The following is a 55,003-nucleotide window of genomic DNA, read 5'->3' on the forward strand; positions in this document are numbered from 1 at the left end:
CGTCGACGACGCAGCCTCCGTGGAGTTCCACGACTTCTTCGAACGGCACTACGCCGAACTGTCCCGTCTGGCCCATCTGTTGACCGGTGAGGCGGACGCGGCGGACGATCTGGCCGCGGACGCGCTGCTCGCGATGTGGCACCGTTGGGACCGGGTCCGCGCGGCGGAGCACCCGGTGGCGTACGCCCGCGGTGTGGTCGCCAACCTGGCCCGTACCCGGATCCGCAGCGCGGTGCGGGAGCGCCGCCGGATCACGCTGTTCTGGTCGCAGCGCGAGGAGAAGACCGAGAATCCCGATGTGGCCGGGGCGGTCGACGTGCAGTCGGCGCTGCGCCGGCTGCCGTTCCGCAAGAGGGCGTGTGTGGTGCTGCGGCATGCTTTCGACCTCTCGGAGAAGGACACGGCGCTCGCCCTCGGCGTCTCGGTCGGTACGGTGAAGAGCCAGACGTCCAAGGGGATGGCCGAGCTGAAGAAGTTGCTCGGCACCGGGGACGCCCCGAAGCGGATGCCCGCCGGCATCACGGGCACGGGCGTCAGGGGCGCGAGGGTGACCGGCGCGGGTGCGCCGGGCAGCGGAGGAAGGGACCGATGAGGGACGTGCACGAGGAGCTGCGTGCCCGGCTGCGCGAGTCGGCCGAGGCGCACGAGCCCGACCGCGCCCGCATCCTGGCCCGGATCGAGCGCGGAATGGCGGCCCCCGAGGAGCGGCACCGCAGCCGGAAGGCCACACGGCCTCCGCTGTGGGGCTGGGTGCGTGTGGTCAGCGCGACCGCCGGTGTCGCGGGGCTGCTCGCGGTGGGCGGTTACGCCGTCGCGTCGGCGGTGAAGGGCGAGGAGCGGCCGAACGACCAGACCGTCGCGGTGTCGCCGACGCCGGTGGAGTCCCCGGCCGCGACGAGCCGGGCACCCGTCCCGCCGGACCCGCAGCCGACCCGCGGCGGGTCGAAGCAGGAGCGCAGGCCCAGCTCCGAGCCGTCGAGCGCGCCGTCGGCCAAGAACTCCCCCGTTCCCAAGCTGCCCTCCTCGGGGGACGAGCAGGACGGTCCGCTCTGGTCGGACGGTTCGGTCGACCCGCACAGCAACGAGTTCTGGGCGCAGAGCAATCTGACCCTGAGGACGAGCGAGCAGCTCACCGAGCTCACCGTCCAGCTGCGGATCGCCGAGACCGGCGGGGTCTCCTCGACCGGCGCCTGGCGCTCGCTGCCGGCACAGGACTTCGACCTGACGGTCACGGAGGACGACGGCTTCCTGGTCTACACCTGGGTGCTCAGGGACGGCCGTACGGTCCCGAAGGGCGAGTCCGTCTTCGCCGGGCAGTACAACCGCGGGCGCGATGGCCGGGACGCGAGCGGCGACCGCTACGCGATCACCGCGACGGCGGACGGCGAGGAGTTCTCGGTGGCGGGCGACTTCGAGGGCCCCGACGAGGGCGGCTCGTCGGACGACGGCGACTCGTAGAAAACCCGGCGGAAAAAATTCCGCGGGGGCGGCAACCCTTTGGCCGCCGGTGGCGACCGGAAGACGTGAGAGCGGGAAGGGAACCGGCTGCCGGTTCCCGTCATCTGCTCTCACGTACGAGCGATACGGAATCCACCATTCCCGGAGCACGCCCCTTGAGTACGCACAAGAGACGACGCCTGTCCCGCAGACGACTGCTCGGCGCCACCGCGATCGGTGTGGCCGCCACCGGCGCCGCCGTCGCGGGTGGCACCGGCCTCCTCTCCACGGCGTCCGCCGCCGGTTTCGGACACTCCGACGACGGCCGGAACCTCGTCGTCGACACGGGCGCCGGCCTGGTCTTCAAGGTCTCCAAGACCACCGGCGACCTCACCTCCCTGCGCTACCGGGGCAAGGAGTACGAGGGCTACGGGGGCAGGCACTCGCATGTCGAGTCCGGGTTCGGCAGCGCCACCGTCACGCTCCGGCAGTCGGGGCAGACGATCCTGGTGAAGGCCGTGCACGGCGCGATCACCCAGTGGTACGCGGCCCGCAGCGGCCAGAGCGCCGTCTACCTGTGGACGCACAAGGCGGACGCCTCCTTCACCGCGACCCGCTTCCTGGTCCGCCTCAAGCCGGGCGTGTTCCCGAACGAGGGTCCGGACTCCTGGATCGAGAGCTCCGACCGGGTCATCGAGGCCGGCGACGTGTGGCGGCGCGCGGACGGCACCACCCACTCCAAGCACTACTCGGGCAAGCGGGTCATCGACTACGACCACATCGGGTTCACCACCGGCGAGGTCGGCCTGTGGCTCGTCCGCTCCAACCACGAGAAGGCGTCCGGCGGCCCGTTCTACCGCTCGCTGCTGCGCCACTCCAACGACAAGGGCGCCGGGCTCTACGAGATCCTGCACTACAACCAGGCCCAGACCGAGCCGGAACGTTTCGGCCTCCAGGGCCCGTACGTCCTCGCGTTCACCGACGGCGGCGCCCCCTCCCCCGCCCTGGCCCACGACCGGCTGGACACCTCCTGGGTGGACGGCCTCGGCATCACCGGCTGGGTCGGCAGGGCGGGACGCGGCAAGGTGGCCGGGGTCGGACTCAAGGGCATGGACCCGAAGCACGCCTACACGGTCGGCTTCGCCAACGCCGACGCCCAGTACTGGACCAGGGCCGCGGCCGGCACCGGCGCCTTCTCCTGCAAGGGCATGCTGCCGGGCACGTACACCCTGACCGTCTACAAGGGCGAGCTGGCCGTGCACACCCGGCAGGTGACGGTGACGGCGGGCGGCTCCACCGCGCTCAACACCCTGACCATCACCGGGGATCCGTCCGCGGCGAGGACCCTGTGGCGGCTCGGCGACTGGGACGGCACGCCGCGCGGGTTCAAGAACGCCGAGCTGATGACGTACGCGCACCCCTCCGACGGCCGTGCCGCGAAGTGGACGGGCGACGTCACCCTCGGCGGCGGCGACCAGGCGGCGACGTTCCCGGCGTATGTGTGGCAGGACGTGAACAACGGGGTCCGCGTCCACTTCAAGCTGACCGCCGCTCAGGCCGCCGCCGCGCACACGCTGCGGATCGGGGTCACGGACGCCTTCTCGAACGGCCGGCCGCGGGTGACGGTCAACGAGTGGGTGTCGCCCGTCCCGGCACCACCCCAGCAGCCCTCGACGCGTTCCCTGACCACGGGTTCGTACCGGGGGAACAACCACATGTTCACGTTCCAGGTCCCCGCCGGCGCATGGAAGTCGAACACCAGTGGGTACAACGTACTGAAGATCGATGTCGTCAGTGGATCGAGCGGCACGGGCTTCCTGAGCCCGGGCACCTCGTTCGACTGTGTGGACCTGCTGGCCTGAGCCCCCCTCGGCCGGCAGTGGTGCCGACTTGAGCCCCCCTCGGTCGGCACGACAAGCGCCCCCCGCCGGTGACGACCGGCGGGGGGCGCCCTTCTCGCGGATCAGCGCATCGTCGAGCCGATGGCCGTGGAGCCGGTCGTCAGGAACGCCGTGACCGGCAGCGCACCACCCCTGCCACGCGGCCCGTACACGGCGCGGGCGTCCGTGGACCTGAACGGCGGTGTGGCCACCCCGCTGTTCCAGTTGTCGTGCGCCGACACCGTGCGCGGACCCAGCCGGGCCTTCCCGGTGCCGTTGCCCACCGCGAGGTTCCGCGTCAGCCGGGCCTTGCCCGTGGCGAAGTAGAACCCGTCCGCCCGGTTGGCGTAGGCGGTGTTGCGGTGCAGCCGGATCGCCCCGGTGTTGGAGTTCTCGGTGAAGCCGTGCAGCGTGTTGTCCCAGGCCGCGCTGTCGTGGACGGAGTGGGCGACGGAGGCACCGCCGCCGCCCAGTTTGAACCCGTTGCCGTTGCCCTGGAACGCGCTGTCCTTCCAGCGGTTCCTGCCGTTGCCGAAGGCCCAGGAGTGCTCGACGGTGACGGGCGAGGAGAACTGCCAGAGGTCGAGCCCGTCGTCCGCGTTGTCGTAGAGGCGGGCGCCGGTGATCCGGTTGCCGGTGCCTGAGCCGAACTTCACGGCGATGCCGTCGGCGTTCTGGCCGTGGTTCGCGGCGTCGTAGTTGCCGTGGCTGTCCAGGTTCCGCACGAGGTTGCCGGTGGTGCCGTCGCCGCGCAGGGTGAAGCCGGAGTCGCCGTTGTCCGCGGTGACGAGGTTGTCGAAGATCCCGCCGACGGACGACGTGGCGACGAAGCCCTGCGCCGGGGAGTTCTGGAAGGTGATGCCGGAGACGGTCCAGTGGTCGCCGTGGATCGCGGCGAGCCAGGACCCGGCGGGCAGCGCGGAGCCGTCGATCCTGACCTTCCCGTCCCCGTACGCGGTGAGCGTGATCCGGGCCGAAGGGGTGCCGTCGGCCGTGGACTTCAGGGTCCGGGTGGGCCGGTAGGTGCCGGCGCGGACCTTGATGGTCGTACCGGCGGTGGCCCGGGCGAAGGCGGACTCCAGCGACGCGGTGCTGGAGACGGTGACCGTGGTCGCGGCGGCCCGGGCGCCGTCGTTCGAGAGGCCGAGAAGGACGCCGCCCGCCCCCGAGGCGACGGCCACGGCGGCCGCGATCGACAGGGTGCCGGTTCTGCGATGGCGCCCGATGCTCTGACGCACGGGGGTTCCTTTCTCGGGGGACGAGGAGCGAAGCGGGCCGGAGGGCCCGCCCCGGCCCGCTTCTGTCACTGGTCGTCGCCCCGCGGCGAAAGGTTGCCGCGCGATCCCGAACGTTCGCGAAAGTCCGGCTCAGTCCGTCGTCGCCCCGATCGTCGTGCTGCCCGCGGGCTGTCAGCCCTTCTGCTCGTTCCACTCGGCCTGCGCCTTGTTCAGCTGGTCGGCCAGCGAGTCGAGGAACTCCTTCGCGCTGGTCTGCCCGTCCATCACCTTCTGGAAGGCCGGCTCGTTGTCGGCCTTCGAGATCGTGTTCCAGTCCGGCAGGTAGTACGGCAGCTGCACGATCGAGGTCGACCCGTCGGTCAGCGCGGCGGCGGCCAGCTTCGTCGGCTCGGCCTGCTGGATCCACTCGTCCTTCGCCGCGTCGTTGTTCGCCGGCACCTGGCCCGCCGACTCGTTGAACTTCGAGTTCTCCTCGTGCGACACGGCGAACTCGATGAACTTCCAGGCGGCCTCCTTGTGCTTCGAGCTCTTGAACATGCCGAGCCCGTCGACCGGGTTGGAGACCTGGACCCGCTTGCCGCCGGGGCCGGTCGGCTGCGGGATGCCCCGGAACTTGTCGCCTAACGCCTTCACATGGTCCTGGTAGGAGCCCAGGTTGTGGTTGAGCATGCCGATCGAGCCGGAGTCGAACTGCGCGACCATCTTGGTGAAGTCGTTGTTGAGGTCGGCCGCGGGCGTGACCTTCTTGTAGAGGCCGACGTACTTCTCCAGCGCCGCCACGTTCTTCGGGTCGTTCACGGTGGTCCTGTCACCGCTGGAGTCCCAGAACGAGGTGATGCCGGACTGCCCGTACATCGCGTCCAGCGCCTGGGCGATGGAGCCGGCGCCACCGCGGATGGTGTAGCCGAACTTGTTCCCGTCCTTGTCCGTGAGCTTCTCGGCGGCCTTGTAGAACGTGTCCCAGGTGGTCGGCTCGTCGAGGCCGGCCGCCTCGAACAGGTCGGTGCGGTAGTAGAGGACGCCGTTGTTCGCGGAGGTCGGGATCGAGTACAGGGCCTCGCCGCCGCCCGCCGACTTCAGCGACTCGACCATCGCCTCGTTGAGCTTGCCGTTCAGGGAGGACTTGGAGAGCCGTCCGTCCAGCGGTTCCAGCGCGCCCTGCGCGGCGAACCCGGCGGCCATGGCAGCACCCACACCGCCCACGTCCGGCAGACCGCCGCCCTGGATGGCGGTGTCGACCTTCGACTGGTACTCGGTGGCCGCGATGCCGACGTACTCGACCTTGATGTCCGGGTGGGCCTTCTGGAAGTCGGCGATGATCTCCTTCCAGATGTCGGTGCGGACACCGCCGTTGTTGTCCCAGAAGACGATCTCGCCCTTGCCGCTGCCCTCGGAGCCCTTGTCGCCGCCGGTCCCGCTGCCGTCGTCACCGCAGGCGGTGGCGGTCAGGGCGAGGACGGATCCGAGGGCGACGGCCAGGGCGGCGCGCCTGCTTCTGTGATTGCTGATCTTCATTGAACGGCTCTCTTTCCTGGATCCAACGAGGGCTATGAAGTGGTGGGGGTCTGGTGCTGCCGCCGGGGCGTGGTTCAGGACCAGGTCGGCAAGCGCTTGCTGCGGAGGTGCGTCATTGCGGCTCCCAACAGGCGTGCGCGTTACGAGGAGGGGGTGATCCTGAAGGTGGTGAGGGCGGCCGCCCCGGCGTGTCCCCCGCCGGTGGGCGCGACCGCGAAGAGGCCGAGCAGGGCGCCGACCCAGCGCCAGGGCGTGGCGGCGAAGACCTGTCCGGAGCAGTGCCGTCCCTCCCCCACGTCGTAGGAGAAGTGGCAGCGTGCCCCGGCGCGCGTCTCGATGCGCAGCCTGGCCCGCCCCTCGGGCGCCGGGCGTGGAGTTGCCGCGTCCCGCTCCCGCTCGGCGACGTTGGGGTGGAGGTGGGGGCGGGGCGAGAGGCGGGCCGGCACCTCGGGCCGGGCGTGGTACCGGCCCACCGGGCGCCCCGCCACCCGCAGGACGAGGGACTCGTCGGTCGTCATCAGGTACTCACCCGTTCGCCGGTGGCTCGGGGAGCGTCCAGGGGGCGCCCAGTTCGGAGTAGAGGGCGAGGTCGTCGGCGACGGCCGTGACCAGGGCGTCGATGCCGTCGACGACCCGGCGGTCCTCCTCGGGCAGCCGGTGCCAGGCGTCGGCCGGGAGCGCGCGGGGGTCGGGGGCGGTGCGGATCGCCTCGACGACCTTCATGAACGCGCCGGTGGTGTCCGGCGGGACCAAGAGGTCGGCGCCGTCGACGAGATGGTCGACCAGGTTCTCCAGCAGGTCGGTGCGCCCGTACTCGATCTCCTCGGGGCCGTGTCCGGCCCGCTGGACGAGCACGCGGTCCTGCTTGTACCAGAAGGTGATCCGGCCGCTGGTGCCGTGGACCACGTTGTACGGCTCGTCGGGGTTCTCCGCGCACAGCGTTGCCGCGACGGTGATCCGGCCGCCGCGGGCGGTGGTGATCCGCACGCAGGAGGTGTCGTCGGACTCGATGTCGTTGGCCCGCAGCAGCTCGGTCTCGATGGCGGCGACGTCCTCGGCGCGGCCCGCGTCACCGAGGGCGAGGCCGGTGGCGACGGCGTGTGCGAGGGGGTTGGTGAGCGCCCCGTCGATCACGTCGACACCGTTCAGGCGGCGCTTGCCCGCCCAGGGCGCGCGCCGGTAGTACGCCTCGGCGCGGGCCCAGGCGCCGGCGCCGCCGATACCGGTGACCTCGCCGATCAGTCCGTCCGCGATCATCTTCCGGATCGCGGGCACAGCGTGCGAGCCCAGCGACTGGAAGCCGATCTGGCAGACGACCCCGGCGGCGGCCACCCCGTCCGCCATCCTGCGGAACTCGGCGTACGACGGGGCCGGGGGCTTCTCCAGCAGGACGTGCACGCCCCGCTCGGCCGCCGCCAGCGCCAGGTCGGTGTGGGTCGGGATCGGGGTGCAGATCACGGCGATGGCGGCGCCGGTGGAGTCGAGGAGCGCGCCGAAGTCGGCGGACTGCTCGGGGGTGCCGAGGCCGTCCGGGATCTCGTCCGCGGCGAGCGGGGTCAGCTCGCAGACGCCGGCGAGGCGGACGATCCCCTTGTCCGCCAGGCGGCTGATGTTCTCCAGGTGCCAGCGTCCGTGGCCGCGGGCGCCCGCGAGGACGAGCGGGACCGGGGTGTCGTGTGCGGTGGTGCGGTTCATCAGAGCCTCCCTGCGCCCGCGCCGCGCGCCGCCTCTCGGTCGGCCCTCAGCGCTGTCGATCTTCTGGTGCAGCGTAGGCGTCCAGCCGACGTCGGCCGTGCGATCGCGCTCGCTGCCGGAGCTGTGCGCGTCGCGCACGGTGAAGACATGGGCGGCGCCGGCGGTGGAATCCCGCATACCGGCGAGCGCCACGAGGGAGAGACCTCTCCTGTCCTGTGGTTGCTCATCCCTTCACCGCCCCCGCGCTGAAGCCGGTGATCAGCCACTTCTGGATGAAGGCGAAGACGATGACGACCGGGACGGCGGCGATGATGCCGCCCGCGGCGAGCGCGCCCAGGTCGACGCTGTCGGCGCTGAGCAGGGTGTTCAGTCCGACCGGGACGGTCTGCTTCTCCTGGTCGCTGAGGAACATCAGCGCGAACAGGAAGTGGTTCCAGGAGTGCACGAAGGCGAAGGAGCCGACGGCGACCAGACCGGGCCGCAGCAGAGGCAGCACCACCACCCGGAACGCGGTGAACCGGTTGCAGCCGTCGACCCAGGCCGCCTCCTCCAGCGAATACGGCACGTTCTTGATGAAGTTGCTGATCAGGATGATCGACAGCGGCAGCTGGAAGACCGTCTCGGCGAGGATGACACTGCCGAGCCAGTTGATCATCCGCAGCTCGGCGAAGATCTGGAACAGCGGTACGAGGAGCAGCGCGCCCGGGACGAACTGGGAGCACAGCAGCGCCAGCATGAAGCCGCGCTTGATCCTGAAGTCGAAGCGGGCGAGGGCGTAGCCGCCGGCGAGGGCGACGAGCGTGGTCATCAGCAGGGTGACGACCCCGACGAGCACGCTGTTCTGGAAGTAGGTGCCGAAGCTGCGCTCGTTCCACACCTTCTCGAAGTGCTCGAACGTGAGGGGCCACGGCACGAGCGAGGTCGAGCCGGGCTTGCGGAGCGCGAACAGCAGGATCCAGTAGAAGGGGACGAGGGTGAACACGAGGTAGATCGACAGGGGCAGGTAGATCTGCCAGCTGGGCACCTCGTCCCAGGCGCGGTGCTGCTCGCGGGGCCGCCGCGGGGGCTCCTCGGCCACCGGCGCGGGCGCCATCGAAGCGACCTTCTCGGCGTCCTTGGTGATCACTTGGACTCGCCTCCGAACTTGCTCAGCCGCAGATAGACCATCGAGCAGAAGAGCAGGATCACGAACGCGACCGTGGTCAGGGCGGAGGCGTAGCCGAAGTTGTGGGCGTCGACCGAGGTGTTGGCGATGTACAGCGGGAGGGTGGTGGTCTCCCCCGCGGGTCCGCCGCCGGTCAGGGTGTAGAGGAGGTCGACGTTGTTGAACTCCCACACCGCGCGCAGCAGCGTGGCCAGGATGATCGCGTCCTTCAGGTGCGGCAGCGTGATGTGGAGGAACTGCCGGACACGGCTCGCGCCGTCGACCTCGGCGGCCTCGTAGAGGTCCTTCGAGACGGACTGGAGGTCGGCGAGGATGAGGATCGCGAAGAAGGGGACACCGCGCCACAGGTCGGCGACGACCGCCGCCGGGAAGACGGTGGAGGTGTCGGAGAGCCAGCTGGTGCCGTACTCGCCGATGCCGATGTCCGCGAGGTAACGGGTGATGCCCGTCTGGGAGTTGTAGAGGAGCACCCAGATCGCGGAGGTGAGGACGCCGGAGACGGCCCACGGCGAGAAGACGAGGGCGCGGCCGAGGGCCCGGCCGACGAACGTCTGGTTGACGATCAGCGCCAGCGCGAGACCGAACAGCAACTGGAGCCCGACCTCGACGACCACCCACTTGGCGCTGAAGACGAGGGTGTCCCAGAACAGCGGGTCCTCGGTGAAGGCGTGGACGAAGTTGTCGAAGCCGGCGAAGCCGTTCCGCCAGGGCTTGGTGGGGTTGTAGTGCCGCAGGCTGTAGGAGAAGACGCTGACGACCGGGTACGCGATGAAGCCCAGCATGAGCAGGGCGGCCGGGGCGATCAGCAGATAGGGCAGCCCGCGCGGGGTCGCGGAGGCACGGCGCGCACGGCTCCGCCGGGGTGGCGTGGGCGGTTTCGCCACGGCTGCGGCTTGGGCCATGACTGGGACTCCGTTTCTGGGTGCGTCGTTGCGCGTCGTGGCGCAGGAAGCGCTTTCTCGCTGGGCAGAGGGGGTGGTGCGCGGAACGAGGGTGCGGCTTGCTGTGGAGTGGCGTCCGCGGGTGCGTGGGGGCTTGTCGCGCAGTTCCCCGCGCCCCTTGTGGCGGCGCCGGCGTCGGAGTGTTCAGCCCGCGTACGGGTCCGGGACCTTGCCCGGTCTGGCCAGGAACTCGAAGTCGCAGCCGGTGTCGGCCTGGGTGATCTGGTCGTTGTACAGGGCGCCGTAGCCGCGTTCGTAGCGGGTGGGGGGCTCGGTCCACTCCGCTCGGCGGCGCTCCAGCTCCTCGTCGTCCACGTGGAGATGGAGGGTGCGCGCCTCGACGTCGAGGGTGATCGGGTCGCCGGTGCGGACCAGGGCGAGCGGGCCCCCGATGTACGACTCCGGCGCGACGTGCAGCACGCAGGCGCCGTAACTCGTGCCGCTCATCCGGGCGTCGGAGATCCGCACCATGTCCCGTACCCCCTGCTTCAGCAGGTGGTCGGGGATGGGCAGCATCCCGTACTCGGGCATGCCGGGGCCGCCCTTGGGTCCGGAGTTGCGCAGCACGAGGACGCTGTCGGCGGTGATGCCGAGCGACGGGTCGTTGATCGTGCGCTGCATGGTCCGGTAGTCGTCGAAGACGACCGCGGGCCCGGTGTGCTCGAGCAGGTGCCGCTCGGCGGCGATGTGCTTGATGACCGCGCCGTCGGGGCAGAGGTTGCCGCGCAGGACGGCGACCCCGCCCTCGGCGGCGACCGGGTTCTCGCGGGTGCGGATCACGGCGTCGTTGTGGACGAGCGCGCCGTCGAGCTGCTCGCGCAGCGTGTCGTGGGAGACGGTCGGCCGGTCCAGGTGCAGCAGGTCGGTGATCCGGGAGAGGAACCCGGGCAGACCTCCCGCGAAGTGGAAGTCCTCCATCAGGTACGTCTGGCCGCCGGGACGGACATCGGCCAGCACCGGGACCGTGCGGGCGATGCGGTCGAAGTCGTCCAGGGTGAGCTTGACGCCCGCGCGGCCGGCCATGGCGATGAGGTGGATGACCGCGTTGGTGGAGCCGCCGAGCCCGAGGACGGTGGTGACGGCGTCCTCGAAGGCGTCGGCGGTGAGGATGTCGCCCAGCTTGCGGTCCTTGTGGACCAGCTCGACGATCCGCAGCCCCGACTCGGCCGCCATCCGGTCGTGCCCGGAGTCGACGGCCGGGACGCTCGACGCGCCGGGGACCGTGACCCCGAGGGCCTCGGCGGCGGCGGTGAGCGTGGAGGCCGTGCCCATCGTCATGCAGTGACCGGGCGAACGGGCGAGACCGGACTCCAGTTCGGTCATCTCGCAGTCACCGATGAGCCCGGCGCGCCGGTCGTCCCAGTACTTCCACATGTCGGTGCCGGAGCCGAGGACCTCGGTGCGCCAGTGCCCCGGCAGCATGGGCCCGGCGGGCACGAACACCGTCGGCAGGTCGACGCTGGCGGCGCCCATCAGGAGGGCGGGCGTGGACTTGTCGCAGCCGCCCATCAGCACGGCCCCGTCGACCGGGTACGAGCGGAGCAGCTCCTCGGTCTCCATCGCGAGCATGTTGCGGTAGAGCATCGGGGTCGGCTTCTGGAAGGTCTCCGAGAGGGTGGAGACCGGGAACTCCAGCGGGAAACCGCCCGCCTGCCACACGCCCCGCTTGACCGCCTGCGCGCGGTCCCGCAGGTGGACGTGGCAGGGGTTGATGTCCGACCAGGTGTTCAGGATCGCGATGACCGGCTTGCCCAGGTGCTCCTCGGGCAGATAGCCGAGCTGGCGGGTGCGGGCGCGGTGGCTGAAGGCGCGCAGCCCCGACGAGACGCCGCTGCCGTACCACTGATGGCTGCGGAGTTCCTCCGGCTTCCTCATGCCGGCCGGCTTCTTCATATCGACCGGCTTCGTCATATCGACCACCCCGCGGCGATGGAGGCGACCTCGGCCCGCTCGTCCTCGGGCAGGTGCCTGCTGGGCGCCCGGACGTCCCGACGGCACAGGCCGAGCGAGGCGAGGGCCTCCTTGACCACGGTCACGTTGTCGGCGGAGCCGTTCGCGGCACGCAGTTCCTCGAAGCGGCGGATCTGCTCCCAGACCTTCATGGCGGCCCGGTAGTCGCCCGATCGAAGCGCTTCGATCATGTTCAGCGAGACGGCCGGGGCGACGTTGACGAGCCCCGAGGTGAAGCCGGTGGCGCCCGCCGAGAAGTACGAGGGCGCGTACGGCTCGGCGAGCCCGGCCACCCAGACGAAGCGGTCCAGGCCGGCGTCACGGGCGAAGGCGGCGAAGCGCGCGGCGTCCGGGACCGCGTACTTCACGCCGATCACGTTCGGGCAGTCGTCGGCGAGTTCGGCGAGCCGGTCGCCGGACAGCCGGGCGCTGCGGATGTAGGGCACGACGCCCAGCTCCGGCACGGCCTCGGCGATGGCCCGGTGGTAGTCGACCCAGCCGCCCTGCGAGACATAGGGGTGGACCGGCTGGTGGACCATCACCATCTGGGCGCCGACCGCGCGGGCGTGTTCGGCGGAGGCGACCGCGGTCGGGATGTCGTGTCCGACGCCGACCAGGACCACGGCGCGGTCGCCGACCTCGTCCATGGTCAGCTCGGTGACCAGGCGCCGCTCCTCGGGGGCGAGGGCGTAGAACTCGCCGGTGTTGCCGTTGGGCGTGAGGGTGGTGATCCCGCCGTCGAGCAGCCGACGCAACAGGGCCCGGTGGGCGCCCTGGTCGACGGTGCCGTCCTCGGCGAACGGAGTCACCGGGATCGCCACCACGTCGGCCAGAGCCGTCCGTTGGGTCTCGAACGTCACACTGCTCATGGATGACCTTCCTCTGCGAGAACTGCGGAGGCCCCCGCCTGCGCGACTGCGGGGCCTCGTGGACTCGGGGGCCTACGGGGCGGTGCGGTGCCGGGTGCCCTGGTCGCCCCGGGGGCCGACGGGCGGGCCCTGGTCGCCGTCGTGGGCCGGCGGGAAGGCCCGCTCGACGAACGAGGCGATGTGCGCGTGCAGGGCGGCGGCCGCGCCGTCGGCGTCGCCGTCGAGGGCGAGCCGCAGGATCGCCCGGTGCTCGGCGGCCTCCCGCTCCCACGAGGGGTCGGCGGCCCAGGCGACGGCGGAGACCAGGGCGGCCTGGTCGCGCACCTCGTCGAGCATCCGGCCGAGCAGCGGGTTGCCGCAGGGCACATAGAGCGCGCGGTGGAACTCCCGGTTCGCAAGGGACCGTTCGGCGGTGTCCGTGGCCTCGTCGGCCCGGGTCAGCGCGTCGCGCGCCGCGTCCCACGAGGCACCGCGCCGCACCGAGCGGCGCAGGGCCTCCGGCTCCAGGAGCAGCCGTACGTCGTAGACCTCGCGCGCCATGTCCGCGTCCACCATGCGCACCGTGACGCCCTTGTACTGGCTCATCACGACGAGCCCGGTGCCGGCCAGCGTCTTCAGCGCCTCGCGCACGGGCGTCTTGGACACCCCGTACTGCGCGGCCAGCTCGGTCTCGACCAGGGCCTGACCCGGCGTCAACTGTCCGGTGAGGATGCGGTGTTTGATCCCCTCCAGCACGAACTGCGTGCGGGACGGGATCGGCGTGGGCACAGAGGTCATGCGCGGCCTCTCGATGTCACGGAGACCCTTTGCGAGCCGCCGGGCAGGGAACCGGCGTCTCACATAGCCGATCTCGCGTATCGCGTCTCATATATGACGTACGAAGTACGACGCGTTGAAGGTAGGAGGGGTCTCGGGCTTCGTCAATGCTTCCGGCAAAAGAATGTGTGGCTGCCGTCACACGAGGCTGGTGTCGCCCTCACGCGCGCTCTCGGTGGGCCCGCCGAAGGCCACGGCCGCGCGTCCGGTGGCTTCCTCCCTGGTCAGCGTGGGTCCCACATGGGTGACAAGCAGCCGGCTCGCTCCCTTGGCGTACGCTCCGGCCTCCTCCGGCGTGAGATGCACCCGGGGTTCGCCTTCGCGATGCGCGGTGACGTCCGCCTCGCACAGGAAGAGGTCGGCGCCGCCCGCGAGGTGGGTGAGCGCGTCGCACGGCCCGCTGTCCCCGGAGTACGCGAACACCCGCCCCTGGCACTCGGCGCGCAGCCCGTACGCCTCCGTGTCGTGGACGACGGCACGCGCGGTGAGGGTGAGGTTCCAGTGCCGGGCGGTGTGCCCGTCGTACAGCGGGCGGAACTCGAACACGTTGCTCAGGAAGGCGGTGTCCGGCCGACCGAAGAAGCCCGCGACCCGCTGCGCGCAGCCGTCGGGCGCGTAGACGGGGATCGGGGCGGGCAGGGCGAGGCCGCCGTACGCGAAGCCGTACGCGGCGGCGAGCAGATCGGCGCTGTGGTCGGCGTGCAGATGGGACAGCCAGATCGCCGTGAGCCTCGTGGGGTCCGTGTGCCGCTGCAACTCGGCGAAGGTACCGAATCCGGCGTCCACCCATATCTCCGCGCCCCCGCCCCGCAGCAGATACCCGGAGGCGGGCACGCCCGGTCGGGGATGCGGAGAGGCGGTACCGAGGACGGTGAGGCTCAGGGGCATGTGGGGGAGCGTACGGACGCGGGCGGGGGCCCGCGCCGGATTTCGCGTGTTCTGTCTGGGGAGCGCCTACGCCTTCCAGTTCGGGTCGCGTCCACTGAGGCCGATGGCGCGGTCGAGGAGGGGCGCGCCGTCCGGGACGGCCACGACGGGGCCGAAAATGCTGTCCCGGCTCGGGTCGCCGACCGACGCGGCGAGGAAGTCGTGGGAGGCGGCCAGGGCGTCCGGGTCCGGCTCGTACTCCTGTCCGGTGGCGCGGGCGAGGTCCCAGCCGTGCACGACGAGTTCGTTCACGGCGACGGCACCGGCGACGGCCCCCGGCAGCGGCACGCCGCCCGCCCGGGTGTCACCGGTCCAGGCGGCCGGGTCGCGCCACGCCTCCGCGAGTTCGCCGAGCGTCCGGGGCAGGGCCTCGCGCCAGTCGGGGCCGATGTCGGGGAGGGAGGCGCCGGGGTCGGTGTCCGTCGTGGGCCCCAGGTCCTTGCGGGCGGCGTCGCGGAAGGCGGCGGAGAGGCCGAGCAGATGCCCGAGGAGGTGCCGTACGGCGTACGCGGGGCAGGGGGTCGCGCCGGAGAGCCGCTCGTCACCCACGGCCCGGGCGAGGCGGGCCACGACGCGGGTCTGCGCGGTGAGGTCGAGGGGGGTGGGGAGGGGGCCGCTGTCTTCGACGGTCATCCGGGGCTCCTTGGGGTCGGTCGGGGGCGGATGCCTTTCTAGGTAGACCGTCTCGGTGGGGAGAACTCATCGCCGATTCGATGGGGAGGTGGGCCCGAGCTATTAGGCCCCCGGCACCGCCGTCAACCCCTCCCTCACCGCCGTCAGGTCCTGGTCCGACGCCAGGCCCGCGTGGTAGAGCCGGATCTCCGTCGCCCCCAGTTCGGCCGCCCGCCGGGCGTCCGCGCCCAGGGTTCCGGGGCTGCCGCCCATCCCGGCCACGATGCCGAAGTTGGCGGCCAGCACCGCCCCCTCCGCGCCCGCTTCCGCGCGCGCCTCGGCGAACGCCGGAAGCAGCCCCGGTCCGCCCGCGCACGGCACGACGACGCCGTCCGCCACGCCCAGGATGTGCGCGGGGTCGACGCCGGCGTTCGCCCCGCAGTGGTAGGTAACGGGGTCCGCGTGCAGCAGCACCTGGAACCCCTCGGGCGCGGCGGCCCGTACCGCCGCGACGGCGGCCTCCTGGAGGGAGCGGGCGACGGCGTCGCGCCACACCCGGGTCCCGGCCGCCCACTCCGCGCCGAGGAGCTTCTCCACCGCCGGCCAGCCCTCGTCGACCGGCTCGCCCCGCCACAGCGGTTCCAGCGCGTCCCGCACGGCCGCGGCCAGCGCGTCGGGGTCCAGCCCGGCGTCGGCGTACCCGTCCCGGCAGGTCGGGCAGAAGCAGAGCGCCATCAGGTACTGCCCGGCGTCCCCGAGCGCGACGCCGCCCGTCTTGTCGTGGGCGTGCAGGTGCTGGAAGCCGTACCAGCCGAGGGACTCCAGTTCGGTGCCACGCGCGCCCGGCCGTACCGCGGCCTCCGCGGCCAGGTCGACGAGGTACTCGCGCGTCTCCTGCTGGGCGACGCACGGCGCCCACGGGTAGCGGTCACCGTACGCGTTGACGACGGAGGTCTCCGGGTGTTCCGCGCCGAGCCGGGAGTTGTGAGCGAGGACCACCCATGTATGCACTTCGAGGCCGGCGGCGTCCAGCGCCCCGGCGGCCTCCCCGAACGCGTCGCCGGGCGCCCACTCCCCCGCCGGGTACGGCCGCAGGGTCCGCCCCCGCCAGCGCTCGCCCGGCGGGTACAGCACGGCCGCGTGCTCGGCGGTGACGACGCGGTGCCGGGGGTGGCGCGGGGTGAGCGCGCGGGTGGAGTGGTAGGCGGAGGCGAGCGTCACCTGCCGCACACCGAGGTCCGCGATGCGCTCCGCGGCGGCCGGATCCCCGTTGACGTCCCACGGGTAGACGAACGTAGACGCCTTCACTTGCCCTCCCGGCACTCCTGCAGCAGCGCGTATCCGCGCTCGATCAACTGGCCCAGCTGTCTGACGTGTTCCTCGGCCGGCTCGTGCAGCGGCGGCCGCACCTCTCCCACGTCCAGCCCCCGTAGCCGTACCCCGGCCTTCACCAGTGACACGGCATAGCCGCGTCCTTTGGCCCGCAGGTCGACGAAGGGGCGGTAGAAACCGTCCAGAAGCCGTCGCACGGTCTGGTCGTCGCCCGCATCGAGCGCCCGGTGGAAGGCCTGGGCGATCTCCGGGGCGAAGCAGAAGACGGCCGACGAGTACAGGGTGACGCCGACGCCGCGGTAGGCGGGCTGGGTCAGTTCGGCGGTCGGCAGTCCGTTGAAGTAGAGGAAGTCGCCCGGTGCCTCGCCGCGCACCGTGCTCACGATGCGCTGCATCAGGTCGAGGTCGCCGACGCCGTCCTTGAGCCCGACGACGCCCTCGGTGCGGGCGAGTTCGACGACCGTCTCGGGGGTGAGGACGGCGTTGTCGCGCTGGTAGACGATCACGGGGAGCGGGGTCGCGACGGCCAGCCGGCGGTAGTGCCGCAGGAGTCCTTCCTGGGCGGCGGCGACGAGGTAGGGCGGCAGGGCGAGCAGTCCGTCGGCACCGGCGTCGGCGGCGAGCAGCGCGTAGCGCTCGGCGAGCGCGGTCCCGTAGCCGGTGCCGGCGACGACGGGCACCCGCCCGGCGGTCTCGGTCACCGCCGCCCGGACGCACTCCTGGAACTCCTCGGGGGTGAGCGCGTGGAACTCCCCCGTCCCGCAACAGGCGAAGACGGCGGCGGCGCCGGCCTCGACACCCCGGCGCACATGCGCGCGACAGGCGTCGAGGTCGATCCGGCCGTCCGGGCCGTACGCGGTGACGGGGAAGAACAGCGGCCCGGTGGGGACACGGAGTCGAGCGGCGAGCGAGGCTGACGTCACGGGCTCTCCCAGGTCCATGCCACTGATCAGTGTCTACATTTCTGAACCATGTCACGCTAGGGCGCCCCCGCCGGGCCGGTCAAGGTCACCAACACGCGCCGCACCAGCCGATTCACCCGTCCGGTACACGTCGGCGGCACACTTGACGCACCAGGACCGCACTCCCTAGCGTGTCCACGCATGTGAATACCGGACGCCCATATGCACGAATGGCGAGGCAAGGAGATCCGAGGATGCCCGCTCCCCGCACCGTTCTGCTCACCGGCGCCGCCGGTGGTGTCGGCACCCTGATGCGGGAGCTCCTCCCGGCATACGGCTACGAGCTGCGCCTGCTCGATCTGCTCCCCGTCCAGGGCGAGCCGGACGCGATCGCCGCCGACCTCGCCGACAAGGAGGCCCTGCGGGAGGCCGTACGGGGCGTCGACGCGATCATCCACCTCGCGGGCATCTCCCTGGAAGCCCCCTTCGAGAAGATCCTCCGGGCCAACATCGAGGGCACCTACAACCTGTACGAGGCCGCCCGCCAGGAGGGCGTCCCGCGCATCGTGTTCGCCTCCTCCAACCACGCCGTCGGCTTCACGCCCCGCCCGCGGGACGGCGACCCGCTGATCCCCATCGACACCCCCCGCCGCCCCGACACCTTCTACGGCCTGTCCAAGTCCTTCGGCGAGGACCTCGCCCAGTTCTACTGGGACAAGTACGGCCTGGAGACGGTGTCCGTGCGGATCGGCTCCTGCTTCCCCGAGCCGACCGGCGTGCGCATGCTCTCGGTGTGGATGAGCCCGGCCGACGGCGCCCGCCTCTTCCACGCCGCCCTGACCGCCGAGGACGTCGGCCACACCGTGGTCTACGGCTCCTCCGCCAACACCCGCCTGTGGTGGGACCTCACCACCGCCCGCGCCCTGGGCTACGAGCCGCGGGACGACTCCGAGCCGTACGCCGAGAAGCTCATCGCCGAGCAGGGCGAACTCCAGGAGGGCAATGAGGCACACGCCTACCTGGGCGGCCACTTCGTGACGGACCCGCCGATCTGGCCGCACTGACACCGTTCCTACATGCTGAGCGGGAGTGGGTCCTGTTGCCAGGACTCATGCTCAGTCGGACGCCCCGAACGGTGTTGGGTGTCCTGGTCGCCCGCTTTCACTCCGCGTCCGGCGCGTACGGATCGTGTCCGTGGTCCGGGAACGCGGGGGCGGGGTCCCTCACACCCTCGGATGCCCGGTGGGGCCTGGACGGTCCGATGCCCCTGCTCATCACTCCGGTGAGCAGGGGGCGGTGCCGTCCGTCGCCGGACCGGGTGCCCGAGGGCGCGCCTTCCGATCGCCACGGCTGCCGCGTCGTGGCGGGTGGTCTTCCTTGTCCTGCTGGTGAGGGGTTGTTGCCAGTGCTGGGCGCCCCAGCGGCTGGTGTAGGCGGGGTCGACGGCGACGACGGGGATGCCGAGTTCCGCCGCCATCGACACCAGCCGGGCCCGCAGCCTGGCCACGGGCATGCCGGAGACCAGCCTGCGGAACCGCTTGCGGCGGCCGTGTTTCTCGCGGGTCGTCTCCGCAGTGAAGTCGAGGTCCTCGACGGCGAGGGCGAGGTCATGGCGGCGGGCCCAGTGCAGCAGGCGGATCAGGGCATGCCGGACCTGCGCGTCGTGGTGGGCGGCGCTGCCCGACAGGTCGTAGCCGAACCGTCTGGGTGCGCCGACGGGGTTGCCGTGGGTGTCCAGGCGCCAGGCGGCCAGGTGGTCGGCGTTGGTGTCGACCCCCACCAGGCCGCCCGCGCGGACCGTGGCCAGCGGCACGGTCTGCACTGCGGGGTTGGTCCACGTCACGGACCGCCACACCGGACGGGCCGACGGCGACGAACGGCGCCGCCACCTCCCGCAGCCCACCCATTCCCGATCACCCCCGCCGTCCCCGCACAGGCCGAACCCTCACCACGCTCCTCAACGACCCACACGGGCCAAGGTCACACATTCGACCGAGGAACCTTCGTTCACACCCATGAGGCCATGCGGGAAGCAGCCCGGACACTCACTCATAGGCGGTAGAACGTGCTTGTGCGCAGGCAGCCCTGAGCAGTTCACAACCCCCGACAGCGGCGGGCGGGCACGGAACGGGCCCGCCCGCACCCGCATCCGGGCCCGGACAACGGCTCCGGGGAGAGGCGCGAAGCGCCACCCTCAGGGGCGCGGGGAACTGCGCGACCAGCCACGACAGACCCGCGGCCGCCATACGACCGCACCCCCCGAGCCAGTGGGCGCGCCCCGCCCGAACGGGCACACACGGACAGGATCCCTCCCGCAACAGACCTGGTCACCACCCCCCACCCGCTGTACAACTTCCTGCAGACGGCCCGAACGGGCACCGCACGACAGGAAAGCGGGTGACCGAATGACCAGTACCGCGGAAGAACGCCAGCGGGAAATCGTCCGCACCGCCCGCACCACAGGCGCCGTCGACGTCAACACCCTTGCCGCCCGCCTCGGCGTCGCCAAGGAAACCGTACGAAGGGACCTCCGCACTCTGGAGGACCACGGCCTGGTCCGCCGCACCCACGGCGGTGCCTACCCCGTGGAGAGCGCCGGTTTCGAGACCACCCTCGCCTTCCGCGCCACCAGCCACGTCCCCGAGAAGCGAAGGATCGCGACCGCCGCGGCCGAGCTGCTCGGGGACGCCGAGACCGTCTTCGTCGACGAGGGCTTCACCCCGCAACTCATCGCCGAGGCCCTCCCCCGCGACCGGCCGCTGACCGTGGTCACCGCCTCCCTCGCCACCGCGGGCGCGCTCGCCGAGGCCGGCAACACGACCGTGCTGCTGCTCGGCGGCCGGGTGCGGCCCGGCACTCTTGCCACCGTCGACCACTGGACGACGAAGATGCTGGCCGGCTTCGTCATCGACCTGGCGTTCATCGGCGCCAACGGCATCACCCGCGACCACGGGCTCACCACCCCCGACCCGGCCGTCAGCGAGGTCAAGGCCCAGGCCGTCCGCGCATCCCGGCGCACCGTGTTCACGGGCGTCCACACGAAGTTCGGCGCGGTCAGCTTCTGCCGGTTCGCCGAGGTGGGCGACCTGGACGCGATCGTCACGAGCACCTCCCTGCCCACCGCGGAGGCCCACCGCTACGCCCTGCTGGGCCCCCAGGTCATCCGCGTCTGACACCCCCCCGGCCGATTCCCCGGGCCTTCCCTGCCTCCACCGCATCCCTTATCTCCCGTTATGCCCCTCCGTCCCTCCCCTACGTCCAGGAGCGATCACATGCGAACCCCGAGCCGACGGAGGCCGCGCGCAGCACTCGCCGCGGTCGCCGCAGGGACGCTGCTCGCCCCGCTTCTCTCCGGTTGCTGGACCGGAGCGGGCGGGGCGGGATCCGGCGGCGACGCGATCAACGTGCTGATGGTCAACAACCCGCAGATGCAGGAGCTGCGCAAGCTCACGGCCGCGCACTTCACGAAGCGGACCGGCATCGAGGTGAACTTCACCGTCCTGCCGGAGAACGACGTCCGCGACAAGATCAGCCAGGACTTCGCCAACCAGGCCGGCCAGTACGACGTGGCGACCCTGAGCAACTACGAGATACCGATCTACGCCAGGAACGGCTGGCTGGAGGAGATGGACCGGTACGTCGCGAAGGACCGCGCGTTCGACCAGGGGGACATCCTAAAGCCGATGCGCCAGTCCCTGACGGGCGACGACGGAAAGCTCTACGGGCAGCCCTTCTACGGCGAGTCGTCCTTCCTGATGTACCGCAAGGACGTGTTCGCCGAGCGGGGGCTCACCATGCCGGAGCGCCCCACCTGGCGGCAGGTCGCCGACCTCGCGGCGAAGGCGGACGGCGCCGCACCCGGTATGAAGGGCATCTGTCTGCGCGGGCTGCCCGGCTGGGGCGAGGTCATGGCCCCCCTGACCACGGTCGTGAACACCTTCGGCGGCACCTGGTTCGACAAGGACTGGAAGGCGCGCCTGGACTCCCCCGAGTTCGAGCGGGCGACCCGGTTCTACGTCGATCTCGTCCGCGAGCACGGCGAGTCCGGTGCCGCCCAGTCCGGCTTCGCGGAGTGCCTGAACAACATGACCCAGGGCAAGGTCGCCATGTGGTACGACGCCACCTCCGCCGCCGGTTCCCTGGAGGCGGACGACTCCCCCGTGAAGGGGGACATCGGCTACGTACCGGCGCCGGTCGAGCGGACCGAGTCCTCCGGCTGGCTCTACACCTGGGCCTGGGGCATCCAGAAGGCCTCCCGCAACCCCGACAAGGCGTGGAAGTTCGTCTCCTGGGCGTCGGGCAAGGAGTACGAGGAGCTGGTCGGCGACGAGATCGGCTGGTCCAACGTGCCCGCCGGGAAACGGGAGTCGACGTACGCGAACCCCGACTACCGCGCGGAGGCCGCCGCCTTCCAGGAGATGACCCGCGAGGCCATCGAGGGCGCCCGGCCCACCGATCCGGGGGTGCAGCCGCGGCCGGCACCCGGCATCCAGTTCGTCGGCATCCCCGAGTTCACCGATCTCGGCACCAAGGTCTCCCTGGAGATCAGCGCGGCCATCGCCGGACGCCAGTCCGTGGAGTCGGCCCTGAGGAAGGCACAGGCGCTCGCCGAGCAGATCTCCGAGGAGTACGAGGGACGATGACCACGACCACGACAGCGCCGAGGGCGGCGACACCCGTACACACCACCGAGGGCAGGCCGCACACCCGGCTGCGGGCCTGGGCGACCCGCGCCCCGCTCCTGCCCGCCCTCGTCTTCATGATCACCGTGACCCAGCTGCCGTTCGTGGCGACCCTGGCGATCTCCTTCTTCGACTGGAACTCCCTCTACCCCGACGCCCGGAGCTTCGCCGGACTCGCCAACTACGGCGAGGTCCTCACCGACCCCGATCTGCGCCGCTCCGTGTGGACGACGGTCCTGCTGACGGCCGCCGTGGTCCTGGCCAGCCTGGTCCTGGGGCTGCTGCTGGCGCTGCTGCTGGACCGGAGGTTCCGCGGCCGGGGCCTGGTCCGCACCCTGCTCATCGCCCCGTTCCTGGTGGTCCCGGTGGCGGCGGCCCTGCTGTGGAAGCACGTCCTCTACAACCCCGAGTACGGCCTGTTCAACGGGCTGCTGCACTACGTCGGCGGCCCCCAGCCGGACTGGATCTCCGAGACCCCGCTGCTCGCGGTGGAGGCCTCGCTGGTGTGGCAGTGGACGCCGTTCATGATGCTGATCCTGCTGGCGGGTCTGCAGTCCCGGGACCACCAGCAGATCGAGGCGGCCCGGGTCGACGGCGCGAGCGACTGGCAGATCTTCCGTCATCTGACGCTGCCCCACCTGCGCCGCTACCTCGAACTGGGCGCCCTGCTCGGCTCGATCTACATCGTCCAGAACTTCGACGCCGTCTTCACGATCACCTCCGGCGGCCTGGGCACGGCGAACCTCCCGTACACCGTCTACCAGACCTTCTACCAGGCCCATGAGAACGGCCTCGCCTCGGCGGCCGGCGTCCTGGTCGTCATCGGCTCGATCATCATCGCGACGTTCGCGCTGCGCGTGGTCTCGTCGCTGTTCCGCGAGGAGGCGGGGCGCTCATGAACGTGTTGCGACGCAAGGCTCCCGGTCTGCTGGCCTGGTTCGCCGGGGTCGTGTTCTTCCTGCCCATCGCCTGGATGGCGCTGACGTCCTTCCACTCGGAGTCGGACGCGGCGACCAACCCGCCGTCCTTCGCGGCGGCGCTGACCCTGGACGGCTACCGCGAGTTCTTCGGCGTGGACGGCGGAGCGAGCCCCTGGCCCGCGCTGATCAACAGCACGGTGGCGTCCCTCGCCTCGACCCTGCTCGTCCTGCTGCTGGCCTTCCCGGCGGCGTACGCCCTGTCGATCCGCCCGGTGCGCAAGTGGACGGACGTCCTGTTCTTCTTCCTCTCCACCAAGATGCTGCCGGTGGTGGCGGGCCTGCTCCCGATCTACCTCTTCGCGAGGAACGCGGGCCTCCTCGACAACATCTGGCTGCTGGTCGTCCTCCACACGTCCATGAACCTGCCGATCGCCGTGTGGATGATGCGGTCCTTCCTCGCGGAGGTGCCGGTCGCGGTGATCGAGGCCGCGCAACTGGACGGCGCCCGACTCCCCACGGTGCTGGGCCGGGTGGTGGCGCCGATAGCGGCCCCCGGCATCGCCGCGACCGCGCTGATCTGCTTCATCTTCAGCTGGAACGAGCTGCTGTTCGCGCGGGTGCTGACGGGTGTCGTGGCCGAGACCGCGCCCGTGTTCCTGACCGGCTTCATCACCAGCCAGGGCCTGTTCCTGGCGAAGGTGTGCGCCGCGTCCCTCGTCATCTCCCTGCCGGTGCTCGCCGCGGGGTTCGCCGCCCAGGACAAACTGGTCCAGGGCCTTTCCTTGGGAGCCGTCAAATGAAGGCCGCCGTCATCGAGTCCGCGGGCAAGGCCGTCGTCACCGAGGTCCCGGACCCGGCACCGGGCCCCCGTGACGTCGTCGTCCGGGTCGCCGCGTGCGGCCTGTGCGGCACCGATCTGCACATCCTCCAGGGCGAGTTCGCGCCCGAGCTGCCGATCGTGCCGGGCCACGAGTTCGCGGGCGAGGTCGTGGCGGTGGGCGGCGGAGTCACCGAGCTGGCCGCCGGCGACCGGGTGGCGGTGGACCCGTCCCTCTACTGCTACGAGTGCCGCCAGTGCCGTACCGGCCACAACAACCTCTGCGAACGGTGGGCCGCCATCGGCGTGACGACGGCGGGCGGCGCCGCGGAGTACGCGGTGGCGCCCGTGGCGAACTGCGTGAAGCTGCCGGAGCATGTGCGCACCCAGGACGCGGCGCTGGTGGAGCCGCTGTCGTGCGCGGTACGCGGCTACGACGTGCTCAGGTCGCGCCTCGGCGCCCATGTGCTGATCTACGGCTCGGGCACGATGGGCCTGATGATGCTGGAGCTGGCCAAGCGGACCGGCGCGGCGAGCGTGGACGTCGTGGACGTGAACCCCGCGCGGCTGGAGACGGCGCGCCGCCTGGGGGTCTCGGGGGCGGCCGCGAACCCGGACGAGTTGGAGCGGCCGCTGGGCTGGGACCTGGTGGTGGACGCCACCGGCAACGCCGCCGCGATCCAGGACGGCCTGGGCCGGGTCGCGAAGGCGGGCACCTTCCTCCAGTTCGGGGTGGCCGACTACGTGACCCGGGTCACGATCGACCCGTACCGGATCTACAACCAGGAAATCACCATCACCGGCTCGATGGCGGTCCTGCACAGCTTCGAACGCGCCGCGGAACTCTTCGCGAACGGGGTGCTCGACCCGGACGTCTTCATCAGCGACCGGATGCCCCTGGACCGGTACCCCGAGGCGCTGGACCAGTTCGCGTCGGGCGTGGGCCGCAAGATCGTCGTGGTGCCGTAGCGCGACGCGGGCACCACCTCACCCGTTCGGCTGATCGACCACCCGATGCCCCTCCGGCACAGGGCCGCCCGTCAGGGCCATGGAACTCTGGCTGCTCAACAGCTTCGGCGCCTCGCCCTGACGGTGCTCATGGCCGGAAGCGTCATCGCCTTCGCGGCCCTGGGCAGCCTGGTGGTCCGCCGCAGGATCCCCTGCCTCCTGGACGGCACGCAGAACGACATGGTGGGCGTCGTGCTCGGGATGCAGGGCGCGATCTACGGCATCTTCCTGGCGTTCGTGGTGGTCGCGGAGTGGGAGGGCATCGGGGTCGCGGAGACCGTGGTCGCCTCCGCGGCCACGCACTGCGCCGAGATCGTGCGCGACGCGGACGCCTTCCCGGAGCTGAGCGATATTCGCTGGGGCGCGGTCCCCTTCGCCCCTACCATCCTGGACATGCCACGCCCCCAGGGATTCACCTGCACCGAGCACGCCGACCGCACGGTGACGATCGAGCATCGCGGCCGGGCGGCCACCACGCTGCGCGGCCCGCGCGCCGACCGCTTCCTCGCCGAGGTCGCGGCGGGCGACCCGCAGCTGGTCATGGCCCGCTGGACCGGGAACTACCGACGGGGCAACGAGCGCACCGCCCGGGAGCACCCCCGCAACCGCCGCTGACCCGAACGGCCGCCCGGCCCGCTGGGTAAGGGAACGGTAAAGCGGCTTGAATCGTTCACCAGGCATGACAGCTATGACCCCCGGCTCGAACATCCCGCTGCCCGTTCCCCGTGTCGCGGTGGACGTCTCCGCCCCCGTGCGGCTCGACGTATCGGGCCTGCTGCTCACCGCCGACGGCAAGGTGCGCTCGGACGACGACTTCATCTTCTACAACCAGCCGAGCGGCCCGGGTGTGACGTACCGCTCGGGCGGCGGTGCGACCCCCGACTCGATCACGGTCGACACCACGGCCCTCCCGCCGGGCATCGAGAAGATCGTCGTCACGGCCAGCCCGGACGCGGCCGGCCAGACCTTCCAGGGCATCGAACCCACCGCCACCGTCCGCGACGCCGCGAGCGGCTCGGTGATCGCCACGTTCACCCCGCCGCGGCTCGGAACGGAGACGGCCCTGGTGATCGTGGAGATCTACCAGCGCAACGGCGCCTGGAAGGCCCGCGCCGTCGGCCAGGGCTACGCCAACGGCCTGGCCGGCATCGCGACGGACTTCGGCGTCACCGTGGAGGAGCCCGCCCCGGCCCAGCCCGCGGCCCCCGCCCAGCCCGTCGCTCCCCCCGCTCCCACCCCCACGCCGCACACCCCCGTGACCCCGCCGCCCGCACCGCCCGCCATGGCACCGGCCGCGCCGCCGGCCCCGCCGGCTCCCCCCGCGCCCGGCGCCGGGAAGATCAACCTGGACAAGGGCCGGGTCAGCCTCCAGAAGAACCAGACGGTGTCCCTGGTCAAGGGCGGCCGTCCCCTGCTCGCCCAGGTCAAGATGGGCCTCGGCTGGGAGCCGGCGTACCGGGGCAGGGACATCGACCTGGACGCGTCGGTGATCGCGTACGGCCCGCAGCGCAACCACATCGACAGCTGCTACTTCGGCAAGCTCTCGATCGTGAACGGAGCGATCAAGCACTCCGGCGACAACCTCACGGGTGAGGGCGGCGGTGACGACGAGGTGATCGTGGTCGACCTCGGCCGCCTCCCCCAGGAGGTCACCGGCCTGGTCTTCACGGTCAACTCCTTCTCCGGCCAGAAGTTCACCGAGGTCGCCAAGGCCTACTGCCGCCTCCTGGACGCCTCCACCGGCGAGGAGCTCGTCCGCTTCGACCTCACCAACGCCGAGGCGCAGACCGGCGTGATGATGGCCAAGCTGATCCGCCAGTTCACCGGCGAGTGGGAGATGACGGCCATGGGCGACTTCGTGAAGTCCCGCACGGTCCGGGGCATGGTGAAGCCGGCGGCCCAGGCGCTCTGAGGGCACCGGCGACGAGGGGCGGGACAGGAGGATCGGGGACGGAGAGGGGCGGGGTCGGGGAGGGGCGGAGCCGCCCCTCCCCCGGTCACGACGTCACTGGATGACGCCGCTGTACGCGTTCAGCGCGGGCTGGCCGCCGAGGTGGGCGTAGAGGACGGTCGAGTCCTCCGCGATCTCGCCGCGCTCGACGAGGTCGATCATCCCGGCCATCGACTTCCCCTCGTAGACGGGGTCGGTGATCATGCCCTCGGTGCGGGCCGCGAGCTGCATGGCGACGAGGGTGGCGTCGTCGGGGACGCCGTAGATCCCGCCGTGGTAGCGCTCGTCCAGCTCCACGTCCGCCTCGGTCAACTCGCGCCTGACGCCGATGAGTTGCCCGGTGTTGTGGGCGATGCGCGCGATCTGGGCGCGGGTGGTCTCGGGCTTGGCGGAGGCGTCGATGCCGAGGACCCTGCGGGGCCGTGCGCCGGCCTCCTCCAGGGCGGCGAACCCGGCGACCATGCCGGCCTGGGTGGAGCCGGTCACCGAACAGACGATGACGGTGTCGAAGAAGACGCCCAGCTCCCGCTCCTGCTCGGCGACCTCGTACGCCCAGGAGGCGAAGCCCAGGCCGCCGAGGGGGTGGTCGGAGGCGCCGGCCGGGATGGCGTACGGCTTGCCGCCGGACTCCTCGACCTCCCTGAGGGCCAGTTCCCAGCTCTCCTTGAAGCCGATGCCGAACCCGGCCTGGACCAGCCGTACGTCGGCGCCGGCGAGCCGGCTGATCAGGATGTTGCCGACCTTGTCGTACACGGCGTCGGGCCACTCCACCCAGCTCTCCTGCACGAGGACGCACTTGAGTCCGGCGCGGGCGGCGACGGCGGCGACCTGGCGGGTGTGGTTGGACTGCACCCCGCCGATGGAGACCAGGGTGTCGCAGCCCTGGGCGAGCGCGTCGGCGACGAGGTACTCCAGCTTGCGGGTCTTGTTGCCGCCGTAGGCGATACCGGAGTTGCAGTCCTCCCGCTTGGCCCACAGGGAGGCGCCGTCGAGATGGGCGGTCAGGCGTTCCAGCCGGTGCACCGGCGAGGGCCCGAAGAGGAGCGGGTAGCGCTCGAAGGAAGCAAGGGACACGGGTCCTCCCGGGGTCAGTGGTCCACGTCGGTGGCGGGCTCTGCGCCGTCGACGGCGGCATCGGCGGGGAGTCCGCCTTCGGATTCGGTGGCGGGCCGGGCCTCGGGCCCGTCCGGTTCGTCGGCGAGGGCCGCCAGGCCGCGCCAGATCTCCGCGGTGACGGTGACCGCCTCGTCCGTGTCACCGGCCGCGCAGGCGTCGATCAGCCGGTCGTGCAGTCCGGCCGAGCGGCAGTTGCCGCCCTCACCGAAGCGGCGTCGCTCCAGCCGGCGGATGAGCGGGGTGTAGCGGGCGACGGTGGCGGCGGCCGCGCGGTTGCCGCTCACCCGGACGAGGACGTCGTGGAGTTCGTCGTCGGCGTCGAGGGCGGCGTCGACGTCGCCCGCGCGGACGGCCGCCGCGAACCGTTCGTTGGCGGAGCGCATCGTCTCCACGTCCGCCGCGAACAGCCGGGGCACGGCGACCCGCGTGACCAGCTCGTGCATCGCGCCGACCACGGCGGCGGCGTCGCGCACATCGGCGGCCACGACCGGCGTCACCCGTGTGTAGCTCTGCGGTTTGCTCTCCAGCAGGCCCTCGTCCACGAGCCGCGAGAACGCCTCCCGCACCGGCGCGCGGGACAGCCCGAGCAGCTCCGCGAACTCGGCGTCCCGCACCACCGCACCGGGTTCGATCTCCCCGGCCACGATGGCGTCCCGGATGGCGAGGTAGGCGCGGTCCCTCAGCAGGGTGCGGCTCACCGGTCGTATGGCGTCCATGAACTGAAATGTTAGATGTCAGTTCGGGTCCGTACAAGAACCCAAGATCGGATGACTCAAAGCGCAGCTCACAACAGTGATGACTCTGTTTGGGTGCCGTTTCAACGACCAACCAGACGCCCCACAGGTTGCGACCCACCTCGCCGGGCGGCACCATCTGGGCCTCATCTACACGACCCAGCCCAACTGGGCAGAGCGGAACCGCAGACGCCTCAGCTCTGGTCGCCTCGCCAGTCATCACCCATGGTTGATGCGAAGAGCCTGGACAGGCTCGCCCTGATCTCAGCCATGAGGACCTTCGTAGTCACGTCAGAATGGGTCTTCATGCTGGAATTTCACGTCACCGCGTCAGAGAACCTGGGACTCCTCGTACTTCTGTTCCTGCTAGCAGTAGCGGCGAGGGGTTGGCGCAGGAAACTCCGCAAGGCGCTTCAGAAGTGGATTTCTGACACCAAATAGTATCACCAGCACCCGACTCACCGGGACGCTATCCGGGCGGTACACAAACCTTTTGTGCACCGCCCCTTATAGAGCCCCTACAGCAAGACCATTCACCACGAAAATCCCGGAAGGGAGCGCCGTAACACCAAAAATGGGCCTGACCCCAACGGGGTCAACACTCTTCACCCGATCCAAGGCCACCGTCTCGTCATAGCCATGCATCTCGCTGCGCGCGGGGACCACATGTCCGAGAACACGAGCCAGCCGCTCCAACTTGTGAGCTTTGCGCCCAATCCGTAGATGCAAAATCGAAGCAAGGCGAACAAGTGCAGTCGCCCAAGTGACTTCCACAACCCAAATCGGGCGCCGCCTTTCAAGGGCGTAACCGTTGATCGAACGCTTTCCACTGGACGAAGTGGATCCTGCGCACCTCTCGTGTTACTCCTCCAAACCACGAGGTTGGGACAAGACGAACAAGATTTCCGACCGAATGATCGCGTGGTCCCTGATTAGCGCCGTATCGCACCGGTCGTGTATCCCACTCTTTGTCGAAGGACAGCACAGGAAGACGCCTTTCGACCACTTCCTCCATCACCTTCACGGACCCGTCGGGAAGCCAGATCTGAGACCCCTCGGCAAAACCGTCTTGCGGTTCCACCCCCATGCTCCCTCCACCCCTCCCAGCCAATTAGTGCGACATCTGATCACTATGCCGAGACGGAGAAGAGCCCTGACTCCCAGACGCAAGTCACTCGCTCGAGGGACCGGAAAAGCCGTTACCGCTTCTGCCGCTTCCAGGGCCCGGTGATGGCGAGCAGGATGCCCGGCGTCTGGATGTTGGCGTACAGGGTCTTTCCGTCGGGCGAGAAGGTGACGCCGGCGAACTCGCTGTACTCCGGCTCCTCCTCGGTGCCGATGTTCAGGTCGTTGCGGGCGATCGGATAGGTGCGGCCGCTGTCGGTGGCGCCGAACAGGTGCTGGACGCCTTCGCCGTCCTCGGCGAGGACGATGCCGCCGTAGGGGGAGACGGTGATGTTGTCGGGGCCGTCGAGGGCGCCGTCTGCGGACGGGTCCGGGTTGACGCCGAGCAGGACCTTCAGGGTGAGGGTGCGGCGCTTGGGGTCGTAGAACCAGACCTGGCCGTCGTGCGCGGCGCCGGGGCTCTCCGCGCGGGCGTAGGAGGAGACGATGTAGGCGCCGCCGTCGCCCCACCACATGCCTTCGAGCTTGCGGGCGCGGGTGATCTCGTCGAACTGCTTGCGCACGGCGACGGTCCGCGCGTCCCGGTCGGGGACGTCGACCCAGTCGACGCCGTACACGGTGCCGATCCTGGTGGCGCGGGAGAGGTCGTCGACGAAACGGCCGCCGGAGTCATAGCACTTGGGCGCCTGGAGGACACCGGCGTCGTCGGCGAGGGTCCGGAACCTGCGGGGGCCGTAGGAGAAGCCCTTCGGCGGGGTCCAGCGGTAGAAGAGGCCGTTGGGGCCGGAGGCGTCCTCGGTGAGGTAGGCGTGGCCGCGCCTGGGGTCGATGACGACGGCCTCGTGGTCGTACCGGCCGAAGAACTTCAGGGGCTTGGGGTCGCGGTTGGCGCGCCGGTCGCAGGGGTCGACCTCGAAGACGTAACCGTGGTCCTTGGTCATGCCGTTGACGCCGGCCCGGTCGGAGTTCTCCTCGCAGGTGAGCCAGGTGCCCCACGGGGTGCTGCCGCCCGCGCAGTTGGTGGAGGTGCCCGCGATGCCGACCCACTCGGCGACCCGGCCGTCGGGACGGACCTCCACGACCGTGCAGCCGCCGGCCGCGGCCGGGTCGTACACGAGCCCCTCGGTGAGCGGCACCGGGTGCGGCCAGTTGGCGCGGGGGCCCTTCAGTTCGTGGTTGTTGACGAGGAGGGTGGTGCCCCGGGGGCCGGGGAACGCGGCGGTGCCGTCGTGCTTGCCCGGGGTGAACTCACCGGACTCCAGTCTGGTCCGCCCGCTGTAGGTGAGGATCGTGTAGGTGAATCCGGCCGGCAGCGCGAGGATCCCCTCGGGGTCGGGGACGAGGGGCCCGTAACCGACCCCGCCGTGCCGGTGCGCCCCCTTGCCGTCCGAGCCGTCGGGGTCGGCGCCGTCCGTGTCGTCCGCGGCGCTGTCCGACGCCGCGAGGGCGTTCGGCGCGGTGGCGAGGGCGCCCACGGTGCCGGCCAGTGCGACACCGGCGCCGGTGACCGCGGATCGACTGGCGAAGTCCCTGCGGGTGAGCGACATGCTGTCTCCTGCGTGCGGTGGGAGGACCGTGGAGGGTGGCGGACCCAAGCTTCGCGCCGCACTGTCCCGCCCCCGCCTGAACGCGGGTTGAACACCGCGGGAGAACTCGGAGGACCGGGGTGGTCGGGCGAGTGCCCGCCCTTCACCCGGAAAAGCACGGGGCGCAGCCCGGGCGCTTTTCAGGGGCGCGGGGAACTGCGCGAGAACCCCCCACTCACCCGCACCCGCCGACGAACCCGGCCCCCCGACCCCCAAGGCGCCCGGCAGCCGTCACTCCCCCTTCTGCGACCGCGCCTTGAACGCCGCCTTCCGCGCCTCCTTCGCCACCCGCTTGTCCGGATGGATCCGCCCCATCGCCTCCAGCACATCCGCCGTGGCCGGATGCCCCACCCGCCACGCCGCGTCGAAGAACCCCCGGTGCTGCTGCGCGAGCCCCTCCACGAGCCCCCGCAGCTCCGCCGAGTTCCCCTCGGCCGCCAGTTGCGCGGCCACCGTGTCGATGGTCAGCCAGAACACCATCTCCTCGGACGGCGCCGGCACCTCCGCGGCCCCCCGCTCGGTGAGCCACACCCGGGCGAGCCCGCCCAGTTCCGCGTCGTCGAGCACCTCCCGCAGCGCGGGCTCCGCGGCGGCGCCCACCAGGGACAGCGCCTGCTGGCAGCGCAGCCGCCGCAACGGCGCGCCCTGGTCGGCCCCCCGGGCGGCGGCGAGCAACTCGCGTGCGGCGGCCAGCGGTTCATGCCGGGCCAGCCACTGCTCGGTCTCGGCGAGGGCCGCCCCCGGCGGATACTCGGCGGTGCCGTCGAGCAGCACGTCCGCGCCCTTGTCGGCGAGGTCCCCGACCGCGGGGGCCACGAGGCCCGCCTCCTGGAGGCGAGCCCGCACCCCGTACAGCCCGAGCGGGGTGAGCCGCACCATGCCGTACCGGGTGACATCGGTGTCGTCGACGGCCTGGCCTCTTCCGGCGCCCTCGGCGGTCGCGGTGTCCCCGGTGGCCGCGGTGTCCCCGGTGGCCGCGGTGTCCCCGGCGGCCGCGTTCTCCTCCGCGTCCGTCATGAGCGCCTCGTCCACGGGCTGGTACTCCACCAGCCCGACCGGCTCCAGCACCCGGAACTGGTCGTCGAGCCGCATCATCGCGTCCGACACCTGCTCCAGGACGTCGTTGGTGGGCTCCCTCATGTCGTCCGGCACGATCATCGACGCGGCGAGGGCGGGCAGCGGCACCGGCCCGTCGCCGGGTCCGTCCTCGCTGACGGTGAGGAGGTAGAGGTTGCCGAGCACCCCGTCGAGGAACTCCGCCTCGGCGTCGGGGTCCCAGTCCAGCTCGGAGAAGTCGACCTCGCCGCCGGACTCCATGGCGTCGACGAGGCCGTCGAGTTCGGGCACGCTCGCGTCGGCCAGCGCGGCCTCCAGCGCGGCGAGCCACACGCCGAGGACGTCGCGGGGCGCGCCGGAGGTGAGGAGCGCGAGCGCGTCGCCGGCGGTGACCGCGCTCCCCTCCTCCTCGCCGGCGTCCACGATCTCGACGAGCCCGGTGTCCACGGCCACCCGCCACGCCTCGCTCGCCAGGGCCGCCGCGTCCTCGGGGGTGGTGCCACCGTCAGCGGTCCTGGTGGTGCCCCCGGAGGCGGCGCCCTCGCCGGTGAGCCCGAGCGCCTCGGCCGCGGCGGGCAGTTGTTCCTCGACGAGTTCGCCCCCGGCGCCCACCCGCGTCTCCGGCCCGGCCCAGCGGGCGAGTCGCGCGGCGCGCGAGAGCAGCGGGGTGGCGAGGGCGTCCCGCGCCAGTTCCGCCTCGGAGCGGAGCCGCACCGGCGGCAGTGGCGAGCTGTCTGACATCGGCGGGGTTCTCCTCGGGGACGAACGACGGCGAGCGGTGTGCGGAACAAGCATCATCGATGGCGAGGCGGGGCGCTCCGCGACCACCTCGGCAACCGCTCAGCCTAGACGGATTTCCACCCATGCCGCCCGGTTCATGTACCTGCCAGGAGTCGGACATGGCCGAAACCTTGACAAGTGGCCTGACCAGGCTGGAGATTGACGCGCGTAGAAACTCACGGGTAGCTCCGGGGGCCAGCTCCCGGCCTCCCTGGGCGCCCCTCTCGGGCGTTCCGGCTTTCTACGCGCGTCACACCGCCCCACCGGTATCTGGCCACCCCCCGTCCACTCTCGTCCCGGCGCTCACGTACGTCCCCGGAGGGATCCCCTTGCCGAGCAAGAGAACCGCGCGCATCGGCGCGCTGACCGTCGCCGCCATCTGCTCCACCGTCTCCGCCGTGGCCCTGACCTCGCCCGCAGCGGCGGACTCCATACGCATCCACGACATCCAGGGCACCACGCGCACCTCGCCGCTCGTCGGCCAGCAGGTCACCGGTGTCGAGGGCATCGTCACCGGCGTACGGACCTACGGTTCGTCGCGCGGCTTCTGGATGCAGGACACCCGGGCGGACGACAGCCCGGCCACGAGCGAGGGCATCTTCGTCTTCACCGGCTCCACGCCGAAGGTTTCCGTGGGCGACGCGGTCACGGTGTCGGGCACGGTCGGCGAGTTCGTGCCGGGCGGCACTTCGTCCGGAAACCAGTCGGTCACCCAGCTCTCCCGCCCCACCGTCACCGTGGTCTCCGGTGGCAACGCCGTCCCGGCCGCGACCGTCGTCGACGCCGCGTCCGTGCCGAAGGCGTACGCCCCGGCCAGCGACACCGCCGCGAACGGCTCGATCAACGGGCTCACCCTCGACCCCGCCGCCTACGCCCTGGACTACTACGAGTCCCTGGAGGGCATGAACGTCCAGGTCGCCGACGCCCGTGTGGTCACAGCGACCGACGCGTTCACGGAGCTGTGGGTCACGGTGAAGCCGCGGGAGAACGCCAGCCGCCGCGGCGGCACGGTCTACGGCTCGTACACCTCGCAGAACACCGGCCGGCTTCAGATCCAGTCGCTCGGCGCGGCCGCGGACTTCCCGAAGGCGAATGTCGGCGACGTCCTGACGGGCACCACCGAGGGCCCCCTGGACTACAGCCAGTTCGGCGGCTACACGCTCGTCGCGAGCAAGCTCGGCACCCTGAAGCAGGGCGGCCTGGAGCGCGAGACCACCCGTAAGCAGGCGCGCGGCGAGCTCGCGGTGGCGACGTACAACGTCGAGAACCTGGACCCCTCCGACACGACGTTCGACGCCCACGCGGCCGCGATCGTGAACAGCCTGAAGTCGCCCGACATCGTGGCCCTGGAGGAGATCCAGGACAACAACGGCGCGACGAAGGACGGTACGGTCGCCGCCGACCAGACGGTGAAGAAGCTGATCGACGCCATCGTGGCGGCCGGCGGCCCGGCGTACGACTGGCGCTCCATCGACCCGGTCGACCTCGCGGACGGCGGCGAGCCCGGCGGCAACATCCGCCAGGTGTTCCTGTTCAACCCGGAGCGGGTGTCCTTCACCGACCGCGCGGGCGGCGACGCCACCACCGCGGTCGGTGTGACGAAGGCGTACGGCAAGGCCCGGCTGACCCTCTCGCCCGGTCGTATCGACCCGGCCAACGCCGCCTGGAACAACAGCCGCAAGCCGCTCGTCGGCGAGTTCTCCTTCCGTGGCGAGTCGGTGTTCGTCATCGCGAACCACTTCTCGTCCAAGGGCGGGGACCAGTCGCTGCACTCGCAGTTCCAGCCGCCGACGCGCAGCTCGGAGACGCAGCGCCACCTCCAGGCGACCGCCGTGAACACGTTCGTCAAGGAGATCCTGGCGAAGCAGAAGAACGCGAACGTCATCGCCCTCGGCGACATCAACGACTTCGAGTTCTCCGACACCGCCAAGCTGCTGGAGGACGGCGGCGCGCTGTGGTCGTCGGTCAAGTCGCTGCCGAGGAACGAGCGTTACTCGTACGTCTACCAGGGCAACGCGCAGGTCCTCGACCAGATCCTGGTCAGTCCGTCGATCCGCCGCTCGTGCGAGTTCACGTACGACAGCGTGCACATCAACGCGGAGTTCCACGACCAGATCAGCGACCACGACCCGTCGGTGCTGCGGTTCCGCCCGTGACCCGCTGAGGGCTTCGGGTCTTTCAGGGCTGGCTGAACACGCCGTTCAGCCAGCCCTTCCACGCCGCCTCGTCGGCCTCGGCGTCGGCACCCGGCGCGAAGTCGTGGACGCTGACGCCGACGGGGTGGCCCCAGTGGCCGCGGCCGAAGAAGCGGATGAGGGCGTCGTCGGTGCGCAGCCCGATGAAGTAGGGGTTGCGGTAGTCGACCACCGCGTCCAGGGGCTTCCCCTCGGGCCCCTCCGCCCGGACGCGCGCGCCCTCGGCGGTGTCGTCGGCGAGACCGAGCGCCCGCGCGACGGCGGTGAACGCGTCGGCGGCCGAGGACGCCTCGGGCCCCTCGAACGTGGCGAAGGCGGTGACCGGGCGGCCCGCGAAGCGCGTCAGGTACTGGCGCAGGGTGTGCAGATAGAAGTCCGTGTGGCGACCGGCGGCGTCGTACTGGTTGTCCCAGTCGTCGACGAAGATGCCGCTGTGCACGTACCGCACCCAGGCGCGGCGGCCCTCGTCGCGCGGCTCGATCGTGTAGTCGAGCTGATTGAGGGTCTGTTCGGAGATGCCGTCGACGTCCTCCACCCGGTTCGTGTAGCGGTGCGGCGGCTCCCAGGCGGTGACCTCGGAACCGAAGGGCCCCTTGCCGCCGACCCGCGGCTCGGGCGCCTCCATCGGCCACAGCCAGCCGCCGGTACCGCTGGTGACGGCGTCCCACACCTGCTCGGGCGTGGCATCGACCTCGAACTCTCGGGCGATCTCGAATTCCTTGGACATGGTGGCTCCTGAGTACTACGGGTGCGATGGCGACGCGGGGGCGGGGTTCCCGGCCGGGGGTGCGGTCAGGGGGTGGGCGCCGGGCTCGGCGGTGGCCGCGCCCTCGTCCGCCGTCCCTGCCGGACGCGTGATCGTGGGGTGGACGGCGACGACGACGCGGTGTGCCCGGCCGCCCTCGGCGCCCGGGGCGTCGTACTTGCGGATGAGGGCACTCACCCCGGCCGTCAGCTCCCGTACGAACGCGGCGCGGTCGGCGGCCGAGGCGAAGGTGACCTCGCCGTCGAGCGCGTAGGTCGCGAGCCGTTGGCGCGCCCTGGTCGCGCCGGTGATCAACGACCCGACGTCACGGACGAGCCGGGCGCCGAGCGCGAGCAGCCAGCGCGCCGAGAGCTGGTCCCGGAAGCGGTCCGGGTCCGGCTGCACGGCGGCGAGCGCGAGCGGCGAGATCACGTACGACGCGGCGGTCGCCCGCATAAGCCGCTCGGTGACGTTGCCCTTGCGGCGCTCCTCCGCCAGTTCGACCAGGCCGTGCTGTTCCAGCGCCTTGAGGTGGTAGTTCACCTTCTGGCGGGGCAGCCCGACCTTTCCGGCCAGCATCGCGGCGCTCGCCGGGCCGGCCGCCAGCTCCGCCAGCAGCCGGGCCCGTACGGGGTCCAGCGACACGGCCGCGGCCTCCGGGTCCTCGATCACGGTGACGTCCCACATGACTCCACCCTCTCACCGAAAACTTTTCTTGTCCAGACGGTTTCAGTGTTCGGTAGGTGGGGTCTCGCGCTGCTCGCTGCTAGCCGCTCACCCCTCGCCCCTCGCCCTCACTGCTCGCCGTCACCTCAGTCGGGGACGAGGCCGAGGGCGTACTCGTACCGGCTGACCGTGCTGCCCTTCAGCCCCGGCCAGGTCTGGACGCGGTGCCACGGTTCGGTGGGTGAGCCGACCCCGTCACCGTCCGCGGCGAGCGCGTCGATGTGGGCCTGGGCGCTCTCCCATTCGGCGTAGTTCAGAACGCGGGTGCCGTCGGTGCCGAGATGGAAGTGGGCGGCGATACCGCCGGGGTGCTGGTTCGGTTCGGCGGCCAGCGCCCCCTCCACGGCGTCCACCCAGGCCCGCTGCCGGTCCGGATCCGGCCCGTCGAACTCGACGTCGACGATGACCACGCACCCCGGCACCCGTGTGTCGTGATCGCCGCCGGTGAGACTGCGGTAGTGGCGGTAGCGCCCGAGCCGGACCCGCTCGATGTCCGGCACGGCGGTGTCGATCGCGTCGTTGCGTTCCTGCCGGCGGGTCCGTACGAAGGCCTCGTATGCCTGCTCGTCGGCCCACTGCGAGTAGTGCAGCAGGGTGGAGCCGTCCTCGCCGGTGTAGAGGAAGTAGCCCAGCAGCCCTTCGGCGGGCCAGGGCCGCCCCAGCCAGGTGTCGGCCACGGCTTCGACGACCTGGCGTTGCCGCCGCGGCGTGCCGACCCGCCAGGTGCTGAAGAAGGGCGCCCCGACGCCGGGGCGGTCGAGGACGGGATGGACATCGGTACGACGGGTCATGGCGCTCTCCGAGGTTCGGTGCTCGAGGACGGGCACCCCCCACCCTTCAACCTCAACCAGGATTCAGGTCAACTCCGCGATTCGAGGCCCGAATTCGGGAGACCCGCCTGGTCATGGACGAGAAGCGGTCCGACGCCGCGCAGGCGGACACGGGGGCGGTAACGGGGACGGGGATGGGCTCGGGGGCGGGGGCAGGAACGAGGGAAGGCGCCGGAACCGGCACTGACCCCGGCGTCACCGGCACAGGCACTGACCCGGGCATGACCGGCACAGGCATTGACCCCGACATCACCGGCACGGGCACCGGCACCCCGGCCGGGGCCGGAGACGGGCCCGACGCGGCGGGCAGCCCCATCCGGCTGCCGAGGAGTTCCTGGTGGGCGGTGGTGCGGCGCACGGCGAAGGAGGTCCTGGACGACGATCTCGCGGACCGGGCGGCGGCGTTGACGTACTACGGCGTGCTGTCCCTGTTCCCCGCGCTGCTGCTCACCGTGTCGCTGCTCGGTGTCGCGGGGCGGCGCACCATCGACGGACTCCTGGACAACATCGGCGACTTGGCGCCGGGCCCCGCGCGGGACGTGCTGCGGGACGCCGTCGTGCAACTGAGCGACGGCGGCGGGGGCACCGGCGGGGTACTGGCCGTCGTCGGCCTGCTGACGGCGGTGTGGTCGTCGTCCGGTTACGTGGCCGCGTTCATCCGCGCCTCCAACGCGGTGTACGACCTGCCGGAGGGGCGGCCGGTGTGGAAGCTGACGCCGCTGCGGATCGCGCTGACCCTGACGCTGATGCTGATGATCGCCGTGAGCGCGGTGATCGTGGTGTTCACGGGGCCGCTGGCCGAGCGGGCGGGCACGATGGTCGGGCTCGGCGACGCGGCCATCGCGGTGTGGGGTGTCGCCAAGTGGCCGGTGCTGCTGGTGCTGGTGACCCTGATGATCGCGCTGCTGTACTGGGCGGCGCCCAACGTCCGGGGCCGGGGGCTGCGCTGGGTCAGCCCCGGCGGGGTCGTCGCCACCCTGATCTGGCTCGTCGTGTCGGCCGGGTTCGCCGTCTACGCGGCCAACTTCGGCTCGTACAACAAGACGTACGGCACCCTGGCCGGCGCCGTCGTCTTCCTGGTCTGGCTCTGGCTCACCAACATGGCGATCCTCCTCGGCCTGGAGTTCGACGCCGAGCTGTCCCGCGAGCGCGGCATCGTCCAGGGCCGTCCGCCCTCGGAGGAGCCGTACGTCGAGCCCCGCGACACCCGCGCCTGGCCGCCGCGGCTACGGGCCCTGCGGGAGGCGAGGGCCCGTACGACGACCTCGCAGGACGTCGAGCCGATCAATTGAGGGCGGTGCGGCGGGCCGGGCGGGGTCGGTCGGGGTGGCCGGGAGGAGCCGGGGTCGGCTGGAAGGAGCCCGGGGGCAGCCGGGGGGCACCGGCTTCGGAGGCGCACGCGCACGCGAAAGCACCCTCCCGCGATCACGCGCAGCCCGAAAGCGCGAACCGGGCGCACCCCGGCTCACGCGTCAGCGCCTCCCGGTCCACCGCACACCGGGCCGGCCTCTCGGCCCACCGCGGTCCGAGCCAGTGGCGCGGTCCGAGCTAGTGGTAGTAGTGCCGCCACACGAAGACGCCGGTGGCCAGGACGGCCACCCCCGCCCCGCCCACGATGACCGCTTCCCGGGGCACCCGCTCCCGTACGGAGTCCATGCGGGCGCGGGCGCGCGCCTTCACATCGGCCTTGGCGGCGAGTTCCTCGACCGTGTCGCCGAGCCGGGACCGGGTCAGCTCGATCTGCCGGCGGAGTTCGTCGGGGCCCTTCGCCCCGATGCTCTCCTTGGCTTCCGACCACCCCTTCGCACCACCGGACGCACCCATGGCCATCATCATCGCCGTGCCCTTCCCTTGATCTCGTCGACATCCGCCTTGACGCTGTCGAGCGCCCGTTCCGGCTTGGGCGGGGTCGCCCGCCTGAGCTGGGCGCGTCCGACGACAGCCAGTACGGCCGCGATCACGAACAGCACGCCCATCACGATGAGCGCGGCGGCCCACACGTCCACGACCAGGGAGAGTGCCGCGACGGCGGCGCCGGCCATCGTCATGAACCCGACGTAGGCGACGGCTCCGGCCGCGCCCAGCAGTCCTCCCCCGCGCCCCGCGCGCTTCCCCTTCTCGGCCAGCTCCTCCTTCGCGAGGGCCATCTCCTGGCGCACGAGCAGGGAGAGCTGTTCGGTGGCCTGCCCCACCAGCTCCCCCACGGAGTGGTGATCCTGCGCGCGCGCCCCGGAACGCGCGGCTCGGTCCGGCCTGGTTTCGAGGGTCCCGGTCACAGTTCCGCCTCCTCACATCTCGGGAGACCCCGAGTACCCGGACCGACCCACGCTAGGCAGCCGACCTCCACGGCAATGTGAGGCCGCCGAAACGGCTACGCCGAGGCCGCGCGGCCCCTGCCCCGCCGCTCACCCGGCCCCCAGGGCCCGCACAGCTGGCCCCTGGCCGAGCCGCCGGTCCCGCGCGGCCAGCCACGCGCCCAACCCCAGTCCCGCGCGGCCAGCCACTCGCCCGCCCCCGGTCCCGCGCAGCCCGACGCCCCGGCGGTCCGCGAGCTCCCGCCAGCGCGCGCCTAGACCCGGCCCGTCTCCGTCCCTCCCGGCCCCCGCTCCCCCAGACGGGCGAGCTGGGTCTGGAACCAGTCGAGGCGGGCCTGGAGGAGCGCCGCCTCGGCAACCAGTTCGGGAACGCCGGGTTCACCGAGGCCGCCGGACGCCTCGCGCCCGACCTGCCCCTCACCGCCACCGCCAACACCACCGGCACCGGCCCCCGTCCCGGTCCCGATCCCGGTCCCGGCGGTCACCGTCACCTTCAGCCCCTCCCCCGCGAGCCGGGCGAAGGTCTCGGACGGCACAGGCGTACGCCCGCGCAGACACCCCGCGCAGGACGGGGCCAGCGCGCGCCAGCCCGGCCGCCCCCAGCCGGCGTCGGCCAGCGCCACGGACACGGCACCGCACACGCAAGGGCCGACGGTGGCGATCCGGACGCGCTGCCGCGCGTAACGGAATCCGCGCTCGAAGCGGATGTAGGCGCCGAGGACGGAGACCTCCAGCAGCAGGGCGGCCCGGTGCTCGGCGGTGCACAGCAGCGCCTCGGCCGCCGTACGGTCGTGGACGCAGTGGAAGCCGCAGTCGCAGCGGCGGGCCGGCGCCCGATGTCTGCGCCCGTAGACGCAGCGGGCCTCGTCGAGGACCCCGTAGGGCAGCGCGCCGCCCAGCGACACACCGGTGAACCCTGCCCGGGTGCCGTCCTGGGACAGCACCGGGTGGGCGATCTTGTATCCGGTCGGCGGCTCCGTCGGGCGTTCCTCGGGGAGCCGCAGCCTCATCGGACGGTCGACACCTCGGCGACCGGGGCCTCCGCGACCGGCACATCGGCGACGACCGGCACATCGGCGACCGGCGTCTCCCGGGCCGGGGCCGGGCTCGTCCGGCGGGCCTCATCGGCGGGGCGCCGTCGTCCTTCGGCGCGGTCCGTCGCCCCGACGGTTTCGTACGACTGGGGCCGTTCCTCGGCCACCCCCGTGGCCAGTGCCTTGCCGAGCCTCATGACGCCTCCCGAGTGTCGTGGATCCGCCGTGCGTGCTGACCGTCCTCGCCATGGTGGCCCACGAGGGGGCAGGTTGGCACCAGTGCCTCGTCGCCCGCCCGGCGACCGCCCACCCCTCCTTGTAGCAAAGCTCATCCATACTTCGTAGAAGAATTAAGTGGAGCTTCACATTGTGCGCGCCGAGACTACGCCCATGACCACCACCACGCATCGCCCCGCCCCCTTCGGCCGCGCCCTCTGCGCGATGATCACCCCGTTCACCGAGAGCGGGGCGCTCGACCTCGACGGGGCGCAGCGGCTGGCCGACCGGCTGGTGGCGGAGGGCTGCGAGGGGCTGGTCCTGTCCGGTACGACGGGTGAGGCGCCGACGACGACGGACGCGGAGAAGGCGGAGCTGATCCGCGCGGTCCGGGCGGCGGTCGGGGACCGAACCACGATCGTGGCGGGCGTCGGCACGTACGACACCCGACACACCGTGGAGCTGGCCCTGGCCGCCGAGAGGGCGGGCGCGGACGGCCTGTTGGCGGTCACCCCGTACTACAGCAGGCCCCCGCAGGACGCCGTCGAGGCCCACTTCCGTGAGCTCGCCGACCGCTGCGGCCTCCCGGTCGCCCTGTACGACATCCCCGGCCGCACCGGCACCCGGATCGAACCGGCGACCATGATCCGGCTCGCGGACCACCCCCGGATCGTGGCGGTGAAGGACTGCGCGTACGACCTCCTCGGCACTCAGAAGGTGCTGGCGGAGACGGAGTTGGCGTACTACACGGGCTGCGACGAGTACGTCCTGGCGCTGTACGCGCTCGGCGGCGCGGGCTACATCGGCACCGTCGCCAACGCGGTGCCCGGTCACTTCCGGTCGATCGTCGACGCGTTCGACGCGGGCGACACCGCGGAGGCCGCGTGGTTGCAGCGGGCGGCGGTCCCGCTCACGGAGGCGATGATGGCCTCCGGTCTGCCCGGCACCGTCACGGCGAAGGCCCTGCTCGGGCGGCTCGGCCTGCCGGCGGGCCCGGTCCGGGCACCGCTGCGGCCCGCCGGCCGAGAGGTGGCCGACGGGCTGCTGGGGGCGTACGAAGCTCTGGTCGCCGCCGCCTGAGGAGGCACGCCCCGGCTGTGGGCGGAGGGGGCGCGGCCCCGGTGATCAGCGGGTGGCGAAGACCGGGTTCCAACGTCCGGCGGCGCCGTCACTGCCCTTGCGGGCGCCGCTGAGCGGGAGCGTCTTGTCGCTGCCGATGGTGACGAGCACCAAGGCGTTGTGGAACTCGTTGTCCCCGGGCGTGATGTCCCAGGCGATGAGCCGCTTGTTGTCGACCCAGGCGAGGAGTTGCTGTCCGCGCACCTTGTGAAGGTGCTTGCCGGTACGCGGGTCGAGGATCCACGAGGCGGTGGTCTTGGCGCCGCCCGCGAAGCCGCCGGCGGCGAGCTTGCCGTCCGGGGAGAGCCGCGCCTCCACCGACCAGTGCAGGTACCTCTCGTCCGGCGGCGCGGGGACCTTGTTGCCCTTGAGGTCGTAGTACTGCTGGTGCGGCTCCATCGTCAGCCCGGTGTACACCGACTTGGCGTCGCCACTGAAGGAGAAGTCCTGGCGGGCGTTGACGAGCCCTCCCTGGTCCTCGGGGACGACCTTGCTCCAGTCGGCCTTCCCGGAGTCGACGTCCACGATGTAGAACCCGGTCCGGTGGGACTTCGAGTGGTCCACTTCGTAGTCGTTCTTCTTGCCGTCGCCGTCGGAGTCGTAGTCGACCCGGGTGAGCAGGTCGGGGTTCTTGTTGTAGGTGGTGGCGACGAGCTTGTCGCCGTCGGACGAGAACTCGACACTCGCGACGCCCCGCCCGACCGGCAGCCAGCGGTCCACCTCGCCGGTGGCCAGATCGAGCAGCCCGATCCGCCGCACCGGCAGGTCCCGCTCCAGGACGGCGGCGGTCCGCATGCCGGGGGCGACCGAGACCATGGACCAGCGGTCGTCCTTCACGTACTTGCCGTTCCGCTGGTCGAGGATGCGATACGTACGCTGCCTGACCGCGGTGTCCTCGGACGTCTTGACCGTGTCGTACGTGTAGTACGCGGCCAGCGCCGTGTCCCCGGCGGCGATCAGGTCGCGCGGCGGCGACTGGTCGGGGTGGGCGATGATGTCGCTCTTGTTCATCTCGCTGGCGAGCCGCGTCTCGTCCTTGCCGGACCCCAGCAGCGGCACGGCGACCGCGACGGCGACCACGGCGGCGGTCGCCGCGGCGACGGTGCCGATCCTGCGGGTCCGGCGCCGGCGCCGCACATTCAGCACGCGGTCGGCGAAGCCCGGGTCCAGGGGGGACTGTTCGGCGGCCTGCTCCCGCAGGGAGTCGCGCACCAGTTCGTCGACGTTCATGGACGCACCTCCACGGGCGAGAAGTCACGGGACGGCTGCTGCTCGGCCGGAGCCGGGCCGAGACCGGCCAGTTCGGGCGCGAGTTCCCGCAGCCGGGCGAGGGAGCGGTGGGTGGTGGACCGGACGGTCCCGACGGAGCAGCCGAGGATGCGGGCCACGTCGGCCTCGGGCAGGTCCTCGAAGTAGCGCAGCACGAGCATGGTCCGCTGCCGCGCGGTCAGCCGGGCGAGCGCGCCGCGCATCACCAGGCGCAGTTCCACCCCGGCCGCGCCGTCGACGGCGCCACTCTCGGGCAGCTCGGCGACGGTGACCTCCCTGCGGCGCCATTTCAGCCGCCAGCGGCTGATCTGCTGCCGGTACAGGATCTGCCGTACGTACGCCTCGGGCTCGTCGATCCGCTGCCAGCGGCCGGCGGCCTTGATGAGCGCGTTCTGCAGCAGGTCCTCGGCGGCGTGCCGGTCGCCGCCGCTGAGCAGTACGGCGGTCTTCAGCAGCGCCGACGACCGCCCGGCCACGAACTCGCGGAAACTCTCCTGACCTGCGGCATCCATCGTCACCTTCTCTTCCCCGGCGGGCCCTGTGTCCCGCCCCTGTGCTCTGTGTGACGCGCGGATCCGCCCCCCGCTATGCCGGTACGCCGAAAAAAGTTCCCGGACAGGGGCCGGGGCCCGTACCGCGCCGGCGCGGTACGGGCCCCGGAATCCCGGTGACGGCGGGGTCAGCCCCAGCGGTACCCGTCACCGAACAGCAGGGTGTGCTCCAGCACGTCCTCCATCGGGTCGTCGACCTGGCCGACGTTGACCAGCCCGATACGGGGGCCGTTGTGCGAGGCCCTGTTGGTCTCGTCGGCATGCGCGACACCGGCGGGCAGCCCACACACCACGGCCGCGCCCACCACCCCGCTCACCACTCGTGCCACGGTCCTCACCCGATCGCTCCTCATCCTGTCCGGCCCCTCATCTCGTCGGCTCGCCCTCTGATAGGACTGTGCGTCCCACGGGTTCATCGCCCATCCCCACCGGAAGGTCACGCGGATCAACCCGTACGGGAACGCCGGGGGGGCTTCGACGGGGACGATCAGCGCGGTGCCCCCTGCCGCCCACACGCGCAGCGCCCTCCCCCGGCCCTGCTCGGGCCGTGGAAGGGCGCTCCGTGACACCGGCTCGCCGGTCGTCAGTTGTGGCTGTGCAGGATCTCGTTCAGGCCGCCCCAGACCGCGTTGTTCGGGCGGGCCTCGACCGTGCCGGTGACCGAGTTGCGGCGGAAGAGGATGTTCGAGGCGCCGGAGAGCTCGCGGGCCTTGACGACCTGGCCGTCGGGCATCGTGACGCGGGTGCCCGCGGTGACGTACAGGCCCGCCTCCACCACGCACTCGTCGCCGAGGGCGATGCCGACGCCCGCCTCGGCGCCGACCAGGCAACGCTCGCCGATGGAGATGATGACGTTGCCGCCACCGGACAGCGTGCCCATCGTGGAGGCGCCGCCGCCGATGTCGGAACCGTCGCCGACGACGACCCCCGCGGAGATACGGCCCTCCACCATCGACGTGCCGAGGGTGCCGGCGTTGAAGTTGACGAAGCCCTCGTGCATGACCGTGGTGCCCTCGGCGAGGTGAGCGCCCAGCCGAACCCGGTCGGCGTCGGCGATACGGACACCCTTGGGGGCCACGTAGTCCGTCATCCGCGGGAACTTGTCGACGGACGTCACCTGGAGGTGCAGCCCCTCGGCGCGCGCGTTGAGCCGGACCTTCTCCAGGTCGTCGACGGCGACCGGGCCGAGCGAGGTCCAGGCGACGTTGGCCAGGAGGCCGAAGATGCCGTCCAGGCTCTGGCCGTGCGGCTTCACCAGGCGGTGGGAGAGCAGGTGGAGGCGCAGGTAGGCGTCGTGCGTGTCGACCGGCTTCTCGTCGAGCGAGGAGATGACCGTGCGGACCGCGACGACCTCGACGCCCCGGCGGGTGTCCTGACCGATCGCCGCCGTCGCGCCGCCGCCCAGCAGCTGGGCCGCCCGCTCGGCGTCGAGCCGCTCGGTGCCGGACGGGCCCGGCTCGGCGGCGAGCTCGGGTGCGGGGTACCAGGTGTCGAGAACGGTGCCGTCGGCGGCGATCGTGGCGAGGCCGGCGGCCACGGCGCCGGTGGTGCGAGGAGCAGTCGTGTCGGTCATGAGGGAAACCTAACCGCCCGGGGGCGGCCCAGGCCAACCCACACCACGGCCGTCTCAGGAGCCGGGCATCCGGGGCAACGAAGACCTCCCGCCACCACCGCCCCCGGCCACCGACAGACGGCCGGCCCCTTGACACCACCAGCCCCGGCCACCGACAGACGGCCCCCGCGACACCCCCGCCTCCCCCGCACCGGTCCCGGTGCCCTCAGCCGATCACCCGCGCCAGCACCTCCCGCGCGTACCCCTCGTCGTACGGCGCCCCCGTCAGCAGCACCTGGAGGCAGATCCCGTCGATCAGGGCGACCAGGGCCCGCGCGGTCACCGGATCGGTGCGCAGGGCGAGGCAGTCGGCGAAGCCCTCCGCCCACTCCGCGGCGACCGGGCGGAGGGTCGGGCGGCGCAGTGCGGCCAGGTAGAGCTCGTACTCGACCTCCAGCCCCGTACGGTCGCCGGCGAACCATTCGCTGCCGAGCGCGGCGAGTTCGGCGGCCAGGTCGGACTCCGGGTCCTGGAGGGCGCCGCGGGCCAGGACCGTGCGCGCGTACCCCTCGTTGGCCTGCCGCAGCGCCGCCACCATGAGGTCGTCGAGGGTCTTGAAGTGGTACGTCGTCGAGCCGAGCGGTACGTCCGCCTCGGCGGCCACGCTCCGGTGGCTCAGCCCGGCGATGCCCTTCTCCCCGACGACGCGGATCGCCGCGTCGATGATCCGCTGCCGCCGCTCGGGGTCGTAACGCCGGGCCATCAGTGGGCGCCTCCCAGGTTGAGGACGACGACCCCCGCGATGATCAGCGCGATCCCGGCGGCCTTGGCGAAGCCCAACCCCTCCCCGAACAGCACGAGGCCGAGCGCGGCGACGCTGGCGGTGCCGACGCCGGACCAGATGGCGTAGGCCGTGCCGATCGACATCGACTTGAGCGCCTGGGCCAGGAGCCCGAAGGAGACCAGGTAACCGATCCCCGTGACCAACGACGGGCCCAACTTGCTGAAGCCCTCGCTGTATTTCATGGCCGTGGTGGCCACGACCTCGGCGGCTATGGCGAAGCCGAGCAGCAGATATCCCATGTGTACTAGCGTACACATGATGCGTACGGTCGTACACATCGAGGCGTGGGGGCACAGAGGCGTACCCATCGCGGGCCGACGACACCCAGGTGGCCCTCGCGGGGTGCCCCCGTCCGTCCCCGATCGGGCGCACCCGCACGGAAATGTCTCCCCAAGAGGCCGCGGTTTCGGGGCCGTTCCGTTATGGAAGCGCTCTCCGAAAGGGCTCCCCGCACACCACTTGGTCCACTACTGTTTCAACAGTCAATCTCCCGATTGTGTGACGACCGCAAGGGTTCGCACACACCGGTGACACGTACCACCTCCCCTGACCCGCATGACGAATTCGCGTCCGCCTGTGCGACGCCGAGGGAACCGCGCATGCCGCCAACGAAGCCCGGACCTGATCCGGACCAGAACACCCCCAACCTCCCGGTGTTGAGATCCGCGAAGGTGTGGGAGACCGGTGTCGCCCCCGACGACACCCGAATACCGGGCACCCGCCGTCTCTGGCTGGCCGGAGCGCTCGCCCTGGCCGTCGTGTCGTCGTGTGTGACCGCGATCGTCCTTCAGGACTCCGGTTCTGACGACACGTCACAGACCCGCACGGACCGCACCATGCTGGCCGACGACCCGGTCGCCCCGCTCTCCCTTCCCCCGGCGTCGCCGGCCACGGCCCCCGACGGGAAGAGCGGACTGTCCGAGCCGCAGGACCCCAAGGGCGGCTCCAAGGGCGAGGGCAAGGACAAGGGTTCCTCCGACTCCGAGGGCTCCGGCGCGGACGACAAGCAGCAGGGCGGCGCGAAGCCGGCCCCCAAGCCGTCCAAGTCGACGTCGCCCGGGAAGAAGCCGCCGTCGGCGTCCGTGATCCGGAAGTCCGTACAGGCCGTCAACTACCCCGACCGGTACTGGCACGAGAGCGGCGGTGTCATCCGCCTCGACCCGGTGGGCACATACAGCGGCAGCGAGACCCGTGAGGACTCCACCTTCAAGGTGGTCTCCGGCCTCGCCAGGTCCGACTGCTACTCCTTCCGCATGGCGGACGGACGGTACGTCAGGCACCAGAACTTCCGGCTCCGCGTCAGCGGCAACGACGGCTCGAACCTCTTCAAGCAGGACGCGACGTTCTGCCCGCTGCGGTCGCCGTACTCGGACGCCATGATGCTCCGCTCGGTGAACTACCCCGACCGCGTGCTGCGTCACCGGAACTTCGAGCTGGTCCTGGACCCGTACGGCTACAACAGCGGCAACCGGCAGGACTTCTTCTTCCGCCTGGTGAAGGGCCTCGACTGACGGCACGGCACCCGGACATGAGTGTGGCCCCCGGCGACTTTCGCCGGGGGCCACACTCACGCTGTCGGTCTCAGACGTTGAACCCGAGCGCCCGAAGCTGCTCGCGCCCGTCGTCCGTGATCTTGTCCGGGCCCCACGGGGGCATCCAGACCCAGTTGATGCGCAGCTCGTTGACGAGGCCGTCCGTCGCGGACTTGGCCTGGTCCTCGATGACATCGGTCAGCGGGCAGGCCGCCGAGGTCAGGGTCATGTCGATCGTCGCGATGTTCGCGTCGTCGATGTGGATGCCGTAGATCAGGCCCAGGTTGACGACGTCGATGCCCAGCTCGGGGTCGACGACGTCGTACAGGGCCTCGCGGATCTCCTCCTCGGAGGCCGGCTTCATCTCCACGGTGTCGCTCATGCCGTCTTCCTTTCGGCGTCGGCGCCCAGCGCCTGGGCCGTCGCGTCCTTCCACGCCATCCAGCTGAGGAGGGCGCACTTGACCCGGGCCGGGTACTTGGAGACCCCGGCGAACGCGACCGCGTCCTCCAGGACCTCCTCCATCGCGTCGTCCGGCTCGATCTTCCCCTTGGACTGCATCAGCTCCAGGAAGGTCTCCTGGATCCGCCGCGCGTCCGTCAGCTCCTTGCCGACGAGCAGCTCGTTCAGCACGGAGGCGCTGGCCTGGCTGATCGAGCAGCCCTGGCCCTCGTACGAGACGTCCTCGATGGTCGTACCGTCGTACTTCACGCGCAGGGTGATCTCGTCGCCGCACGTGGGGTTCACGTGGTGCACCTCGGCGTCGCCATCCCGCAAGCCCCGCCCGTGCGGGTTCTTGTAGTGGTCCAGGATGACTTCCTGGTACATCGAGTCCAGCTTCATGCGATCGCTCGTCCCATCAGCCGAAGAAGTTCCGTACGTGCTCCAGGCCGTCGACCAGCGCGTCGATCTCGGCCGGCGTGGAGTACAGATAGAACGACGCTCGGGTGGTCGCGGGAATTCCGTACCGCAGGCAGACGGGGCGGGCGCAGTGGTGCCCGACCCGGACCGCGATGCCCTGCTCGTCGAGGACCTGGCCCACGTCGTGCGGGTGGATGTCGCCGAGCGTGAAGGAGATCGCCGCGCCCCGGTCCTCGGCCGTGGTGGGGCCGATGATGCGCAGGTCGGGGACCTCCGCGAGCCGCTTCACCGCGTACTCGGTGAGGGCGTGCTCATGGGCGAGGATCTTGTCCATGCCGATCGAGTTGAGGTAGTCGATCGCCGCGCCCAGACCGACCGCCTGCGCGATCGGCGGGGTGCCCGCCTCGAACTTGTGCGGGGCGGGGGCGTACGTCGACGAGTGCATCGACACCGTCTCGATCATCTCGCCGCCGCCGAGGAACGGGGGCAGGTCCTCCAGGAGCTCCTGGCGGCCCCAGAGCACGCCGATGCCGGTCGGACCGCACATCTTGTGGCCCGTGAAGGCCACGAAGTCGGCCTGGAGGGCCTGGACGTCCAGCGGCATGTGCGGTGCGGCCTGCGAGGCGTCGACGCAGACCAGGGCTCCGACCTCCTGCGCCCGGCGCACTATCGCCTCGACCGGGTTGACCGTGCCCAGGATGTTGGACACCAGCACGAAGGAGACGATCTTCGTCTTCTCGGTGATGATCTCGTCGATGTTCGACAGGTCGAGCCGGCCGTCGTCGGTGAGGCCGAACCACTTGAGCTTCGCGCCCGTGCGCTGCGCGAGCAGCTGCCACGGCACGATGTTGGAGTGGTGCTCCATCTCCGTGATGACGATCTCGGTCTCGGAGTCCACCCGGTAGGGCTCGTCGGCCCAGCCGAGCATGTTCGCCACGAGGTTCAGCGACTCGGAGGCGTTCTTGGTGAAGATCACCTCGTCGCGGCTGGGCGCGTTGATGAACGCGGCGACCTTGTCGCGCGCGCCCTCGTACAGCGCCGTGGCCTCCTCGGCGAGCACATGCACACCGCGGTGGACGTTGGCGTTGTAGCGCTCGTAGTACTCACTCAGGGCGTCCAGCACCTGGCGCGGCTTCTGCGAGGTCGCCGCGTTGTCCAGGTACACGAGCTTCCGCTCGTCGTGGACCTGACGGTCCAGGATGGGGAAGTCCTTGCGGAGCGCCTCTGTGTCGAGGAGGCCCGGCAGCTGTGTCACGCGGATGCGCCACCCTTCGTGTATGCCTCGTAGCCCTCGTTCTCCAGCTTGTCGGCGAGCTCGGGGCCACCGGACTCGACGATCCTGCCGCCGGCGAAGACGTGGACGTGGTCGGGCTTGATGTAGCGCAGGATGCGCGTGTAGTGCGTGATCAGCAGGGTGCCGACCTCGCCGGTCTCACGGACGCGGTTGACGCCCTCCGAGACGACCCGGAGCGCGTCGACGTCCAGACCGGAGTCCGTCTCGTCGAGGATCGCGACCTTCGGCCTGAGCAGTTCGAGCTGGAGGATCTCGTGGCGCTTCTTCTCACCGCCGGAGAAGCCCTCGTTGACGTTGCGCTCGGCGAAGGAGGGGTCCATGTTGAGGCGCTGCATGGCCTCCTTGACCTCCTTGACCCAGGTGCGCAGCTTGGGGGCCTCGCCGCGGATGGCGGTGGCGGAGGTCCGCAGGAAGTTGGAGACCGAGACGCCGGGGACCTCGACCGGGTACTGCATCGCCAGGAACAGGCCCGCGCGGGCGCGCTCGTCGACGGACATCTCCAGGACGTCCTCGCCGTCGAGCAGCACGGTGCCGCCGGTGATCGTGTACTTCGGGTGACCCGCGAGCGAGTAGGCGAGGGTCGACTTGCCGGAGCCGTTGGGGCCCATGATGGCGTGCGTCTCGCCCTGCTTCACGGTGAGGTCGACGCCCTTGAGGATCTCCTTCGTGGCGTTGTCGGCCTCGACGGTGACGTGCAGGTCTCGGATTTCAAGCGTTGCCATGGGTGCCTCAGGACTCCTGGGAGAGGGAGACGAGCACGTCGTCCCCTTCGATCTTTACGGGGTATACGGGGACGGGACGCGTCGCGGGCAGGCCGGAGGGCTTGCCGGTGCGGAGGTCGAACGCGGAGCCGTGCAGCCAGCACTCGATCTGGCAGTCCTCCACCTCGCCCTCGGAGAGCGAGACGTTCGCGTGGGAGCAGATGTCGTGGATGGCGAACACCTCTCCCTCGGTCCGCACGACCGAGACCGGCGTGCCGTCGAGTTCCACCCGCTTCGGGGTGTCCTCCTCCAGCTCGCTCAGCCCGCAGGCGCGTACGAAGGTGGTCATCGGCCCGATCCAGTCACGGTCTCCAGCTCCTCGTCGAGCTTCTCCAGCAGGCGCTGCTCGATGTCGTCGACACCGATCTGCTGGACCAGCTCGGCGAAGAAGCCGCGCACGACGAGGCGGCGGGCCTCCTCGGCGGGGATGCCGCGGGCCATCAGGTAGAAGAGCTGCTCGTCGTCGAAGCGGCCGGTCGCCGAGGCGTGGCCGGCTCCGACGATCTCGCCGGTCTCGATCTCCAGGTTCGGCACGGAGTCGACGCGGGCGCCGTCCGTGAGGACGAGGTTCCGGTTCATCTCGTAGGTGTCGGTGCCCTCGGCCGCGGCCTCGATGAGGACGTCGCCGATCCACACCGCGTGGGCTCCGTCGCCCTGGAGGGCGCCCTTGTAGACCACGTTGGACTTGCAGTGCGGCACGTTGTGGGTGACCAGCAGGCGGTGCTCCTGGTGCTGGCCGGCGTCGGTGAAGTACAGGCCGAACAGCTCGGCCTCGCCGCCGGGGCCGGCGTAGGTGACGCGCGGGTGGAGACGGACGACGTCGCCGCCGAAGGTGACGACGACCGACTTGAAGGAGGCGTCCCGGCCGACGAGGGCGTTGTGCTGGGCGATGTGCACGGCCTTGTCGTCCCAGTCCTGCACGGAGACGACGGTCAGCTTGGCGCCGTCGCCGAGGAGGTAGTCGACGTTGGCGGCGAGCACGGCGTCACCGGTGTGGTCGATGACGACGACGGCCTCGGCGAAGGCACCCAGTTCGATGACCTGGTGGGCGAAGGCGGTGCCGCCCTCGCCGTGTACGGCGATGCGGATCGGCTCGGTGAGGACCGTCTCCTTGGGGACGGTGATCACACCGGCCTTCTCGAACGCCGAGTAGGCCTGGGCGGCGACGCGGTCCACCGGGGTGCCGGCCTTGCCGAGGCGGGCGTCGTCGCGGCCGACGGCCTCGACGGTGACGCCCTCGGGGGCCTGCACGTCGACCTTCAGGCCGTCGCCGGTGCCGACGGCGGTGCCGTCGTGCAGCCCGCGCAGCCGCTCCAGCGGGGTGAACCGCCACTCCTCCTCGCGGCCGTGCGGCACGGGGAAGTCCGCCACGTCGAAGGACGGGGGCGCGCTCATGCGCGAGACGACGGTCGACTCGGCGGCCACCGCGATCGAGCCGGCGGTGGTGGAGCCCACCGGGATGTTCTGAGCCTCAGCCATGGCTGTCGGTCTGCTCTCTTCCTACGTTTACGATCTTCGGCCCGCCCCGGAGAGGCGGGCCGCCTGCTGCTGGACCGGAAGGTCTGGGGTCAGCCGACCGCGCCTTCCATCTGCAGCTCGATCAGCCGGTTGAGCTCCAGCGCGTACTCCATGGGCAGCTCCTTGGCGATCGGCTCGACGAAGCCGCGCACGATCATCGCCATGGCCTCGTCCTCCGACAGACCGCGGCTCATCAGGTAGAAGAGCTGGTCCTCGGAGACCTTGGAGACGGTCGCCTCGTGGCCCATGGACACGTCGTCCTCACGGACGTCGACGTACGGGTAGGTGTCCGAGCGGGAGATGGTGTCGACGAGCAGCGCGTCGCACAGCACGTTCGACTTGGAGCCGGGGGCGCCCTCACCGATCTCGATCAGACCGCGGTAGGAGGTGCGGCCACCGCCGCGCGCCACGGACTTCGAGACGATGTTCGAGGACGTGTTCGGGGCCATGTGGACCATCTTGGCGCCGGCGTCCTGGTGCTGGCCCTCGCCCGCGAAGGCGATGGAGAGGGTCTCGCCCTTGGCGTGCTCGCCCATCAGGTAGACGGCCGGGTACTTCATCGTCACCTTGGAGCCGATGTTGCCGTCGATCCACTCCATGGTGGCGCCCTCGTAGGCGACGGCGCGCTTGGTGACCAGGTTGTAGACATTGTTCGACCAGTTCTGGATGGTCGTGTAGCGGCAGCGGGCGTTCTTCTTGACGATGATCTCGACGACCGCGGAGTGCAGCGAGTCCGACTTGTAGATCGGGGCCGTACAACCCTCGACGTAGTGCACGTAGGCGCCCTCGTCGACGATGATCAGGGTCCGCTCGAACTGGCCCATGTTCTCCGTGTTGATACGGAAGTAGGCCTGGAGCGGGATCTCGACGTGCACACCCTTCGGCACGTAGATGAAGGAGCCGCCGGACCACACGGCGGTGTTCAGCGCGGCGAACTTGTTGTCGCCGGCGGGGATGACGGTGCCGAAGTACTCCTTGAAGAGCTCCGGGTGCTCCTTCAGCGCGGTGTCGGTGTCGAGGAAGATGACGCCCTGCTCCTCCAGGTCCTCGCGGATCTGGTGGTAGACGACCTCCGACTCGTACTGGGCGGCGACACCGGCGACGAGGCGCTGCTTCTCCGCCTCGGGGATGCCCAGCTTGTCGTAGGTGTTCTTGATGTCCTCGGGCAGGTCCTCCCAGGACGCCGCCTGCTTCTCCGTGGAGCGCACGAAGTACTTGATGTTGTCGAAGTCGATGCCCGACAGGTCAGAGCCCCAGTTGGGCATGGGCTTCTTCTCGAACAGCTTCAGGCCCTTGAGACGCAGCTTCGTCATCCACTCCGGCTCGGACTTCTTGCCGGAGATGTCAAGGACGACCTCCTCGTTCAGACCGCGCTTCGCTGCGGCGCCGGCCGCGTCGGAGTCCGCCCAGCCGTATTCGTACTTACCCAGGCCCTCGAGCTCAGGGTGGGCGGTCTCCTCGATGGGGAGAGTCATGCGGGGTTCCTCCCGGCCGTGCTAGCGGATGCGTTGGTGGCTGACTTGGAAACTCTGGGGATGAACGTCGTGCAGACGCCGTCGCCGTGGGCGATGGTGGCCAGCCGCTGGACGTGCGTACCGAGCAGTTCGGCGAAGAGCTCGGTCTCGGCCTCGCAGAGCTGCGGGAACTGCTCGGCCACATGGGCTACCGGGCAGTGGTGCTGGCAGAGCTGCTCACCCTGGTGGGGGTGGGGGGCACTGCGTGCCGTAGCAGCGTACCCGTCCGCACTCAAGGCCTTGGCCAGGGCTTCGGCCCTGTCTTCGGGGGCGGCTGCCTCGACCGCCTCGCGGTACTCGCCGGCCTGCGCGGCGACCCGGGCGCGGGCGAAGGCGGCGACGGCCTGCTCCCCGCCCTCCTGGTCCGCGATCCAGCGGAGCGCGTCCACGGCCAGCTTGTCGTACGACTGGTCGAAGGCGTCGCGGCCGCAGTCCGTCAGGGCGAACACCTTGGCCGGGCGCCCGCGCGTACGCGCGCCGTAGACACGCTGCTCACGGGGCTGCACGACGTCGTCGGCGACCAGGGCGTCGAGGTGTCGGCGGACGGCGGCCTGGGTCAGGCCGAGACGGCCTGCCAGGTCGGCCACGGTGGACGGCCCGTGGTCCAGGATGGACCGCGCGACCCGGTTGCGAGTCGATCGCTCACCGGTCGCGAGTTCCTCCTGCGGAGCCGCGCCAACGTTTTTCACAACGCCATTGTTGCGTAATTCCGTGGAGGGGGGCAAGCCGCGCCCGGACGGCCCGGCGGTGCCGTGCGTCACTTAGGTAAGCCTCATCTGACCTGCGGGAATGATCTTTGATCGATCACCGGCGACCCGGTATGGCTTGTGGTCTCCCTGTGGCGAGAGATGCCAAATGATCCTAATTTGAAAGCATCGCCTACTGATCGGGGTGGCCGTGGACGCTGGACAAGGCCCCCTGCACGTCCTGGTGATCGACGACGACCAGGACGTCAGTGCCCTGCTGACGCGGCATCTGGGCGCCCTCGGTTGCCGGGTGACCACCGCGGCCTCGGGGGAGAAGGGGCTGCAACTGGCGTTCGACGATCCCCCCGACATGGCGATCGTCGACGT

At 71.1% G+C, this 55,003-nt stretch carries 53 protein-coding genes and 4 pseudogenes (2 of these 57 only partly in view); 17 read left to right on the top strand and 40 right to left on the bottom strand.

The genetic code is table 11. The features are described from left to right. The 3 genes from ACZ4Z3_RS04445 to ACZ4Z3_RS04455 all read left to right on the top strand — a co-directional run. Positions 1-592, top strand: the 3' portion of a protein-coding gene (locus tag ACZ4Z3_RS04445) for a SigE family RNA polymerase sigma factor (RefSeq protein ID WP_468499624.1). The gene continues 11 nt to the left of window position 1, outside the view; 592 of the gene's 603 nt are visible here — the last part of the coding sequence; its start codon lies beyond the left edge, outside the window; it ends in the stop codon at positions 590-592. Next, entirely contained in the window at positions 589-1,458 is an 870-nt protein-coding gene (locus tag ACZ4Z3_RS04450) for a hypothetical protein (RefSeq protein WP_468499625.1), read from the top strand. The genes ACZ4Z3_RS04445 and ACZ4Z3_RS04450 overlap by 4 nt, the downstream gene beginning before the upstream one ends. A gap of 155 nt (positions 1,459-1,613) precedes the next feature. Beyond that, complete coding sequence (locus ACZ4Z3_RS04455) at positions 1,614-3,299, top strand: rhamnogalacturonan lyase B N-terminal domain-containing protein (protein ID WP_468499626.1); 1,686 nt, start codon at positions 1,614-1,616, stop codon at positions 3,297-3,299. Between the two features lie 101 nt (positions 3,300-3,400). Here ACZ4Z3_RS04455 and ACZ4Z3_RS04460 read toward each other — a convergent pair whose 3' ends face one another. From ACZ4Z3_RS04460 to ACZ4Z3_RS04525, 14 genes and pseudogenes are all read right to left on the bottom strand, one after another. Continuing rightward, the gene (locus ACZ4Z3_RS04460; RefSeq protein ID WP_468499627.1) at positions 3,401-4,555 is read right to left on the bottom strand and encodes a right-handed parallel beta-helix repeat-containing protein; all 1,155 of its coding nucleotides are present in this window, start codon (positions 4,553-4,555) and stop codon (positions 3,401-3,403) included. Between the two features lie 171 nt (positions 4,556-4,726). Next, positions 4,727-6,070: an ABC transporter substrate-binding protein gene (locus ACZ4Z3_RS04465; RefSeq protein WP_468499628.1), complete on the bottom strand. Its 1,344-nt coding sequence runs from the start codon at positions 6,068-6,070 to the stop codon at positions 4,727-4,729. 140 nt (positions 6,071-6,210) lie between these two features. Beyond that, positions 6,211-6,474: pseudogene (locus tag ACZ4Z3_RS04470) on the bottom strand (glycoside hydrolase); the annotation flags it as partial. Between the two features lie 3 nt (positions 6,475-6,477). Then, positions 6,478-6,588 (bottom strand): annotated as a pseudogene (locus ACZ4Z3_RS04475) (oxidoreductase); the annotation flags it as partial. 7 nt (positions 6,589-6,595) lie between these two features. After that, entirely contained in the window at positions 6,596-7,765 is a 1,170-nt protein-coding gene (locus tag ACZ4Z3_RS04480; protein ID WP_468500193.1) for a Gfo/Idh/MocA family protein, read from the bottom strand. A 223-nt stretch (positions 7,766-7,988) separates the two neighbouring features. Further along, the gene (locus ACZ4Z3_RS04485; RefSeq protein ID WP_468499629.1) at positions 7,989-8,891 is read right to left on the bottom strand and encodes a carbohydrate ABC transporter permease; all 903 of its coding nucleotides are present in this window, start codon (positions 8,889-8,891) and stop codon (positions 7,989-7,991) included. Next, on the bottom strand, positions 8,888-9,832 hold the full coding sequence (locus ACZ4Z3_RS04490) for a carbohydrate ABC transporter permease (protein ID WP_468499630.1): 945 nt from the start codon (positions 9,830-9,832) through the stop codon (positions 8,888-8,890). Before ACZ4Z3_RS04490 ends, ACZ4Z3_RS04485 begins: the two co-directional genes overlap by 4 nt. A 183-nt stretch (positions 9,833-10,015) precedes the next feature. After that, on the bottom strand, positions 10,016-11,782 hold the full coding sequence (gene araD, locus ACZ4Z3_RS04495; protein ID WP_468499631.1) for an L-arabinonate dehydratase: 1,767 nt from the start codon (positions 11,780-11,782) through the stop codon (positions 10,016-10,018). Then, positions 11,779-12,690, bottom strand: coding sequence for a dihydrodipicolinate synthase family protein (locus ACZ4Z3_RS04500; protein WP_468499632.1), 912 nt, complete (start codon positions 12,688-12,690; stop codon positions 11,779-11,781). Before ACZ4Z3_RS04500 ends, araD begins: the two co-directional genes overlap by 4 nt. Before the next feature lie 72 nt (positions 12,691-12,762). Then, positions 12,763-13,467, bottom strand: coding sequence for a GntR family transcriptional regulator (locus ACZ4Z3_RS04505; protein ID WP_468499633.1), 705 nt, complete (start codon positions 13,465-13,467; stop codon positions 12,763-12,765). 177 nt (positions 13,468-13,644) lie between these two features. Further along, positions 13,645-14,394 carry an MBL fold metallo-hydrolase gene (locus ACZ4Z3_RS04510; protein ID WP_468499634.1) on the bottom strand — a complete coding sequence of 250 codons (750 nt, stop codon included), beginning with the start codon at positions 14,392-14,394 and terminating at the stop codon, positions 13,645-13,647. A 66-nt stretch (positions 14,395-14,460) separates the two neighbouring features. Next, on the bottom strand, positions 14,461-15,066 hold the full coding sequence (locus tag ACZ4Z3_RS04515) for a TIGR03086 family metal-binding protein (protein WP_468499635.1): 606 nt from the start codon (positions 15,064-15,066) through the stop codon (positions 14,461-14,463). 102 nt (positions 15,067-15,168) lie between these two features. Further along, on the bottom strand, positions 15,169-16,353 hold the full coding sequence (locus ACZ4Z3_RS04520) for a hypothetical protein (RefSeq protein WP_468499636.1): 1,185 nt from the start codon (positions 16,351-16,353) through the stop codon (positions 15,169-15,171). Then, entirely contained in the window at positions 16,350-17,318 is a 969-nt protein-coding gene (locus ACZ4Z3_RS04525) for a 5-dehydro-4-deoxyglucarate dehydratase (protein WP_468499637.1), read from the bottom strand. The genes ACZ4Z3_RS04520 and ACZ4Z3_RS04525 overlap by 4 nt, the downstream gene beginning before the upstream one ends. A 215-nt stretch (positions 17,319-17,533) precedes the next feature. Here ACZ4Z3_RS04525 and ACZ4Z3_RS04530 point away from each other — a divergent pair, with 215 nt between their 5' ends. After that, positions 17,534-18,343: an NAD-dependent epimerase/dehydratase family protein gene (locus ACZ4Z3_RS04530; protein ID WP_468499638.1), complete on the top strand. Its 810-nt coding sequence runs from the start codon at positions 17,534-17,536 to the stop codon at positions 18,341-18,343. A gap of 8 nt (positions 18,344-18,351) precedes the next feature. Here the strand turns inward: ACZ4Z3_RS04530 and ACZ4Z3_RS04535 are convergent. Further along, a pseudogene (locus ACZ4Z3_RS04535) lies at positions 18,352-19,116 on the bottom strand (IS200/IS605 family accessory protein TnpB-related protein); the annotation flags it as partial. 568 nt (positions 19,117-19,684) lie between these two features. Between ACZ4Z3_RS04535 and ACZ4Z3_RS04540 the strand changes: the two are divergent. The 8 genes and pseudogenes from ACZ4Z3_RS04540 to ACZ4Z3_RS04575 all read left to right on the top strand — a co-directional run bounded on the left by ACZ4Z3_RS04540 (position 19,685) and on the right by ACZ4Z3_RS04575 (position 26,618). Further along, entirely contained in the window at positions 19,685-20,452 is a 768-nt protein-coding gene (locus tag ACZ4Z3_RS04540; RefSeq protein ID WP_468499639.1) for a DeoR/GlpR family DNA-binding transcription regulator, read from the top strand. Positions 20,453-20,551: 99 nt separating this feature from the next. Beyond that, positions 20,552-21,922: an ABC transporter substrate-binding protein gene (locus ACZ4Z3_RS04545; RefSeq protein ID WP_468499640.1), complete on the top strand. Its 1,371-nt coding sequence runs from the start codon at positions 20,552-20,554 to the stop codon at positions 21,920-21,922. After that, positions 21,919-22,860, top strand: coding sequence for a carbohydrate ABC transporter permease (locus ACZ4Z3_RS04550; protein WP_468499641.1), 942 nt, complete (start codon positions 21,919-21,921; stop codon positions 22,858-22,860). Before ACZ4Z3_RS04545 ends, ACZ4Z3_RS04550 begins: the two co-directional genes overlap by 4 nt. Further along, on the top strand, positions 22,857-23,681 hold the full coding sequence (locus tag ACZ4Z3_RS04555; RefSeq protein ID WP_468499642.1) for a carbohydrate ABC transporter permease: 825 nt from the start codon (positions 22,857-22,859) through the stop codon (positions 23,679-23,681). The genes ACZ4Z3_RS04550 and ACZ4Z3_RS04555 overlap by 4 nt, the downstream gene beginning before the upstream one ends. Continuing rightward, complete coding sequence (locus tag ACZ4Z3_RS04560; RefSeq protein ID WP_468499643.1) at positions 23,678-24,667, top strand: zinc-dependent alcohol dehydrogenase family protein; 990 nt, start codon at positions 23,678-23,680, stop codon at positions 24,665-24,667. Before ACZ4Z3_RS04555 ends, ACZ4Z3_RS04560 begins: the two co-directional genes overlap by 4 nt. 129 nt (positions 24,668-24,796) lie before the next feature. Next, a pseudogene (locus tag ACZ4Z3_RS04565) lies at positions 24,797-24,991 on the top strand (bestrophin-like domain); the annotation flags it as partial. A 108-nt stretch (positions 24,992-25,099) separates the two neighbouring features. Next, positions 25,100-25,321: a hypothetical protein gene (locus ACZ4Z3_RS04570; protein WP_468500194.1), complete on the top strand. Its 222-nt coding sequence runs from the start codon at positions 25,100-25,102 to the stop codon at positions 25,319-25,321. Positions 25,322-25,394: 73 nt separating this feature from the next. Then, on the top strand, positions 25,395-26,618 hold the full coding sequence (locus tag ACZ4Z3_RS04575) for a TerD family protein (protein WP_468500195.1): 1,224 nt from the start codon (positions 25,395-25,397) through the stop codon (positions 26,616-26,618). Between the two features lie 93 nt (positions 26,619-26,711). On the opposite strand, the gene ACZ4Z3_RS04580 is transcribed toward ACZ4Z3_RS04575, so the two are convergent. From ACZ4Z3_RS04580 to ACZ4Z3_RS04595, 4 genes are all read right to left on the bottom strand, one after another. Next, entirely contained in the window at positions 26,712-27,731 is a 1,020-nt protein-coding gene (locus ACZ4Z3_RS04580) for a 1-aminocyclopropane-1-carboxylate deaminase (RefSeq protein ID WP_468499644.1), read from the bottom strand. Positions 27,732-27,745: 14 nt separating this feature from the next. After that, positions 27,746-28,489, bottom strand: a complete 744-nt coding sequence (locus tag ACZ4Z3_RS04585; RefSeq protein WP_468499645.1) for a GntR family transcriptional regulator — start codon at positions 28,487-28,489, stop codon at positions 27,746-27,748. Between the two features lie 1,217 nt (positions 28,490-29,706). Then, positions 29,707-31,179 (bottom strand): alkaline phosphatase PhoX, encoded by a 1,473-nt coding sequence (locus tag ACZ4Z3_RS04590; protein WP_468499646.1) that lies wholly within the window; start codon positions 31,177-31,179, stop codon positions 29,707-29,709. 270 nt (positions 31,180-31,449) lie between these two features. Next, positions 31,450-33,015: a hypothetical protein gene (locus tag ACZ4Z3_RS04595; protein ID WP_468499647.1), complete on the bottom strand. Its 1,566-nt coding sequence runs from the start codon at positions 33,013-33,015 to the stop codon at positions 31,450-31,452. A 368-nt stretch (positions 33,016-33,383) separates the two neighbouring features. Between ACZ4Z3_RS04595 and ACZ4Z3_RS04600 the strand changes: the two genes are divergently transcribed. After that, positions 33,384-35,210, top strand: coding sequence for an endonuclease/exonuclease/phosphatase family protein (locus tag ACZ4Z3_RS04600; RefSeq protein ID WP_468499648.1), 1,827 nt, complete (start codon positions 33,384-33,386; stop codon positions 35,208-35,210). Positions 35,211-35,232: 22 nt separating this feature from the next. Here ACZ4Z3_RS04600 and ACZ4Z3_RS04605 read toward each other — a convergent pair whose 3' ends face one another. The 3 genes from ACZ4Z3_RS04605 to ACZ4Z3_RS04615 form a co-directional block, all read right to left on the bottom strand. Beyond that, positions 35,233-35,976 carry an SRPBCC family protein gene (locus ACZ4Z3_RS04605; protein WP_468499649.1) on the bottom strand — a complete coding sequence of 248 codons (744 nt, stop codon included), beginning with the start codon at positions 35,974-35,976 and terminating at the stop codon, positions 35,233-35,235. Positions 35,977-35,991: 15 nt separating this feature from the next. Then, complete coding sequence (locus ACZ4Z3_RS04610) at positions 35,992-36,681, bottom strand: ArsR/SmtB family transcription factor (protein ID WP_468499650.1); 690 nt, start codon at positions 36,679-36,681, stop codon at positions 35,992-35,994. A 125-nt stretch (positions 36,682-36,806) separates the two neighbouring features. Further along, positions 36,807-37,511: an antibiotic biosynthesis monooxygenase gene (locus ACZ4Z3_RS04615; RefSeq protein WP_468499651.1), complete on the bottom strand. Its 705-nt coding sequence runs from the start codon at positions 37,509-37,511 to the stop codon at positions 36,807-36,809. A gap of 260 nt (positions 37,512-37,771) precedes the next feature. Here ACZ4Z3_RS04615 and ACZ4Z3_RS04620 point away from each other — a divergent pair, with 260 nt between their 5' ends. Continuing rightward, positions 37,772-38,842, top strand: coding sequence for a YihY/virulence factor BrkB family protein (locus ACZ4Z3_RS04620; protein WP_468499652.1), 1,071 nt, complete (start codon positions 37,772-37,774; stop codon positions 38,840-38,842). Between the two features lie 256 nt (positions 38,843-39,098). Here ACZ4Z3_RS04620 and ACZ4Z3_RS04625 read toward each other — a convergent pair whose 3' ends face one another. From ACZ4Z3_RS04625 to ACZ4Z3_RS04640, 4 genes are all read right to left on the bottom strand, one after another. Continuing rightward, positions 39,099-39,374: a DUF3618 domain-containing protein gene (locus ACZ4Z3_RS04625; protein ID WP_099968949.1), complete on the bottom strand. Its 276-nt coding sequence runs from the start codon at positions 39,372-39,374 to the stop codon at positions 39,099-39,101. An 8-nt stretch (positions 39,375-39,382) separates the two neighbouring features. Next, positions 39,383-39,826: a phage holin family protein gene (locus ACZ4Z3_RS04630; protein ID WP_468499653.1), complete on the bottom strand. Its 444-nt coding sequence runs from the start codon at positions 39,824-39,826 to the stop codon at positions 39,383-39,385. Between the two features lie 293 nt (positions 39,827-40,119). After that, positions 40,120-40,875 (bottom strand): hypothetical protein, encoded by a 756-nt coding sequence (locus tag ACZ4Z3_RS04635; RefSeq protein WP_468499654.1) that lies wholly within the window; start codon positions 40,873-40,875, stop codon positions 40,120-40,122. Beyond that, entirely contained in the window at positions 40,872-41,096 is a 225-nt protein-coding gene (locus tag ACZ4Z3_RS04640) for a hypothetical protein (protein WP_468499655.1), read from the bottom strand. The genes ACZ4Z3_RS04635 and ACZ4Z3_RS04640 overlap by 4 nt, the downstream gene beginning before the upstream one ends. A 193-nt stretch (positions 41,097-41,289) precedes the next feature. Here ACZ4Z3_RS04640 and dapA point away from each other — a divergent pair, with 193 nt between their 5' ends. Then, positions 41,290-42,195, top strand: a complete 906-nt coding sequence (gene dapA / locus ACZ4Z3_RS04645; RefSeq protein ID WP_468499656.1) for a 4-hydroxy-tetrahydrodipicolinate synthase — start codon at positions 41,290-41,292, stop codon at positions 42,193-42,195. A 45-nt stretch (positions 42,196-42,240) separates the two neighbouring features. Here the strand turns inward: dapA and ACZ4Z3_RS04650 are convergent, their stop codons facing one another. From ACZ4Z3_RS04650 to ACZ4Z3_RS04675, 6 genes are all read right to left on the bottom strand, one after another. Next, positions 42,241-43,464, bottom strand: coding sequence for a WD40 repeat domain-containing protein (locus tag ACZ4Z3_RS04650; protein WP_468499657.1), 1,224 nt, complete (start codon positions 43,462-43,464; stop codon positions 42,241-42,243). Next, on the bottom strand, positions 43,461-44,015 hold the full coding sequence (locus ACZ4Z3_RS04655) for a SigE family RNA polymerase sigma factor (RefSeq protein ID WP_468499658.1): 555 nt from the start codon (positions 44,013-44,015) through the stop codon (positions 43,461-43,463). Before ACZ4Z3_RS04655 ends, ACZ4Z3_RS04650 begins: the two co-directional genes overlap by 4 nt. A 167-nt stretch (positions 44,016-44,182) precedes the next feature. Further along, positions 44,183-44,407 carry a hypothetical protein gene (locus ACZ4Z3_RS04660; protein WP_468499659.1) on the bottom strand — a complete coding sequence of 75 codons (225 nt, stop codon included), beginning with the start codon at positions 44,405-44,407 and terminating at the stop codon, positions 44,183-44,185. 230 nt (positions 44,408-44,637) lie between these two features. Then, positions 44,638-45,627 carry a 2,3,4,5-tetrahydropyridine-2,6-dicarboxylate N-succinyltransferase gene (dapD, locus tag ACZ4Z3_RS04665; protein ID WP_055519512.1) on the bottom strand — a complete coding sequence of 330 codons (990 nt, stop codon included), beginning with the start codon at positions 45,625-45,627 and terminating at the stop codon, positions 44,638-44,640. A gap of 205 nt (positions 45,628-45,832) precedes the next feature. Continuing rightward, complete coding sequence (locus ACZ4Z3_RS04670; RefSeq protein ID WP_468499660.1) at positions 45,833-46,369, bottom strand: TetR/AcrR family transcriptional regulator; 537 nt, start codon at positions 46,367-46,369, stop codon at positions 45,833-45,835. Then, positions 46,369-46,689 carry a DMT family transporter gene (locus tag ACZ4Z3_RS04675; RefSeq protein ID WP_468499661.1) on the bottom strand — a complete coding sequence of 107 codons (321 nt, stop codon included), beginning with the start codon at positions 46,687-46,689 and terminating at the stop codon, positions 46,369-46,371. The genes ACZ4Z3_RS04670 and ACZ4Z3_RS04675 overlap by 1 nt, the downstream gene beginning before the upstream one ends. A gap of 360 nt (positions 46,690-47,049) precedes the next feature. Here ACZ4Z3_RS04675 and ACZ4Z3_RS04680 point away from each other — a divergent pair, with 360 nt between their 5' ends. Next, positions 47,050-47,961, top strand: coding sequence for an AbfB domain-containing protein (locus ACZ4Z3_RS04680; RefSeq protein ID WP_468499662.1), 912 nt, complete (start codon positions 47,050-47,052; stop codon positions 47,959-47,961). A 70-nt stretch (positions 47,962-48,031) separates the two neighbouring features. On the opposite strand, the gene ACZ4Z3_RS04685 is transcribed toward ACZ4Z3_RS04680, so the two are convergent. The 8 genes from ACZ4Z3_RS04685 to ACZ4Z3_RS04720 form a co-directional block, all read right to left on the bottom strand. After that, on the bottom strand, positions 48,032-48,364 hold the full coding sequence (locus ACZ4Z3_RS04685) for a metal-sulfur cluster assembly factor (RefSeq protein ID WP_055514975.1): 333 nt from the start codon (positions 48,362-48,364) through the stop codon (positions 48,032-48,034). Then, positions 48,361-48,825, bottom strand: a complete 465-nt coding sequence (gene sufU, locus ACZ4Z3_RS04690; protein WP_055514972.1) for a Fe-S cluster assembly sulfur transfer protein SufU — start codon at positions 48,823-48,825, stop codon at positions 48,361-48,363. The genes ACZ4Z3_RS04685 and sufU overlap by 4 nt, the downstream gene beginning before the upstream one ends. A 16-nt stretch (positions 48,826-48,841) precedes the next feature. Continuing rightward, positions 48,842-50,098 (bottom strand): cysteine desulfurase, encoded by a 1,257-nt coding sequence (locus ACZ4Z3_RS04695; protein ID WP_468499663.1) that lies wholly within the window; start codon positions 50,096-50,098, stop codon positions 48,842-48,844. Then, the gene (sufC, locus tag ACZ4Z3_RS04700; protein ID WP_055514967.1) at positions 50,095-50,859 is read right to left on the bottom strand and encodes a Fe-S cluster assembly ATPase SufC; all 765 of its coding nucleotides are present in this window, start codon (positions 50,857-50,859) and stop codon (positions 50,095-50,097) included. Before sufC ends, ACZ4Z3_RS04695 begins: the two co-directional genes overlap by 4 nt. 7 nt (positions 50,860-50,866) lie before the next feature. Then, positions 50,867-51,187 carry a non-heme iron oxygenase ferredoxin subunit gene (locus tag ACZ4Z3_RS04705; RefSeq protein WP_468499664.1) on the bottom strand — a complete coding sequence of 107 codons (321 nt, stop codon included), beginning with the start codon at positions 51,185-51,187 and terminating at the stop codon, positions 50,867-50,869. Further along, positions 51,184-52,377: a Fe-S cluster assembly protein SufD gene (gene sufD, locus ACZ4Z3_RS04710; protein ID WP_468499665.1), complete on the bottom strand. Its 1,194-nt coding sequence runs from the start codon at positions 52,375-52,377 to the stop codon at positions 51,184-51,186. The genes ACZ4Z3_RS04705 and sufD overlap by 4 nt, the downstream gene beginning before the upstream one ends. 89 nt (positions 52,378-52,466) lie before the next feature. Next, positions 52,467-53,891 carry a Fe-S cluster assembly protein SufB gene (gene sufB, locus ACZ4Z3_RS04715; protein ID WP_359693274.1) on the bottom strand — a complete coding sequence of 475 codons (1,425 nt, stop codon included), beginning with the start codon at positions 53,889-53,891 and terminating at the stop codon, positions 52,467-52,469. Next, entirely contained in the window at positions 53,888-54,619 is a 732-nt protein-coding gene (locus ACZ4Z3_RS04720) for a helix-turn-helix transcriptional regulator (RefSeq protein WP_099968760.1), read from the bottom strand. Before ACZ4Z3_RS04720 ends, sufB begins: the two co-directional genes overlap by 4 nt. 208 nt (positions 54,620-54,827) lie before the next feature. Between ACZ4Z3_RS04720 and ACZ4Z3_RS04725 the strand changes: the two genes are divergently transcribed. After that, on the top strand, positions 54,828-55,003 hold the start of the coding sequence (locus ACZ4Z3_RS04725) for a response regulator (RefSeq protein ID WP_468499666.1). It continues 226 nt past the right edge of the window; only the first 176 of its 402 coding nucleotides appear in the window; the start codon lies at positions 54,828-54,830; its stop codon lies off the right edge, out of view.

The organism is Streptomyces sp. NPDC030296 (genome assembly GCF_055572815.1).

Coding starts and splice junctions, on each gene's coding strand:
- ACZ4Z3_RS04450 (WP_468499625.1), top strand. CDS start 589: ATGAGGGACGTGCACGAGGAGCTGCGTGCCCGGCTGCGCGAGTCGGCC.
- ACZ4Z3_RS04465 (WP_468499628.1), bottom strand. CDS start 6,070: ATGAAGATCAGCAATCACAGAAGCAGGCGCGCCGCCCTGGCCGTCGCC.
- ACZ4Z3_RS04480 (WP_468500193.1), bottom strand. CDS start 7,765: ATGAACCGCACCACCGCACACGACACCCCGGTCCCGCTCGTCCTCGCG.
- ACZ4Z3_RS04490 (WP_468499630.1), bottom strand. CDS start 9,832: ATGGCCCAAGCCGCAGCCGTGGCGAAACCGCCCACGCCACCCCGGCGG.
- araD (WP_468499631.1), bottom strand. CDS start 11,782: ATGACGAAGCCGGTCGATATGAAGAAGCCGGCCGGCATGAGGAAGCCG.
- ACZ4Z3_RS04500 (WP_468499632.1), bottom strand. CDS start 12,690: ATGAGCAGTGTGACGTTCGAGACCCAACGGACGGCTCTGGCCGACGTG.
- ACZ4Z3_RS04505 (WP_468499633.1), bottom strand. CDS start 13,467: ATGACCTCTGTGCCCACGCCGATCCCGTCCCGCACGCAGTTCGTGCTG.
- ACZ4Z3_RS04510 (WP_468499634.1), bottom strand. CDS start 14,394: ATGCCCCTGAGCCTCACCGTCCTCGGTACCGCCTCTCCGCATCCCCGA.
- ACZ4Z3_RS04515 (WP_468499635.1), bottom strand. CDS start 15,066: ATGACCGTCGAAGACAGCGGCCCCCTCCCCACCCCCCTCGACCTCACC.
- ACZ4Z3_RS04525 (WP_468499637.1), bottom strand. CDS start 17,318: ATGGACCTGGGAGAGCCCGTGACGTCAGCCTCGCTCGCCGCTCGACTC.
- ACZ4Z3_RS04530 (WP_468499638.1), top strand. CDS start 17,534: ATGCCCGCTCCCCGCACCGTTCTGCTCACCGGCGCCGCCGGTGGTGTC.
- ACZ4Z3_RS04540 (WP_468499639.1), top strand. CDS start 19,685: ATGACCAGTACCGCGGAAGAACGCCAGCGGGAAATCGTCCGCACCGCC.
- ACZ4Z3_RS04545 (WP_468499640.1), top strand. CDS start 20,552: ATGCGAACCCCGAGCCGACGGAGGCCGCGCGCAGCACTCGCCGCGGTC.
- ACZ4Z3_RS04550 (WP_468499641.1), top strand. CDS start 21,919: ATGACCACGACCACGACAGCGCCGAGGGCGGCGACACCCGTACACACC.
- ACZ4Z3_RS04555 (WP_468499642.1), top strand. CDS start 22,857: ATGAACGTGTTGCGACGCAAGGCTCCCGGTCTGCTGGCCTGGTTCGCC.
- ACZ4Z3_RS04560 (WP_468499643.1), top strand. CDS start 23,678: ATGAAGGCCGCCGTCATCGAGTCCGCGGGCAAGGCCGTCGTCACCGAG.
- ACZ4Z3_RS04570 (WP_468500194.1), top strand. CDS start 25,100: ATGCCACGCCCCCAGGGATTCACCTGCACCGAGCACGCCGACCGCACG.
- ACZ4Z3_RS04575 (WP_468500195.1), top strand. CDS start 25,395: ATGACCCCCGGCTCGAACATCCCGCTGCCCGTTCCCCGTGTCGCGGTG.
- ACZ4Z3_RS04585 (WP_468499645.1), bottom strand. CDS start 28,489: ATGGACGCCATACGACCGGTGAGCCGCACCCTGCTGAGGGACCGCGCC.
- ACZ4Z3_RS04590 (WP_468499646.1), bottom strand. CDS start 31,179: ATGTCGCTCACCCGCAGGGACTTCGCCAGTCGATCCGCGGTCACCGGC.
- ACZ4Z3_RS04595 (WP_468499647.1), bottom strand. CDS start 33,015: ATGTCAGACAGCTCGCCACTGCCGCCGGTGCGGCTCCGCTCCGAGGCG.
- ACZ4Z3_RS04605 (WP_468499649.1), bottom strand. CDS start 35,976: ATGTCCAAGGAATTCGAGATCGCCCGAGAGTTCGAGGTCGATGCCACG.
- ACZ4Z3_RS04610 (WP_468499650.1), bottom strand. CDS start 36,681: ATGTGGGACGTCACCGTGATCGAGGACCCGGAGGCCGCGGCCGTGTCG.
- ACZ4Z3_RS04615 (WP_468499651.1), bottom strand. CDS start 37,511: ATGACCCGTCGTACCGATGTCCATCCCGTCCTCGACCGCCCCGGCGTC.
- ACZ4Z3_RS04620 (WP_468499652.1), top strand. CDS start 37,772: ATGACCGGCACAGGCATTGACCCCGACATCACCGGCACGGGCACCGGC.
- ACZ4Z3_RS04625 (WP_099968949.1), bottom strand. CDS start 39,374: ATGGGTGCGTCCGGTGGTGCGAAGGGGTGGTCGGAAGCCAAGGAGAGC.
- ACZ4Z3_RS04635 (WP_468499654.1), bottom strand. CDS start 40,875: ATGAGGCTGCGGCTCCCCGAGGAACGCCCGACGGAGCCGCCGACCGGA.
- ACZ4Z3_RS04640 (WP_468499655.1), bottom strand. CDS start 41,096: ATGAGGCTCGGCAAGGCACTGGCCACGGGGGTGGCCGAGGAACGGCCC.
- dapA (WP_468499656.1), top strand. CDS start 41,290: ATGACCACCACCACGCATCGCCCCGCCCCCTTCGGCCGCGCCCTCTGC.
- ACZ4Z3_RS04650 (WP_468499657.1), bottom strand. CDS start 43,464: ATGAACGTCGACGAACTGGTGCGCGACTCCCTGCGGGAGCAGGCCGCC.
- ACZ4Z3_RS04655 (WP_468499658.1), bottom strand. CDS start 44,015: ATGGATGCCGCAGGTCAGGAGAGTTTCCGCGAGTTCGTGGCCGGGCGG.
- ACZ4Z3_RS04660 (WP_468499659.1), bottom strand. CDS start 44,407: ATGAGGAGCGATCGGGTGAGGACCGTGGCACGAGTGGTGAGCGGGGTG.
- dapD (WP_055519512.1), bottom strand. CDS start 45,627: ATGACCGACACGACTGCTCCTCGCACCACCGGCGCCGTGGCCGCCGGC.
- ACZ4Z3_RS04670 (WP_468499660.1), bottom strand. CDS start 46,369: ATGGCCCGGCGTTACGACCCCGAGCGGCGGCAGCGGATCATCGACGCG.
- ACZ4Z3_RS04675 (WP_468499661.1), bottom strand. CDS start 46,689: ATGGGATATCTGCTGCTCGGCTTCGCCATAGCCGCCGAGGTCGTGGCC.
- ACZ4Z3_RS04680 (WP_468499662.1), top strand. CDS start 47,050: ATGCCGCCAACGAAGCCCGGACCTGATCCGGACCAGAACACCCCCAAC.
- ACZ4Z3_RS04685 (WP_055514975.1), bottom strand. CDS start 48,364: ATGAGCGACACCGTGGAGATGAAGCCGGCCTCCGAGGAGGAGATCCGC.
- sufU (WP_055514972.1), bottom strand. CDS start 48,825: ATGAAGCTGGACTCGATGTACCAGGAAGTCATCCTGGACCACTACAAG.
- sufC (WP_055514967.1), bottom strand. CDS start 50,859: ATGGCAACGCTTGAAATCCGAGACCTGCACGTCACCGTCGAGGCCGAC.
- ACZ4Z3_RS04705 (WP_468499664.1), bottom strand. CDS start 51,187: ATGACCACCTTCGTACGCGCCTGCGGGCTGAGCGAGCTGGAGGAGGAC.
- sufD (WP_468499665.1), bottom strand. CDS start 52,377: ATGGCTGAGGCTCAGAACATCCCGGTGGGCTCCACCACCGCCGGCTCG.
- sufB (WP_359693274.1), bottom strand. CDS start 53,891: ATGACTCTCCCCATCGAGGAGACCGCCCACCCTGAGCTCGAGGGCCTG.